Below are 57,671 nucleotides of genomic sequence, written 5' to 3' on the forward strand. Positions count from 1 at the left end.
TTTTGCATTGGTTCCGCTGTTTTTAATGTCGCCACCTACGCTACCGCCATTGATGAAGATGCCATTTGTGATGGTGCCAGAGTTAGTGATATTGCCTGTTAATTTACTATTGGCACTAACTTCTACTTTACCACCTATTGTTCCTTGATTAAGTATGGCATCTTGCCCTGAAGCATTAGTTGCATTAATGCTTCCACCATTGCTAATAGTAATATCACCTTGAATATTACCATTCCCATTGTTGGTTACTCTACCTGTAATAGCTCCTTGAATATCAACTTTTCCTGAAATTGTCGCACCATTATTATTATGGATTTCACCTGTTACAGAACCACCATTTTCAATTTTAAGATTACCCATTGTGTCATCATTTTGGATGCCACCACTCACGGAGCCAGTGTCAGTGATTAAAATCTGTTGCATTGTGCCAGATTGATTTTGAATGCCACCTTTAACTTGTCCTTTTATCTCAATGTCGTTAATCGTGCTCTTACCAGAAGCTACGCCTTGACCATTAAACCAAGAATTTACAATTGCACCCTCAATAACTCCTGTTTCTCCTACTTCGATTTTTTCAATCTTTGATTGTCTAAAAGTGATGATACTACTACCATTACCATTACCCTGAGTGCCAATGCTTCCATCAACTTTTATGCTATCAATTGTTGCTCCGTAACTACTAAAAATTCTACCATTTAATCTGCCACCTTCTTCTATAATAATACTATTGTTCTTAGTATAATTGCCCACTACAATAGAAGAATTACTAGAAACAGTGTTGCCAATTTGTGCCCTCCCCACATTCACAACCGCTCCTTTTTTTATCGTAACAGTTTCACTATTAATAGCAAAGGCATTATGATTACCAGTTATATCCCTTGCGACACTAGCACTTGTCAGTAGGGTTGTGAGAATTAGAGGACTACAGGAGAATGCGGTGAAGCGTTTTAAATTTGAGGTTTTACCCCCCCCCCCGCAGGGTTAATTGAACATTATTTTGCATTTATTTCTTCCTTGTTTGTAAAAATAAAAATGATTAATTATATTCTTTTAAATAATACAATTCAATAAAACATTTTTAATTTATTTTTTATTGCTTTTTCTGCCACTTTTTATATCCAAGCCTTTATTTATGCTTAAAAAAGAAATGCCTAAGGGAGTTCCTTAAGCGGTAGTTTGGCGTATATTATCTTCTTTTTTATCTGTATTATGCGTAATATACAAGCAATCAATCGCCCCTAAAAGCTTTGTTGCAATGGAGCGCACAAAGGATAAATCATTTATTAAAGAAGTGGATTGTGCTAAGGTGATTTTCTGATTATACACAAGCAATTCTGTTTTATTTACAATATACAAATCATCATAAGAAAACTCATTTTTACACGCTTTAATTTTCTTAAGCACTTGCGCGTTGTCATCTTCTGGCGTAATCTTTAGCTCTTCAACACTTCGTAAAAGCCTAGCTAGCGACTTTCTAATCGCGTCATACTCATCACTTAACGCCTTGTTTTCGCTCAAAGAATAGCGTTGAATGTTTTTTTGTAACAAAAGCATATATTTCACTGCTTCTACGATATTTTGTGTAGCAAGCTGTAAATTATAATACGAGTGGTTTTGCGCATCGCTTTCAATGTGTGCCTTAGCCTTGATACTAAACTCCATAATAGCATTATCAAGGGGCTTAATCGTGTTTTCATACAACTCATTAATATCAATATCTTTTTTAAGCATTGCTTTGTTTTTCGCAAGCGTTTCAAGGGCTTCAAAAGACTTAATATCACGGCGATTAAAGCCAATGCTATGCGCAATAATCCCAAAGGCATTGTTATATAGGTGCTTAATCTCTTTGCGCAAAACTTCTAAGGAAGTATCTGCATAATCTAGCGCAGAGTTTTCTAAATACAACGGCGCGCCAGAATCGCTATCTTTTTTGTTGCGCACCATTAAATAAAGCAAGTGAATAAGCTTTGGAATAAAAGGGAGCATTAAAAGGATTCCAATTAAATTAAACAATGTATGGAAAACTGCAAGCCTTAGCATATCATCTTGAATGTCTAAAAAGTCGCTAATTGCAGTTACTAAAAATAACATTTGATTAATAAAGACAATCGCCACAATGGCTGTGATTCCATTAAATACAATATGCGCTAGGGCTAATCGCTTACCATTAAGGTTTGAATTTATCGCTCCAAGTGCTGTTGTAACGCTTGAACCAATGTTTGCGCCAATCGCCATTGCAAGCGCGTTTTCATAGGTTACTTGCCCAACAGAAAGCGCGGAGATAACAATTACAAGAGTTGCGTGGCTACTTTGGGCAACGATAGTAAAAAGGATTCCAATAAAAGTAAAGACAAGCACACCTTTAAAGCCACTTACTGCATATTGTGTCAAATCTATCATTTCTTTATATACATCAAAGCCCTCTTTAATGTAATAAATTCCAAGAAAGATAAATCCGATTCCAACTAGCACATATCCGATTCCGCGCGTAATTCTATCTTTCACAAAAAGGCAAATCACACCAATGGCAATTAGTGGCAAGGCATATTCTGCGATATTAACCTTAATCCCAATTCCAGCGATAATCCAAGCCCCTGTCGTTGTTCCAAGGTTTGCTCCAAAAATCACACCTACGCCTTGTGCTAGAGTAATGATTCCAGCAGATACAAAGGAAATTGCAAAAAGTGAAATTAGTGTGCTAGATTGCATAAGTGCTGTTGAGATTGTCCCAAAGATTATGCTCTTTAGCGTATTAGAAGTTGCTTTTTTCATAATCTTTTCTAGCACACCGCCACTTAGAAGTTTAAATCCGTCTTCAAGCGTTAGCATTCCAAACAAGAAAATCCCAACGCCTGCGATAATCTCAACACTATCTTTGTGCATATAAAAAATATAGCACAATACAAAAATTGCTAAAGGTAACCCGATTCTTTGCAAAAACACTCCTTTTAATAAAATAAGCAAAAATTTATTTCAACAATAATAACCCCATCAATCCAACAATACACACCAAAAGACAAATTTCAATAATTTGAAGTCTCTTTGAAAGGCGAAGGCGATTTATAATATTCCAACAATAATCACCGCCAATATCAAAAGCGACTCTTTCCAGACTTGCACTATTTTTAGCTAAAATTTGTCTTTCATTTACAGATTCTAACGGAACAAATAAATGTGTAGGCGCACCATTTCTTGATCCAAAAGCATCCCAATACACATATTCCATTTTTTCTAAAATCCGTTCCACTCTTGAAAAATCCAATAAATATCTATTTTCCACATAAATTAAAGGACGATTTTTAGCAATCAGCTTATTTGCTCCTTCTAGCACCTTATGCTCCATTCCTTCCACATCAATTTTCATTGCAGCAATATCACCTTTTAAATTTAGGGCATCTAAGGGCTTGCAAATAATCCCCCCCCCCCCTCACCTACAGACTCTCTCTGTATTAGGGTCATTCCTCCAAAATTACTTGGAATCTCTTTTTCAAAATACAGCATTTCTTCACAATTTGACACACCCATCTCATACACTTTAATAGCTTCTTCAAAAGCATTAAGCTTAATGCTTTCTTTTGCAATTGCACTCATTTTTTTGTTTGCTTCAAAAGCATAGACTTTATATCCATTTGCCGCAAAAAACAATGCATGATTGCCAATATTCATTCCTACATCAAGCACTAAAGAGCCTCTTTTAATCCTTTTTAGCATTGTCTGAAGCATTTCATACTCATAGGGCTGCTTTGTTGTGTTGATAATTTTTTGAATATAATCTGTTTTTTTAAAGGGCAAATACATTTGATATTTAACACCTTCTTTCTTTAAATCTAAAACAACCACATCTTTTTGATAATTTTTCATTTTTATTCCTTATTTTTTAAGCGTTTTAAAAACACAAATCCAAGCCACATTGCAGAAACAACCACCACAATGCTCACCCAAGTTTCATCAAGCCCAACAGGCTGTGTTAAATCAAAAAACCCTTGATTCATCTTAATCTAAATCCCCAAAACTTCTGCACAACGCGCACAAGGTTGCTCGTTAGCTTCACTTATAAACTGCCAACAACGCGGACATTTATGCCCACTTGCTTTATAAATTGCATAATTTTCGCCATTAAATGTGAAAGTTGCAAGCGCATTTTCTGCATTATTTTTCTTAATAGCACTCACCATTAACCAAAGATTTAATTCCTTAAAACCTTCCATAGAAGTTGGAATTCCCAAATCCACTTCAAGCGTGGATTTAATTTTGGATTCCTTTTTTAAAGCATCAATTTGCTCTAAAAAACTTGAACGCAATTCTAAAAGCATTTCAAAATCCACACTTGGAGTTTCAAAGCCAGGTAAAGGCTGATAGAATAAATCTAGCACATCATAACTTGCAACATTTGCAATTCCACAAGATTCTAATAACGCCTTACTTTGCGTGTGACTTAAAGCCTCATTAATAGTATAAGTTAAAATTGGGGCAAGCACTCCAAAAAGCCTACCACAAATTAAAGCCATTACACTTTGTGCAGCTTTACGCTCTTTCGAATTTAGCGCATTGCAATACAAATTATCCTTGCATAAATCCAAATAGATTCCACTTAACTCTACATTTAAGAAGTAATTTAACTCTTGCAATCCCTTTGAAAATTCGTAATTTAAAAAGAGTTGATTGACGCTTTCAAAGCATTTTTTAGCACATTTTAAAATCCACAAATCAATCTGTGAAAAATGCTCAACTTCTAAGAACTCTAAAGATTCCACATTGGCAAGTAAAAAGCGGATTGTATTGCGGATTTTACGATAATTATCGCCCACTTGTTTTAAAATATTTTCTGAAATCCTTTGATCATTTTGATAATCACTTTGTGCCACCCAAAGGCGCAAAATCTCACTTCCAAAGTCTTTTAACACTTTCTCTGGTGGAATCACATTGCCTTTAGATTTGCTCATTTTCTCACCATTTTCGTCCATTGTAAAGCCGTGCGTTAAAATGCTTTGATAAGGCGCACATTCATTAATCGCACAGCTTACAAGCAAGGAACTATGAAACCACCCTCTATGCTGGTCGCTCCCCTCTAAATACATTTGCGCTGGATAACCGCCACTTGTGTATTTTGCATTACTTAATACAGCTTTCCAAGTGCTTCCACTATCAAACCATACATCTAAAATATGGTGGATTTTTTCTAAATGCTCACTTTGCGCTTTAAAGCTTGGAGGTAACAGCTCTTCTACACTTTTGCTCCACCACGCATCACAGCCCTCTTTACTAAAAATATCTGCTACAAAATCTAAAATTTCAGCATTTAATAACACTTCACCACTGCGCTTATCCCTAAAAAACGCAATAGGCACCCCCCAATCCCTTTGTCTTGAAATGCACCAATCAGGGCGTTCTTCAATCATAGAACGGATTCTACGACGTCCGTGTTCTGGGTAAAAACGCGTTGTGTCAATTTGTTCTAATGCCACTTCTCGTAATGTTTTTCCCTTGCTACTAAAGGGTGTATCCATCATCACAAACCATTGTGCCGTTGCCCTGAAAATAATCGGTTGGTGCGAACGCCAACAATGCGGATAAGAATGCTTGATCTTAGTATGTTTTAAAAGATTTTCTCCTAAAAGTTCAAAAATCCTTACATGCGTGTCAAAAACAAATTTTCCTACAAATTCATCAGGATTAAACAATAATTGCTCTCTAATTAAAGTCTCATCAAAGCAGCCTTTATCATCAACTGGCATATACACAGGTAAATGGTATTTTAATCCCACAAAATAATCATCTTCTCCGTGTCCTGGAGCTGTATGCACACAACCGCTTCCCTCACCCACTGCAACATGTTCTCCTAGAATAATCTTAGAATCTTTACCATTTAACGGATTAATTGCGTGTTTGTTTTCTAAAATTTTTGCACTAAAGGTTTTTAGGATTCCATTCTTTACAATGCCACTTTGGGTAAGTTTTTCCACTTGTGAAGCTAGCACAATTTTACCATCGCTTGTTAATGCGTAAGTTTCATTAGGATTTAACGCAATTCCACTATTTGCAGGCAAAGTCCAAGGTGTTGTTGTCCAAATCACACATTGTGCATTTTGGATTCCACATTCCTTTACTCCAATAGCATTTAAAGCATCATCTTGCAAATTAAACGCTACAAAGATAGAATCACTTTCTTTTTCGGCATACTCCACTTCTGCTTCAGCAAGTGCAGTCTGACAAGCCCAGCTCCAATACACGGGCTTACTGCGCTCTTTTAATAACCCTTTTTTTGCTATTTCACAAAGCGCTTTATAAATTTCTGCTTCAAAAGCAAAATCCATTGTTTGATAAGGATTATCAAAATCCCCCCAAACACCAAGCCTTAAAAATTCATCTTTTTGGATTTCTACAAACTCTTGTGCGTGCTTACGACAAAGCTCTCTAATTTTAGTTTTTGGCAAATTATCCTTTTTTTCTTTTCCAATTTTTTTTTCAACTTGTTGTTCAATAGGCAATCCGTGGCAATCCCAACCGGGCGTGTAAAACACTTTTTTACCTTGAAAATAATGATACTTCACAATAATATCTTTTAAAATCTTATTGAGTGCGTGTCCAATGTGAATATGCCCATTTGCATAAGGAGGACCATCGTGGAGATTAAAGCTTACATTAGCGTTTTGGCGATTTTTTAACATTTTTGCATAAATGCCATTTTCTTTCCATTTTACATAAGTTTTAGGCTCATTTTGTGGTAAATTACCGCGCATAGGGAAGCTTGTTAGAGGCAGCACAAGAGTATCTTTATAATCCATAAAATTCCTTCATTTTTAGCAATAAAGTTTAAATTTTACCTTCATTTGATTTAAAGCTGTATTATTTTAAGTTATTTTGAACTCTTTTTTTAATAAACTTCAGTTTATGAAAAAATTATTATTTTTAATTAGTCTTATTTTTGTTGTTGGATTTTTAGGTGCTTGCAGTGGGGATAACAATTCTTTCTTATACAAAAGCTCAAATTGTAATGATGCAAAACGCGATTGTTTAATTAAATGTCGCAAAGATGGCAAAGGACAGACAAAATGCCTTGAAGAGTGCGAAAAAGTGCGCGGAATGTGTGAGGCTGTTAAAACAAAGGGTTGCTTACAAGACTGCAACGCACGCCACGGAAAAAACTCTCCAAATGCCGAGCAGTGTAAAAAACGCTGTCAAGGTCTATAGCCCAAAACACACACAATGAAAGATCTTTTAAAATCCAAAATTTCGCTTTGTGTGCTTGGATTTTTACTAGCCTTTGGAGGAATCTTTGCGTTGCTATTTTCTCCTGTTGGAAATTATTTTGTTGCAAATTTAATCCTTCAACATTTAGAATCCAAATCAGGTTTTGCTTGGGAAGCGCGTAGCTTTAAACTATCTTTTGGCTCTTTTAGTTTGGATTTTAGCGCGCAAAACCAAAATTTAGAACTATTTGCCAAGGGTGATTACTCGCTTTTAACCCAAAGTCTTCAAGGTGATTTTTTGTTAAATTCTAATGGCTTTTTGCTACCACTTAAAACACATCAAAAATCTCTCAATATCCCTAAAGATGTTTGGGTTGAAGGAAAATTTTCTGGAGAGATTTCAAACTTTTTTATACAAGCAAACAGCAACATTCTACAAGCACGCAGTGATGTAAGCGCAGCCTTTTCTTATCTAACCCCACAAAGCATTAGTCTTACAACAAAAGATGCAAGCCTTGCAAAAGTCTTTGAAATGCTAAATATTATCCCATATAGTGATGGAATCTTAAGCTTTGATTTGCAACTAAACCGCCATTTAATGCAAAACACTTTTGATGGCAATATTGCATTAAATATTGATGGTGGAGATTTAGACACACAGGCGTTTTTAGAGACTTTTCATTTAAACATTTCCCCAACGCATTTCATCACGCAATTTCAAGGCACAATCACACAAAATACGCTTGAATACTCTTTTAATCTCTATTCTAGCGTTGGAGATATGCTCCTAAAAGGCACCACAAATATCCACTCTCTTGCTACAAACACAGATTTTAACATCAAGCTTCAAAGCTTATCGCCTTTTTCTCCTTTTTTTAAGATCCCACTTGGTGGAAGTTTTCTAGCAAAAGGAACTGCATTAGGCGATGTGAATAATATGCTAATTCAAGGCGGAATCACTCTTGAAAATTCACCTATTAATTTTCGTTTAAGCTTACAGGATTTGAAACCTCACACTTTTGAGCTAAATAGTCAAAATCTCCAAGCAACGGCTCTTTTAAAACTCTTTAATCAACCAGCTTATCTTAATGGAGACTTAACACTAAAAGTGCTTTTACGCGACTTTGCGCACGGAATTTCAGGAATTGCAAAAATCCAAGGCAATAATCTTTTTATCAATAGTCCGCTATTTGAAACCCACACAAAGATCGGCTTTCCATCTACTGCATTTATCTTAGATTCCAAAGTTGAACTTGCACAAGGCAAAGGTGTAGTGGATTACCTTTTAGATTCCAATATCATACGCTTACAAAGTCAAGGCGGAAGCATTAACTTGGCACCTTTTAGATTAAATCTCCCCCAAAATATTAATGCTAGCAAACTCCAAAATCTCTCTTATAATAACAAAAGCCTACTAAATGGCACACTAAACCTTAATGGCATTGCAACACAAGATTCCATAACACTAAATGGTGCGATTACACAAAACAAGTCAGAATCCAAAATGCGTCTTGCTTTAAATAAAAAACGCATTAATTTTCATTTGGACAATTTAAACCCTAAGCAAATCTACACAATTTTTCCCAAGATCCCACCTTTTTTAAAGACACTACAAGGTCGTGCTAACCTACATTTTCAACACGATTTTTTAGAACGCGCAAAACATATAAATTTTGATCTTTTAACCTTAAAATTTCAAAAAGGAGCACTTTTAAATAATCTTAATAAAATCAGCTGCCAAAACTTAAACAACATTTCATTTAGTGGTCATTTTTACAATCAACTTCAAACAGACAAGCTCCTAAGCACTTTTAAAATAGACGCCAAAACAGATTCCAATTTCCCGCGTATTCACGCCTCTAAAATCCTAACTCATTCTAACACTCTTAGTGGAAATCTCACAATTCAATGTAATAAAAATCAAAAAGAAATCAATATAAATGGAACTTTACAAAATCCAAAATTTAAAAAAGCGATATAAAAATATAAATTTATTACAATTTAAACTTAAATTCATTTTTTCTTTATATTAATTTTGTTTAAATGCGTGCAAAATTTTTACTCTTTATAAGGCTCCATAATGGAAGATTTAAAACAAACTTATCCAGATTCCCTACCCTATCACCAAGGTGGTAAAATTGAGGTGATTGCGCGCACCAAACTTGATAATGAACACGACTTGTCTCTTGCATATTCTCCTGGTGTTGCCGTCCCTTGTAAAGAGATCCAACGCGATCCAAACTCCGCTTATGAATACACAGCAAAAAGCAATCTTGTTGCCGTAATTTCTAATGGAACAGCAGTTTTAGGATTGGGAGACATCGGTGCGCTTGCAGGCAAACCTGTAATGGAAGGAAAGGCAGTGCTTTTTAAAAAATTTGCCGACATTAATGCTTTTGATATTGAAGTTGATGAAACTAACCCGGATAAATTTATTGATATTGTGCGCGCCATCGCTCCAACCTTTGGTGGAATCAATTTAGAAGATATTAAAGCACCAGAATGCTTTTATATAGAATCACGCTTAAAAGAGATATTAAATATACCCATTATGCACGATGATCAACACGGAACAGCTATTATCTCTGCATCTGGAATCATTAATGGTGCAAAAGTTGCAAATAAAAATATTACGGATTTAAAAGTTGTGGTTTTAGGCGCAGGAGGTGCTGCTATTGCTTGCGCAAAAATCGCTCAAAGATTAGGAGTTAAAGACCTTGTAATGTTTGATAGCAAAGGAGCAATCACCACACATCGCAAAGATAATCTTAATGGTTTTAAAAAAGATTTTATTGTAGATAGAGAAATCAACTCTTATAAAGATGCACTAGATGGTGCAGATGTGATTTTAGGACTATCAAGAGCCGATATTTTAGAGGCAAAAGATATTGAAGGAATGAATTCTAATCCAATGATTTTTGTAATGAGCAATCCTGTGCCAGAAATTAGTCCAGAAATCGTGCGCAAGGTGCGACCAGATGCGATTATTGCCACAGGAAGAAGTGATTATCCTAATCAAATCAATAATGTTTTAGGATTTCCTTATATTTTTAAGGGCGCATTAAAAGCGCGTGCAAGATGCATTAACGAAAAGATGAAGCTTGCAGCAGCAAGGGCATTAGCAGACTTAGCAAGAGCAGAGATCCCAAATGCGCTAAAAGAAGAATTAGAGAGAATCCACGGCAGAACCTTTGAATTTGGCAAAGAATACATTATCCCAAGCCCTTTTGATTCTCGCTTAAAAGAATTTATTTCAAATGCAGTTGCGCAAGCTGCTATTGATAGCGGTGTAGCACGCATTAAAAGCTTATAATTTATGGAAGATTTTACTTATAAACTTGTAATGTTTGGCTTTAGTGCGTTATGTGAAGATTTAGAAGAAGTCAAACGCCGCCTAAGCATTTATCCCACAGAGCGTTACACACTTGAAAATGGCGATGAGTGCTTTTTGCTTGATCGCGATACGCACGAAATTTATCCCATTATCCTAAAAGACAATCGCTTTGTTATTGATGGACTCTAGTTATAGGGCTAGAATCTAAATTTAAAAAATACCTGATAGAAGCAAAGTTGTGAATTTTTGTTTGTTCTAGTGCATTAAGTTCAGTTTTTGTAATAATCCCACCTAGTGCGAAAATCTCCGCCCTATAATTTTTTGGCTCAATCTGCTTTAAAAATTCAACACCTAGTGGAATCCCTTTATTTGGAGTTTTAAAAATCGGACTGATTGTAATCCCATTAGCCCCTATTTTATCAGCATTTTCTAAGCTTTTTAAATCATGTGCGCTATAAAAAACATAACGGAAGATTTTTTTATAATTTTGAATTGCATTGCTTTGTTTTTCATTACAATGCACACCATCAAAGCCCAGCTCTAAAGCTAATTTAGCATTAGAATTTAGCAAGCTCACCACATTAAATTTGGCATTCAATTCTAAAAAAATCTTCATTAATTTTAATTCAAACTGCATTGTTTTATCGCGATAAGCAGCAAATTGTGGGCGATGTTCTTCTAAGATTCTTTGATAAAATTCATAAAAATCTAAAGGGGATTTTGGATAGAGAAAGGGATCAGTTATAAGGTAAGCCTTAATGGGCTTCCTCACTTTCTAAAACTGCACCTGCTAAGAATACATAAGTTAGAATCATAAAAATAAATGCTTGTAAAAATGCCATAAATGTTAAAAGCAAAAATGCTGGAAGTGGAGCCACCCAAGGAGCAAGCATTAACATTACAAGCAAGAACATATCATCTCCCTTAATATTTCCAAAAAGACGGAAAGATAAAGAAACAAGCCTTGAACAATGTGAAATAATTTCAATAGGGAACATTAAAGGAGCTAACGGTTTAATTGGTCCTGCAAAATGTGCAAAATATTTTACAACTCCAAAAGTGCGAATTCCTTCAAAATTATAAAATACAAACACCACCAATGCAAGTGTCAATGTAAAATTTAAGCTTGAAGAAGGGGCTTCAAATCCCGGAATAATCCCAATTAAATTTGCCAAACATACAAAAAGTGCAAGTGTTGCAGTTAAAGGCAAATATTTGCGCGCCTTTTCTTCTCCAATCACATCTTTTGCCATAAAAATCACACCACCTAAAAAGGCTTCAAAAACATTTTGTATCGTTCCGGGAACAATTTGAAGCTTAGAAGTTGCAAGTTTTGCCAAAATAACGGCAATGACTGCAACTAATACTGTGTGAATTGCAATAATAAAGTCGTGATCGTGGCTAATCATTCCAAAAAAGGTAAATAATCGTCCGTCCATTTAAGACTCCCTTTAGTAATTTAAAAGTTGATAATTATGCCAAAAATAAATTTAATTAATAATTAACCTTTTCTTAGCACAAGAGTTTGCAATAAAATATCGTGCAATGCTTTTTTGTCTTTGCGCCATAATGGCAACAAGATTCCAATGATTGTCGTTCCAGAGAGTAAAAAACCAAAAAAGCGCAAAAGCGCGAAAGTAAATGTTACTTTTTTTCCATTCTCGCGCACAATCCACAAATCATAAGCCTTTTTCCCGGGCGTTTGTCCTTTAATTGCTAAAAGCAATGCCACAATCCCTGCATAAATCAAAACTCCAGCAGCAGGAGCCCAACTAGACTCACGAAATCCTTGCGCACTCCCAACAACAACATAGGTTAAAACATATAACAAAGGCATATAAATCATAAAAGTATCAATCACTTGCGCCTTCCCGCGCTCCAAAAACCCCGCATAAAAAAGAGCTTTAGAATCGCTATTTTCCAAATCTTCACGCAACTTTGATGGGAGATTTTCAAAGGTCTTGGAATCTAAAATATTGGAATCTTTTTTGGTTTGATTTTGCTTAAGGCTTAATCTCTTGCCTTGTTTAATTTCTCTCCAGCGCACTACCTTTCCTGATTTCCACGACTTCCAGGCTTAATAATCTCTAAGCCTTTTTTACACAATGGACAATCTTTTTCATCATAAGTATCAAATACAAAATCTTCTAATGCAAATAAAGGCAGATTTTCATCTAACTTGCACTCTGGAGTTTCTGAATTTCTTAACACATTGTAACGATTACAAATTCCACGATTTGCCAATGCTGCAAATCCTACAATTTCAGCCCCTAAAGCCTTGATAACACTTGCAGATTCCATTGCAGAACCACCAGTGGTAATAATATCTTCACAAATTAAAACTTTTTCTTTAGGCTTAATTTCAAAGCCTCTTCTTAGCGTCATTATCCCACCTACACGCTCTGTGAAAATAAAACGCACTCCAAGAGCGCGTGCTAACTCATAACCTGCTAAAATCCCGCCCAAAGCAGGAGAGCAGATACAATCTACTTTAATCCCAGATTTATGGACTAATAATGCCAACTCATAGGCTAAACGTTCTGCTACTTTTGGATTTTCTAGCACTTTTGCAGATTGTAAATAAAATGGCGAATGTTTTCCACTACTTAATAAAAAATGTCCTTCTAAAAGTGCGTTTGCATCTTTATAAATTTGTGCAATATCCATGATAATTCCTTAAATTTTAGATTCCAACTAGATTTTCAATAAATCTTCTTCTTTATGTTTTACTAATTCATCAATTTTTTTTGTAGCATTATCAGTGAATTTTTGAATCTCATCTTGCCCTTTTTTAGATTCATCTTCACTAATTTCTTTATCTTTTTCTAATTTTTTAATCTTATCATTAGAATCTTTTCTAATATTGCGAATTGCCACTTTTGCTTTTTCGCCGATATTCTTTGCTTCTTTTGCAATCTCCTTTCTTTGCTCACTTGTCATTGGAGGAAAAAAGAGTTTAATTGTTTCACCATCATTATTTGGATTTACCCCTATATTTGCTTCTTGAATTGCTCTTTCAATGTCTTTTAGTAAATTTTTCTCCCAAGGAGTAATCACAATCGTGCTTGCATCTTGAGCAATAACAGAACCAACTTGATTAAGCGGAGTTGGTGTATCATAATAATCAATACGAATGGAATCAAGAATAGACACGGAGACTTTTCCGCTACGCAAAGTTCCAAACTCTTTTTTCATCGCTTCAATGCTTTTATCCATCGCTTCTTTTGTGTGTGTGTAAATCGCTTCCATAAGATTCCTTTATTTAGATTCCGTATTTTGCGGATCAGTCGTGGGGGTTTGCGTTGTAGCAGGCACAGCAGGCACAGCAGGAGTTGCTGGAATTTCCACTCCATCGACAATAGAACGCTTTGCATCTTGCATATAAAGATACCCAAGCGCAATAGTATTTAACACAAAAAGCAAGCCAAACCCAAAAGTAAGCTTTGCTAAAAACCCAGCTGGACCCTTTGCCCCAAACAAACTCTCATTACTTCCACTATATGCTCCAAGCCCAATGCTTGAACTTTTTTGCATCATCACAACAATGGTGATTAAAATTGCAAGCACAAATTGCAAAACCAACAAAATTCCACTCATAATCTACCTTTTGATTTTAAAAAAATTCCGCGCATTTTACCTAAACATACTTAAAGAAAAACATAATTTTACACACCAGATCTTGTATAAATCTTTTTAAAGCCATGTGAAAGTTATGTTTGCGATTCCATCTCTTTTATTCTAAAAAGCGACAATAAAGACAACTACTATCTTATCCCAAAAGCAAAGCTAGAAAGCAATGGAATCATTTATAAGATTGATTTACTTTCACTGCACCCAACTTTAGGGATTTATATTATTGAAGTAAAAAATTGGAATTCTTTAGAGTTAATTCGCAAAAAATCTCTCTATCAACAAGATTATATGCTTTGTGATGAAACGCAAGATATACTAGAAGGGTTTATGAGCATTGTCTATAAAGAAATCAAATATTGTGTCTTCTTTATTGATGAAGCACAAAGATTCTATTCTTATCCAATGCAAAACATTGCACAAATTTTTCATCATTTTAAATTTGAAAAATTTTCAATGCAAGAATGCGTTAAAAACTTAAAAATGTATATAGATTCCCATCAAACATCGCAATGTGCACTTTTGAAATTCTAAACAAAAACAAGAGTCTAAATGAATATTATAAAAAATCTTATTATCTTAAAGGTAATTTTACTAATGATATTAATTGTATTTTAAAAGCAGAAGAAATTCATCTACAAAATCTATCTAATGACGATCATCTAAAATCACTACTACAAAACCTGCCCCAAGCAGAAAACAATATTGTTCTAACTTATAGTAATCAACATTAATCACATCAATGCGCTCTTAAAATCTATCCAAAGAACAGATATAAAAGCAATGGCAATTCAAGGCATTAAAGGACTTGAAGCACAAAATATTATTATTCACGGATTTGTAAATTTCTTAAACATTACACAAAACAACGAAAAGGACTTGCTTTATCGCAAAGCTTATGTTCTCCTAACACGCACAAGAGAGAATCTCTATTTAGATTTTAGTGCAAAGGCAAAGGCTTATTCTAAGAAGGAAGTCCAAGAAATTTTAGATATTATTGAAGGATTTACCGAAAAAATCAAAACACAAAAAACAACAACAAAATTAGAATCTAAAAACACTTCTAACAATCTCTCTCTTGCTAAAATCCGCCCAATTCTATCTGATACAAAAATAGTGCGGAACTCGTTGTTGCTGCTAGTGAAATCTTTGCTATTGTTGCAGAGTTATTCAACTTCTAAACTCTTTACAAATCCTTCAATGCACCTTTAGCTCTCCATAGCTTGAAGGCTAAGGCACATAAGGCAATTGCGAACAAAGCATAATACAAAGAGCTTAAAACTTTTTGCAACATCACAATATGCAAAACCCCAAAAAACACAGCCAAATACACAAGAAAACTGACTCTAAAGCGTCTAAAAATCTGCAATAAAGACGCCAAAAAGGCGAACAGCATCGCCAAAAAACCAATCCCTCCAACAATTAAATGCTTTTCAGAAAAAATCTTTTGCACCATTGGTGCAATTTCTCCTCCAAAATCTAAATGCACAAAAATCAAAAAATGCCAAAGCGCCGCTACAAAAGCTAAGACTCCAAAAACTTTTCCATAAGGACTTGGTAACCAAAGTCCAAAAAAGAGCAAGCCAAAAGAAAACCAACCCGTGTAATCATAAAGCATTTCAAAAGAAAAATAAATTCCATATAGCACTTGATTTTCTACATTTAAGATTCCATAATAACCAAATATAATAGTAGCTAAAACAATACAGAACCCTAAAAGACTGCGCATTAATAAAGCTTTGTGCGATCTAAGCCTACATAAAAATGCTCCACTTCTTTAGCATAGCCATTAAGATATAGAGTTGGAATCTGTCCGCGCTTCCCAATTATACGCTCACTTTTTTGTGACCATCTAGGATGTGAAACTTCAGGATCTACATTACCATAAAATCCGTATTCTTTAGGATTTTCATCTTCCCAAGTAGAAATAGGCTTCTCTTTTAAAAACTCAATCTTATCAATGCTTTTGATAGACTTATATCCATATTTCCAAGGCACAACTAAGCGCAAAGGTGCGCCATTTTGTGGCGGAAGTGGCTTTTTATACATTCCAACTGCCATAAGTGTCAAAGGGTGCATTGCTTCATCAAAACGCAACACTTCTTTATAGGGAAAGTCAAGCAATTGCATAGGACCCTGCATAGGAAACTGCTTAGGATCATATAAAGTTGTAAAACGTAGATATTTTGCATTACTATTTGGTTTTGCGAGTTCTATTAATTCCCTAAGCTCAAAGCCAACCCAAGGGATTACCATACTCCAAGCCTCAACGCAACGAAATCTATACACTCTTTCTACCAAATGCACCTGTTTTAATAAATCTTCATAAGAGATCTTAAAGGGTTTTTGCACTTCTCCTTCAATGCGAATCTCCCAAGGCGAAGTCTTTAATATGTGTGCTTTGTTTTTAGGATCTGTTTTAGAAAAACCAAATTCATAAAAATTATTATAACTTGTAGCAATTTCTTCTCTTGTAAGATCCAAATATTCCCCATTTAAAACAAACGCATCTTGCGCACTCATTGCTTTAAATTTTAGCTCTTGTTCTTTTAATACAGCCGCTAAAAGATTATCTGTTGCCAAAGCACTCACTAAAGTCCCAGCACCCAATTTTAAAAAACGCCTTCTTTCATAAAACAACGCTTCTGGTGTGATTTCTAAGTTTTGTTTCAAGGTTTCTCCATTATTTAGCCACTAAAGAAGACATTGATAAATAACTATTTAATGCGCCAATATAAGCTTTAGCAGTTGCTTGTAAAGTATCCAAATGCAATCCGTGTCCAATAAATGCGGGCTGACTTGCTTCAAATTCCACTTTAACGACAACTTTTGCAAGCGCATCTTTGCCCTCACTTACCGCTTCCACTTTGTAATCTTTTAAGATTCCATTATAGCCGCTAATTCTATCAATTGTTTTTAAAATTGCATCTACACTTCCATTACCAATAGCTGCATCAATGCGGCTATTGCCATCTTTTTGGATAGAAATTGCAGCATAAGGCACCCCATTAGAATCACTACTAATCTGCACAGAAAGTAGCTCAAAGATTTGTGGGATCTTTGTTGCTTCTTCGGTTAAAAGTGCGCGAATATCTTCATCATACACTTCCTTTTTCTTATCACACAACACTTTAAATTTCTCAAATGCACTATTAAGCACATCTTTATCTAAATCATCAAATCCCAAACTTATTAATTTATCTTTAAACGCCGCTCTACCACTATGCTTTCCAAGCACTAAACCATTATCCTGTGGAATCCCAATATCACTTGCGGACATAATTTCATAAGTTTCTCTATGTTTTAGCATTCCATCTTGATGGATTCCACTCTCGTGTGCAAAAGCATTTTTTCCAACAATGGCTTTATTAGGCTGCGGACAAATCCCAGTAATATCCGCAACTAACTTACTTGTAGCATAGATTTCTCTTGTATTAATGCGTGTATCTAAATCTCCAAAAATATCCTTGCGCGTTTTTAAAATCATCACAATTTCTTCTAATGCAGTATTCCCTGCACGCTCTCCTAGCCCATTAATTGTACATTCTAATTGCCTTGCTCCATTTTGGATTCCAACAAGTGAGTTTGCAACCGCTAATCCTAAATCATTATGACAATGCACAGATAAGATTGCTAATTCCCCCACACAAGATTTAAGCTCTTTTATAATATATCCCAATTCTTCAGGTAAGCGGTATCCAACTGTATCTGGTAGATTTAAAGTTCCAGCCCCTGCTTCAATCACAGCAAGAGCTACTTCCTTTAAAAATCCTATATCACTTCTGCACGCATCTTCACAGCTAAACTCCACATCTTCACATAAACTTTTTGCAAGTTTAACCGATTCTACTGCACGTTTAAGCACTTCATTAGGCTGCATTTTCAACTTAAATTCCATATGGATAGGACTTGTAGCAATAAAAGTATGAATACGCTTTTGTTTTGCCGTCTCTAATGCCTTTGCTGCGTGTTCAATATCCTTTGGGATTGCACGCGCTAGAGAGCAAATTGCACTATTTTGCACCACTTCTGAAATTCTACTAATTGCTTCAAAATCTCCCGGACTTGCAGCGGCAAATCCTGCTTCTATCACATCAACACCAAGGCGTTCTAATTGTAAAGCAAGCTTAATCTTTTCTTCCGTATTCATTGAAGCACCAGGGCTTTGCTCACCATCTCTTAAAGTTGTATCAAAAATCTTAATCATTTCCATTAAAAATCCTTAAAAAGTATATAATCAATAAATTTTACAATCACAGAGGAAAACATAAAAAAAGCGTTAAAAGATTTTTAAAACAATAAAAGACAAATTTTGTTCGCATTCTAATCCCTATTAAAGCGTTTTACAAATAGATAATATGTCGCGCGTATCGGACCAAAACACACATAAAGCGAGATAAATATTACAATCGTAAAAATAGGATAAATAAACAAAATTGCTAAAAATAACATCAAAACTACAATAATTTTTCCAAAACTAAATTTCTTTAAATTTATTTTTTTAAAGCTAGGATAACGAATATTACTCACCATCAAAAGAGAAACAGCAAGACTTGCAATCATTAAAAATAGCAAAATATCATTAGAATAGTCTAAATGCATATGACTTAAATGAATCTCAAAAAGCAACCAACTAACAACAAACACCGCAGCAGCAGGGATTGGAAGCCCAATAAAAACATTAGGTTCATTATTGTTTGTAGTAACATTAAAGCGCGCTAAACGGATTGCTCCAAAAACCACATACAATCCAGCCACAACAACTCCAAATTTTCCATAATGAAACCCTGTATAAATAAACAAAATCATTGCTGGTGCCACACCAAAAGCCACAACATCTGCTAGCGAGTCAAACTCCACTCCAAACTTGCTTGTCGTCCCTGTTAGTCTTGCAACACGCCCATCTAAACCATCAAAGATTAAACACAAAATTACAAGCCAGCACGCAAGAGAAAAACGCCCCATAAACGCATAAGAAATTGCTAAAATTGCAAGATAAATGCTAGCACCTGTAAAAAGATTTGGCAGAATATAAAGCGGATCAATGCGCATTGCTATTCCTTAAAACTTGCAAGCAGCGTTTGCCCTGCATAAATCTTATCGCCAATATTTACCTTTAACTCCGAGTTCAATGGCATTACAAGCTCTGCATTCCCACTTAAAAAAAAGCCCAAACGCTCACCTAACTTAAAATCCAAATCCCAAAAATACAAAACAAGTTGCGAAAAATTCTTCGGATATAAAGTTAAATACAACCTCTTCTTGCTCTCATTATCACGCTTAAAGGCAATCTTCACGCGCTCTCCAATAATCTCATCTCCATTTTTGATTCCAATAACACGCTCTAATTCCACAGCCTCCCCAGCTCTACCAAGCCTAGCCAATGGCATTCTAAGCATTCCACAAAAGCAAATGGGCTTTTTAATACTTAAATGGATTCCATCTTCTTTATTTTGGATATTTTTAATCACACCATCTAAAGGTGCTAACACACAATCATCAGCAATATCTTCTGCAATGCGTTCTAAATTCCGATAAAAATATGCTATGCTTAAAACAACAATCAAAAAAACAAAAGCTAAAAAATCCCAATTCAACAACCAAGCAAACAAAAATGCAAGTAATGCAACCCCTAGAGGCTTCCAACCTTCTTTTGCGATGAGTTCTGTGGTTGTTTTCATATTGCCCCTTATGCTTCTTCTTTTTCTTCTACAACAAGGCGTGATTCCATATTATTTGCCACTTCATATTCCCTAATAATTTCACGCACTTTTTCACCATCAATATTTTCTTTTTCAAATAATTCTTTAACAATATTCTCAATGGCTTCCCTATAAGTTTCTAATGAAGATTTAACTGCTTCAAAGCGTTCATTTAAAACCGCTTTGATATGTGTATCCATTTTTTGCGCCATTTCTTCGCTATATTCTCTAGTGCTACTTAAGCCACCATTTAAAAACACATTGCGCTGCTTTTCAAGCACCATTAATCCCGCAACTTCAGTCATTCCATAATAACTTACCATTGCTTTAATAATATCTGTCGCACGCTCTAAATCGTTGCTAGCTCCTGTTGAAATTTCTCCTAAAAACACTGCTTCAGCAGCTCTTCCACCAAGCAAAACATCAACTTCTGCTAAGAGTTCGTGTTTCTGCATTAGATATTTATTTTCTTCTGGAGCATTAAGCGTATAACCAAGTGCTGCAAGTCCGCGTGGGATAATAGAAACTTTAGTAACTTTCTTTGCTCCCTTTGTAATTTCTGCAATCAATGCGTGTCCGCTCTCGTGGTAAGCAACGATTTTCTTCTCTTTTGGAGAGATTCTACGCGATTTTTTTTCCAATCCTGCAATCCCTCTCTCAACTGCTTCTAAAAAGTCGCTTTGCTCCACTTCTTTTTTATTATTACGCCCAGCAAGCAATGCCGCTTCATTAACAATATTTGCCAAATCTGCACCTGCAAGTCCCGCCGTTAGTTTTGCTACCTCAAACAAATCTACATTGCGTGCTAATTTAATCTTTTTAATATGCACTTTTAAAATCTCAACACGCCCTTCAAAATCTGGCTTATCCACTAGCACTTGTCTATCAAATCTTCCCGGTCTTAAAAGGGCTGGATCAAGAACTTCAGGACGATTTGTCGCTGCAAGAACGATGACAGGAGAGGCATCAGAGCTAAATCCATCCATTTCTGCCAAAAGCTGATTAAGCGTTTGTTCTCTTTCGTCATTTCCGCTTATCATTCCTCCTGCTGCACGGCTTTTTCCAATAGCGTCAATCTCATCAATAAAAATAATGCTTGGAGCTTCTTTTTTTGCATTTTCAAACAAATCTCGCACACGACTAGCACCAACCCCAACAAACATCTCAATAAAGCTACTTCCACTTACAGAAAAAAACGGCACATTTGCTTCTCCTGCAACTGCTTTTGCTAAAAGTGTTTTTCCAGTTCCCGGAGGTCCTACTAAAAGCACACCTTTTGGAATTTTAGCTCCTAAAGTTGCATAACGATCAGGATTTTTTAAGAAATCCACCACTTCTACAACCTCATCTTTTGCTTCTGCATTTCCTGCCATATCTTCAAATTTCACATTTGGCTTTTCTGCATTTACAAGTTTTTTAGAGCTGCCAATCCCTAGGATTCCACTCCCCATATTTTTTTGCATACGATTTGCTAAAAACATCCAAATTGCAAAGAAAATGAACACTGGCAACACCCAACCAAAAAGCATATCACTTAGCCAATTATTCTCACTATAACCTGTGTATTCTACACCTTTTTCATCAAGCAAAGGGATTAATGTATTATCAGGATTGACGCGCTGGGCATTGTAGATAATCTTGCTCCCACCATTTTCAGAGGTTGCTTTGATATTTGTTTGTCCAATTGCAACAAAATCCACTTGTTTATTCTCAATGAGCTTTTTAAGCTCATAATAATTAATCGTTCTTGTTGTGCTTGCTCCACTTAGTTTGCTAACTTCTCCACTAGGAGACATCATCTTAAATGCCACAATTGCAATAATTGCAAAAATCACAAAAACCATTAATGGATTTTGATTAAAAAATCCATTTGGTTTTTGATCTTTGGGATTTTGATTATTATTGTTCGGGTTTTGCATTTATATCCTTTTATTTTTGTAACACTAAAGTTGCCCACTCTGCATTAACTTCTTGTGAGATAATTTTAAAATCTTTGAATTTAGCAAGAACTTTTGGAAGATATTTCTCTAAAATTCCTGATAAAATCAAATAACCTTTTATTTTTACAAAATCCTGCAAAGGAAGTGCCACGATAATATCAGCTAAAAGATTTGCCACAACAATATCAAAGGATTCTCTGTTTTGTGTAATCATATCTAAAGAACCTAAAAAAACTTGATCTAATACAATAGCATTGTTTTGCATATTTTCTTTTGTAGAATCCACTGCTATTTCATCAGTATCACACGCCCATACAATCGCACCACTTTTTTTTGCACAAATGCCTAAAATGCCACTTCCACAACCAACATCTAAAACCTTTTTGTGATGAAGATCTAATGCGTCTAGTGCTTTTAAACAGCCAAAAGTGCTTGCGTGATGCCCACTTCCAAAGGCAAGTGCTGGATCTATCACAACATTAATCTTATCAGCCTTTTTTGCATACCAAGAAGGATAAATATAGTATTTTCCGCACTCAATAGGAGTGATGGAAGCGCGATATTTAGCAATCCAATCCTCATTTGCGCAAACACTCATATCTATTTCTAGCCTAACTGCTTCTCCAAAGATTTTTTCTATCTTTTTAGCATAGGCATTTAACTGCGCTTTTAAAGATTCTACCTCTTCCTTAGATTTTTCAGTGCGAATAAGGAATCCATTTTCAATCTCTTCAATTGCCTCTTTGGTAATCTCTAGTGCTTTATCTTGTAGTAACCACAAATAATTATTAGCCTTAATGCTTAGGCAATGATAATAAGATTCCATCTTTTAGTCATTTACACCTAGAACGACTTCTAATTTTTCTTTTAAAACTTGTGGCGTGAAAGGCTTTACAATATAGTTATTTACACCAGCCTTTAATGCAGTGATTACTTCTGCTTTTCCACCTTCTGTTGTAACCATAATAATGGGAATATCTTTAAAGCGTTCATCTGCACGCACTTTTTTAACCAAATCTAAACCATTCATTTCAGGCATATTCCAATCCGTAATGAGAACTTTAACATCAGGATTAGAGTTCATTTTCTCCCAGCCCTCAACACCATTTTCGCCTTCTAAAATATCATTATAACCAAGTCTTGCTAAGGTATTTTTGATAATTCTACGCATTGTAGAACTATCATCAACAACAACCATTTTCAAAGCTAACTCCTTTAAAAATTAAAATTTCTAATTAGAAAAATTAACGGAGCATATTAACATAATTTCTTATAAGAAAAAATAAAATTCTAAAGTTTTATGCGATTTACGCTTATGTATCTCCAAATTTTTCAAAAACTTCTCTTAAATCAATTTTTCCCTCATAAAACGCTTTTCCTACAATCACACCATCAATTTTAGCATTTTTTAACTCCCTAAAATCCTCTAAGCTTGATAACCCCCCGCTAGCAATTGTAAAAAGATTGCTTTTTTGCTGAATTGTTTTTGTAAAATCTATATTCACACCATTTAGCATTCCATCACGCGCAATATCTGTGCAGATAATTGCCTTGATTTTACTACCTTTAAAAATCTCTGCAAACTCCCAAGCTAGTGTGCTTCCGCTTTTAGCCCAACCTTCTGTTGCAACCTTGCCATCTTTTGCATCAATCCCAACTACCACTGCATATTTTTCTGCCATTTTAAGAACAAACTCTGGATTTTTAAGCGCAATAGAACCCAAAATCACGCGCTCTACACCTATATCGCAATAACTTTTAATAATCTCTTCATTGCGGATTCCACCGCCAACTTCAATTTTAAGCTTGGATTCTTTGCAAATTCTTTCAATAATCTTACGATTTTTAGGCTCTCCTGCAAAAGCACCATCTAAATCCACAATATGCAAATATTTAGCACCTAAATCTTCAAAATGTCTTGCAAAATCTAAAGGATTATTTGCGTAAATTTTTGCGCTTTCCATCTCCCCTTGACTAAGACGCACAGCACAACCTTCTTTTAAATCAATTGCTGGAATAATCTGCACAATCTCCCCCTTATAAGTTTATAAAATTTTTCAAAATCAAAAGCCCAATATTATGTGATTTTTCTGGGTGTGGCTGGATTCCAAAAATATTCTCTTTTTGAACAATAGAAGCAAAATCCACTCCATAATTGCTAACACCAACTGCATTTTCTAAATTTTTAACATAAAAACTATGCACAAAATACAAATAAAAGTTGGAATCCAAATGTTTTAACAAATCCGATTCTAACCTTTTACACACAAGATTCCACCCAATATGTGGAATCTTTTTTTCACCAGAATCAAACTTCACTACTTCACCTTTTAATAATCCAAGCCCAAAGTGTTCGCCAAACTCATAACTCTTTTCAAAAAGCAGTTGCATTCCAAGACAAATTCCAAGTAATGGTTTGCCACTCTTTGCAAATTCTATCAAGGCTTCTTGCATACCAGAAGTGCGCAAATGCTCCATTGCATCACCAAATGCACCAACTCCGGGTAAAATCAAACGATCATAATTTTTAAGATTTTGCGGATCTTCTTCAATTTGTACTTTTTCTCCAAGCTTCACAATCGCATTTTGCACACTTGCAAGATTACCCACTTGATAATTTACAATCCCTAGCATTTAATCTCTTTTAAACTTTGCTGTAAAACGCATATAAACCGCAAGTCCAATAAGCAAGCAAGTTACAGCACCAATTAAATACACCGCATAAATCAATTTTTCAGGTTCAATAATAGTAAATTTAAACACAAGCATTAACGCTTCAATAGCAAGTGCTATTACAATAGAGCCCAAAAAGCGTGTCATTGTCTTATGCACCATTTTAGAATCCTGTGATTTTTGTCGCCCCAATACCTCTTCTTCAAAAATCGCGCGCACCAAGTCAAAAATCGCCAATGAGAGCGTGATTAAAATTGTCGCCTCAAACACATCTTTAATATCTAAACGATTGAAGCGCAATAAGCCTTCCCACATACTAATTCCACCCTTTACTAAAAGCAAGGCACTCACTAAAAACAAGGCTGAAGACATCACAAAATACACACTCTTTCCAAAACCAGAAAAGAATCCAAAAAGCGGTGCTGGACGCACAAGGAGAGAAGTTTGCTCTAAGGGGATATCCATACACACAACATACACTAGCTTGCCCTTATCATTATAAAGTGGATAAGACACGGTTACAACAAGATTCCCACTAGCAAGAGAGGGATAAGGATCTGTTAAAATACATTTTTTTTCTTTCACAGCGCGATAAAAATAAGCGCGCTCATTGTGATTTTCTCCCTTTTTACACTCTAAAGTAGAATCCCTTGTAATCCCATCTAACACTAAAGTTCCACTTGCATCAAGGACATATAAAAGTTCAAAAATCCCAACTTCGTGTTCAATCTTATGCAATCCATCAATAATTTTATTTAATTCAATATGTGGAAGATTGTTTTTGATATTCCGTTGCAGTAAAAAACACAAATACGCTCTAATCTCATAGCGCATTTCGCTAAATTGCAAAATCTCTTTTGAAAGCATTGTTCTCCTTATTTTAATTGTGCGCTAATTGTATCAAAAAATATAGGACAATAATCTTTGTCTTTTGTGTTTGGATCTTTTGTAAGCTTATCACCCCATTCCTTTAAAATCGTCAGATATTCTTCATTGCTCAAATTTCCCTTTAAAAGCTCATAATTTAAATACAGCCCATAAGTATTTAGCACATCACTTTGGCAGTAGGTGTCAATTTTATCTAATTCTCCTGCATAATACATCTCAAGCACCATATCACCACTTGTATCGTATTTTCCCGGAAAGCCCACTAAATTTGCCAACACATCTAATTTTAGATTCCGCACTGCACCATAATTCCCTAGTGCTTCTAGTAAATCTAAATGGAATCTTTCACAATATCTTTGGCGATAATTTTCCCATTTGCTTTTATTAAATTCCGAATTATTTTCTTCAAAATACGCATTAGCACTTAAGCGATATTTCATCGCACGCAACAGTAACATTGGCATATCAAAACCGCGTCCATTATAGCTTACAAGCTTTGGCTGTTTGTTATTAAGATAGTCTAAAAAAGCTTGAATTAAACTTTTTTCTCGCTCTTCTTTAGAGTTGCCAACTGGCTTAAAATTTCCAACTTTAATAAACTTACCATACTCATCACAAAACACTGCTGCAATGCTTACAACTTGATGATAACACACAGGCAAAAACTCGCTCCCACTCTGCTCTTTTTGAATCTCCATTGCCATCTTACTAAGCTCTAAATCACTACATTGTTCAATTGAAACTTCACGCTCAATAAATGCCTGATTAAAGCCTTTTTTAAGCAGCTCTACATCTAAAATTGTTTCACAATCAAACACCATCACCAAAGTGCACTCCTTAAAATTTTTCGTATTTTAAAGTAATTTTAGTTAGAATCCAAGAAGTTTTACAAAATAAAGGGTAGCTATGTTACTTGGAGTAAATATTGATCATATTGCAACTTTACGCGAAGCAAGAAAAATCAACGACCCCGACCCACTTGAAGCAGTATTTATAGCAAAAAGAGCGGGTGCTGATCAAATTACTTTACATTTGCGTGAAGATCGCCGCCATATCCACGATGATGATGTGCTAAAAATCCGCAACTCTTCTGCTCTTCCTTTAAATATTGAATGCTCCATTAATCCAGATATTCTTGATTATCTTTTAAAAATCTCTCCCCATCGTATTACACTTGTGCCAGAGAATCGCCAAGAAGTAACAACAGAAGGCGGACTTGATGTTGTGGCAAATTTTGAAAGAATTTCTGAAATTACACGCACTTTTAAAAAGCATTGCATAGAAGTTTCTTTATTTATTGATACACAAATTGATCAAATTTGCGCCGCAAAAGAAGTTGGCGCGCAAATGATAGAGCTTCACACAGGCACTTATGCAAATTTACATTTGATGTTAAATTCTAATCTTCCTCACACACATCACACCATAGAATCACTAAGAATTCCAAGATCTGAACTTAAAACGCTCTTTTTAGATTCCATCTCTAGCTTATGTGATGGCGCAAAAGAAGCGAAATGGCTAGGACTTGAAGTTGCAGCAGGACACGGATTAAACTATCATAATCTCACACCGATTTTACAAATCCCAGAAATCATTGAATTAAACATTGGACAAAGTATTATTGCTCGCTCCATATTCACAGGCTTAGAATCCGCCATTAAAGAAATGGCACGATTGATAAAAGACTAAGATTTACCAATAATAATGTTTCAATTCATAATAAAAGGAAAACTTTGAAGCCTAAATATAATTTTTTCAAAAATACATCTTATGCATTAGTTGGGATCAGATTCTTATTTAGAGAAACTGCTTTTAAAATAGAAATTTGTATCATTTTTCCCTGTTTAATTCTTAGTTTTTTTCTTCCTATTACTTTTGTAGAACACTTATTGCTTGTTAGTGCTTTGTTTTTAATTCTCATTATAGAAGCCATTAATACAAGTATTGAAGCTTGCATTGATTTAGTCACAACAAAATGGCAAGAACAAGCTAAAATCGCTAAAGACTGCGCTTCTAGTGCCGCATTTTAGTATATTTTTAGCAACAACCATTTGGCTAACTATCCTTATTGGAATCTTTAGAATTTTTTAATACACAAAATCACAGATTTTTCTAACACTTCCTTTTAAAAAGATTCTATTATCTTGCTCTCTTAAGAATAGCTCTTCGTTGCTTGCAGGCTTAAAACAGCAGGGGTTGGAAACTTTTTGTATTGCCTTAAGATAATAAAACATTGCCGCCATTCCGGTCCCACACGCTAATGTTTCATCCTCTACACCTCTCTCAAAAGTCCTAGCCCTAACGCAATCTTTTTCTAATGTTGCAACATTTACATTTGCATCATATTTATGGCGCAAAGCACGCAATTCTTCTTTGTTTAAACGCGCATTTTCACACACTAAATGTGGCACTCCCGTATCAATAAGCCACCAATTTATGCCATATTCTTGGATATTTTTTTGTAAAACCTTCGCTTGTGTTAATGCACTCTCTACTAAAATTTTGGATTCCAAGTCTATAAAAATTTCCGCATTAATTACCCCAGCACCTGTTAAAAATCTCTGCGTATTTGAAGCAAGTCTAAAATCCCTTGCATACAAAGCAGCTGCTCTACTTCCATTGCCGCACATTTTTGCAACACTTCCATCAGCATTATAAAACTCCCATTCAAAATCATAAGTTGTATGTGGCTTTAAGATAATCAGCCCATCTGCACCAACCCCCTCTTGTCTATGGCAAATTTTTTTTGCAAATTCCCTCCAAGCATTTTCTTGGAATTTAAAGGTATGCGTTAAAATAAAATCATTTCCACTTGCAGAATATTTACTAAAAAACATTGGAATCCTTTTTGTTTTTCAAAAAGTCTTTATTGCCCCCAAAGGGGAAAGAGAAATTAAGAGAGTTTAGCCAAGAAGTGCGTCTAGGCGATTTTGGAGATATTTTGTATTGAAAGAATTTGCATAAAGTGTTGCGTTTTCTTTGAGTTTGGCACTATTTAATTGATTGTAATTTTCCGCAACATCATCTTTCATCAAACCACCTTCGGCAGCTTTTAAATTCACAATAGTATTCATACTTGCATTAACCCCAGATTGGATTCCATTCATTGCAGAACCGATATTTGCACGCTCCATATTCACACGCTCAATAAAGCTTAAAATACTTTGCTGATTATTCACGCTTAAGCCTGCAACATTTGGTGCTTGCATATTAATGCTCTCTGTTCCATTTCCTGTTACAAAGCTCATTTGTCCGCCAAAAACATTTTTTCCATTAAAAACTGCTTGACTTGTCGCATCTTGCATAGATTGCGTTAGAGCACTTGCTTCACTCTCAATCATTGCTCTTTGATCGCTATTTAATGCAGGATTTCCAAGAGCCACAGAGAGCTCATTCATACGAATTGCGGAATCTGTAATATTTGAAAGTGTCGCATCAGCAATTTGCATTACACCTAGAGCATCATTTGCATTCCTTACGCCTTGGCTCATTGAGTTTGCTTGTGCTAAAAGCGCATTAGCAATAGCCAAGCTTGCACCATCTGTAGCTTCAAGAGGGCGTGGAGAAGCAATTTTCTTTAATGCGTCTTTTTCTTCTTCTTTTGCTTTCTTTAGATTGATTAAACTTTCATTTGTGCTTTGTGAATTGCCAATTTTCATTTTATCTCCTTAATTTTGATTAAATTTGCATCCTTGCGCTTTCAAAAATACAAGCACTTTGCGTTCCACTTTATTCCTTTTTTGCAGAATCATTAGCCATTTTTTGTTCCAAATATTTGGTATGGATAACTCCTCTTTTAAAATCGTCATTTTTCATCATTTCTTTATGAAATGCTATGGTTGTTTTAATGCCCTCTACACAAAACTCATCTAATGCCCTAGACATCCTAGCAATCGCCTCATCACGATTGCGCCCCCACACAATGAGTTTTCCAATCATAGAATCATAAAACATTGGCACAACATAACCTGCATACGCGTGACTATCAATACGCACATTATTACCACCAGGTACGATCCATTTTGTGATTTTCCCTGCAGAAGGATAGAATTTCACAGGATCTTCAGCAGTAATTCTACATTCAATCGCACAGCCGCTAAAACTTATGGAATCCTGTTTTGGAAGCTCCTTGCCCTCAGCGACATTAACCATTAATTCAATAATATCCAAGCCACTTACTAATTCACTAACTGGGTGTTCCACTTGCAATCTTGTATTCATTTCCATAAAGTAGAAATTTTGATCAGAATCCAATAAAAATTCATAAGTTCCAGCACCTACATATTTAATCGCCTTTGTAGCAGTAATTGCGGTTTGCAACAATCTTTCACGCGTTCTTGGCTCAAGTGTAGGAGCAGGAGATTCTTCAATCAACTTTTGATGGCGTCTTTGCAAAGAACAATCTCTCTCTCCAATATGCAAAACATTTCCGTGTTTATCTGCAAGAATTTGCACTTCAATATGCTTTGGTTTATCAATAAACTTCTCCATATAAATTGTGCCATCACCAAATGCACTAATTGCTTCAGATTCTGCAGCCAGATAGGCATTAAACATATTTTCTTCATTTTCTACAATACGCATTCCGCGCCCACCACCACCTGCCGCTGCTTTTAAAATCACAGGATAGCCAATCTCTTTTGCAAGTTTAATAGCTTGCTCTTTGGATTCCACTGCTCCATCACTTCCAGGGACTACTGGAACACCTGCATTTTTCATTACCTCTTTTGCCTTACTTTTATCACTCATTAGCACCATAACATCAGGTGTTGGACCAATAAACTCAATGCCGTGATGGTTACAAATCTCCACAAAATTTTGATTCTCACTTAAAAATCCATATCCGGGAAAAATCGCATCTGCCTTAAAGAGTTCTGCAGCAGAGATGATTGCTGGGATATTTAAATAACTCTCACTAGACTTATCCCCGCCAATACAAACTTTAGCATCTGCTAAATCCAAATAATGTGCATCTTTATCTGCTGTGGAATAAACAGCAATTGCTTTCTTGCCCATTTCCTTAATTGTGCGGATTGCCCTTAGAGCAATTTCTCCACGATTTGCAATTAAAATAGTGTGAATCTCTTTTTGCAAAGACATTAGAGTTTCTCCACAACAAATAAAGGAGAATTATACTCCACAGGTTGCGCATCATTTGGGATAATCTCTACAATCTTACAATCAAATTCTGCTTCAATTTCATTCATAATTTTCATTGCTTCAATAATCCCTAGCGTTTGCCCTTTTTTCACCTTATCGCCTACATTTACATAAGCAGGAGCATTTGGAGATGGGCAACGATAGAATGTCCCAACCATTGGAGAATTGATTGTATCACCACTTGGTGTTGCTGCAGCTGGGGCAGAAGCCACAGGAGCAGTTTGCGGAAGGCTTTGTGTTGTTGGAGCCGGAGTAGCTTGCACAACAGGTGCGCTAACACTCACACCACTCATCCCTTTTTCAAGTTTAATTTGCATTGTATCTTGTGCGATACTCAAACGATTTAGAGTGCTTGCATCAAAGATTTTGATTAGCTCTTTAATATCTTTAAAATCCATTTAAAAGCCTTTAACTTTGTTTTGAGTTTGTTATAATATCATATTTACATAAAATAATCACTTAGCTAAGGAATAAAATGGGTTTAAAAGAAGATACTTGGATTAGAAAAATGGCAATTGAACACACAATGATTGATCCCTTTTGTGAAAATCAAGTAGGTAAGGGTGTTGTAAGCTATGGATTATCAAGCTATGGTTATGATATTCGTGTGAGCAATGAGTTTAAAATCTTTACAAATATTAATGCAATGGTTGTTGATCCAAAAAATTTTGATGCGGCAAATGTTGTGGATTTTATCGGAGATGTCTGCATTGTACCGCCAAACTCCTTTGCGCTTGCAAGAACAATAGAATATTTTAAGATTCCACGCAATATTTTAGCAATCTGTCTTGGAAAAAGCACCTATGCAAGATGTGGGATTATCGTTAATGTTACACCTTTTGAGCCAGAATTTGAAGGACATATTACTATTGAAATTTCAAACACGACGCCTTTACCTGCAAAAATCTATGCCAACGAAGGAATAGCGCAAGTGTTATTTTTAGAAGGAGATAGAGATTGTGAAGTTAGCTACAAAGACAAAAAGGGTAAATATCAAGAACAAAAAGGTATTACGCTACCTAGAATCCTAAAATAAACTAAAGTTGGAATCTAAAATTTTGGATTCCAACTTTACTCTGCGCTAATCCACTTAAACACAATCTTTCTAGCAATACTCTCTAAGACTTTACGCAATGCACTCCAATGCATAAGAGCCCCTCCAAGCAATCCAATTATGCTACCAATTACAATATCCAAAATCCTAGCTTGAATAATCACATTTGGATTATATTGCATAAAATTACTCACTTCTGCCAAATAAGTAGAATAAGGCGTTAAAAATACCATTGATAATGCGTAATTACGCACCACCGTATATTCCGCAAAAAACATTAAAACCATCATCAAAAGTGCAAACTCAATCGCACCAAAGGTAAAGTGCAATAAAAAATATGCCAAGCTAACCCCAGCAATCGTGCCTAAAATTCTTTGAAGTTGTTTAATCCAAATTTGCTTAAAAGTAACAGCTGTCATCACTGCTGCACAACTAATCCCCACCCAATATCCACGATCAAGCTCCAAATAACTCTGCAAAAACATCGCAAAACCCACAAAAAAAGCAATGATTATAGGATCGATCACAATCACTCCAAACCCAAACTCTCCAATTTTTGGAATTGGTTTAATTGCACGCTTAAACACATAAATCACACTTAGTGCATACAAAAGCACCATCACATTAGCAACCATCGTTCCAAGTGCTACAAGTCCGATAGCCATAGGATAATCTCGCACTTCAAAAGGGATGTAAGTCCCAAGAATCGTAGCAAAAGTAAAGAAAAAAAATCCCGGTGCTCCAATGCTAAAATACCGCACTACTTGCGCACTTACAAGCGTTACTCCAAAGACAATCAATGGAATAAACTGCGGAAAAATCTGTCCTACAAGCCCTAAAGTAAAAGACACTATAATCCCAAACGCACAAGACATACTTAAAATCATTTTATGATAAATAGGGGTATCTGGAACATAAAGAAAAATCATTGCTCCAATCACAGCAACAAGTCCAAAATCCGGACGCCCAATAAATGTTGCAATGAACAAAATTATCGCCACGCCAAGTCCAGCAAAAAATGGCATCTGCCAAGATCTATCACTTTGATTCCAAGTAAAAATTAATCCCAAGTCTTTTTTAATTTTTTCAAGCATCATAAATGCCTTACGCTAAAGTTTTTCACATTATAGCCAACTTTTAGGATTCTCCTGTGAGTTTTGTTATAATACTTCTTAAAGTTTAAGGAATTTTTTTATGAAAATCATCGCAAGTAATTTTAAAACAAATCACACAAGAAAAAGCACTCAAGAGTTTTGTGCTGCATTGGAATCTTTTTTATCCGCACATAAAAATCCTAATAAAGTCGCTCTTTTTCCTTCTGCTACGGCACTTTTAAATAATGCTTTTAAGCATTTTTCAATCGGGGCGCAAAATGCGTATTTTGCAAAATCTGGATCTTTTACAGGTGAAATAGGTTTAGAACAATTAGAAGAATTTCACATTAAATCTTTACTTATAGGGCATAGTGAAAGGCGTGATTTAGGAGAAAATCAAGCATTTTGCGCACAAAAATTTGCATATTTTTCTAAACAAAATTTTGAGATTTTTTACTGCATAGGAGAGAGTTTAGAGACTAAGAATAAGGGTTTAGATTCCACATTAGCCTTTTTAGAATCACAATTTGCAGGGATTGATTTAAATTATCCTAAACTCATCATTGCTTATGAGCCAATTTGGGCTATTGGAAGTGGAGTTAGTGCAACCTTAGAAGAAATCACACAAATCCACACGCACTTAAAGCAAAAATTAGGTAGAATTCCGCTTCTTTATGGCGGAAGTGTGAAGCCTGAAAATGCACGCAAAATCTTAAGTTTAGACGGCGTAGATGGCGTGCTTATAGGCAGTGCAAGCTGGGAACTAGAAAGCTTTTGTCAGATTTTAGAAAATTCATTTTAAAGGTCAAATTATGATTATGAAAGGCAAGAAAGGGCTAATTGTTGGTGTTGCAAATAACAAATCTATCGCTTATGGGATCACAAAGGCGTGCAAAGAACAAGGTGCAACCCTTGCTTTAACCTATATGAACGAACAAATACAAAAACGCGTGCTTCCTATTGCTGAAGAAATTGGCTGTGGGGCGTATGTATATGAACTTGATGTTAGTAAAAAAGAGCATTTTGCCACTTTAAGAGAGCAGATCAAAAAAGACTTTGGCAAGCTTGATTTTTTAGTGCATAGTGTTGCATTTGCCCCCAAAGAAGCTTTAGATGGTAGTTTTTTAGAAACTTCTAAAGAAGCATTTAATCTTGCTATGGAAGTTTCTGTGTATTCTCTTATTGAATTATGCCGTGAATTAGAGCCTGTTTTAAACACAAATGCTTCGATTCTTACACTTAGCTATTTAGGGGCAGTAAAACATGTAGCACATTACAATGTAATGGGGGTAGCAAAAGCCGCATTAGAGTCTAGCGTGCGTTACTTAGCGCACGATTTAGGGCATAAAGGAATCCGTGTTAATGCAATTTCAGCTGGACCAATTAGAACGCTTGCTGCAAGTGGAATTGGAGATTTTAGATTTATCTTAAAATGGAATGAAGCAAATGCGCCATTACGCAAAAATGTTGGAATTGAAGAAGTTGGAAATTCAGCAATGTATCTTCTCTCTCCACTTGCAAGTGCTGTTACAGGAGAAATTCATTATGTAGATTGCGGTTATAATATTATGGGAATGGCCGCTATTACAGAAAAAGATGGCAAAGCTAGTATGGTTTGGGATTCTATTAAATAAGGGCAAATCTTATGGAAGCGCAACTAATGAATCTTGCTATTGAAACTTATAAAATCACATTGATTTTATCGCTTCCAATGCTCCTTGTTGGACTTGTTGTTGGACTTATGATTAGTATTTTTCAAGCCACAACACAGATTAATGAAATGACGCTTACCTTTGTGCCAAAAATTTTAGCCGTTATTGTTGTGATTATTTTTACAATGCCTTGGATGTTAAATATGCTAATGGATTTTACTGCACGCATTTTTAAAATGATGCCCACTTTTTTGTTTTAATGCTACAAAAAATCATTGATTTTTCGCAATACACAAGCGTTAAAATCGGCTCAATCCAACCCCTAAACTATATAGAATTACCTGAAGATTATGATAATCTTTTACAGGCTAATCTACCTATCCATATCATCGGCAAAGCAAATAATCTCCTAATTTCTCCAAATGCAAGCAACTTAGTAGCACTTAGTAAAAACTTTGATTACATTAAGGATTTAGGAGATTGTTTAGAAGTGGGTGCGGCAACACCTAGTGGCAAGCTATTTTCTTATGCAAAACGCCATAATTTAAGTGGTTTTGAAATCTTATCTAAGCTACCTGGAAGTATAGGTGGAATCATTAAAATGAACGCCGGGTTAAAAACTTATGAAATTAAAGATGTTTTAGATGGAATCTTAATTTTAGATTCCAATGTCAAACTAAAGTTTAAAGGCGTGAAATCTCTTGGGTTAAAGTATCGTAAAAGCGAAATTTCAGAACTTGTTTTTGCAGGTATTTTTAAAAAACAAATTGGCTTTAATTCAGATCTTGTAGAAGTTTTTACTAAAATGCGTGCAAATCAACCAAAAGAACCTAGTTTTGGGAGTTGCTTTAAGAATCCTAAGGGCAATTTTGCTGGTGCATTAATTGAACAAGCAGGATTAAAGGGCATAAAATTTGGCAAAAATAAAAGCTTAATGTTTAGCCAAATTCACGCAAATTTTCTAGTTAATCTTGGCAATTCTTGCTTTGAAGAAACCCTAGATTTAATCCATTTAGCAAAAGAAAAAGTCTATATGGAATCCAAAATCACCTTAGAAGAGGAAGTGCAAATTATTCAATAAATTTTATTTTTCAACAAAATAAAATTCTCTAAACTCTTCAACGATAATTTCCTAATTTTTTAGATAAAGCAATCTCCAACCATTCCCTATTCTTCAAATACCATTTTGCGGTCTTTTTTATACCTTCTTCAAGCCCGACTAATGGCTTCCATCCAAGATCTTTTTGGATTTTGCTAGCGTCAATTGCATAACGCAAATCATGTCCTGCGCGATCCTCCACAAATGCAATCAATCTCTCCGATGTTCCAATGGGATTTCCTAAAAGTTCATCAATGATTTTAGAAATCAAAAAAACCAAATCAATATTTTTTCTCTCATTATTACCGCCTATATTGTAAGTTTCCCCAATCTTACCACGATGAAAAACAAGATCAATTGCACGCACATGATCTCCCACATAAAGCCAATCACGAACATTTTCCCCTCTTCCATAAATTGGAATAGATTCTCCATTTAAAATATTGCTAATCACCTTTGGAATGAGTTTTTCTGGGAACTGAAATGGTCCATAATTATTTGAACAATTTGTAATAAGTATTGGCAAATCATAAGTGTCATAAAATGCACGAACAAAATGATCACTACTTGCCTTGCTTGCGGAATATGGAGAATGTGGATCGTATTTTGTATTTTCTGTAAAAAGCGCATGATCAAATTTTAAAGTTCCATAAACTTCATCTGTTGAAATATGGTAAAAAATCCCCCCCCCCCGCTGCAAAATATTTAATTTTTTCCAAAATTCACAAGACGCCTGAAGAAGAGAAAGTGTGCCAAGAATATTTGTTTTTGCAAACGCAAAAGGCTCATCTATAGAACGATCCACATGTGATTCTGCCGCAAGATGAATTACACTATCAATCTTATATTTTTCAAAAATACTACGCACAAATTTAATATCACAAATATCTGCATATTCAAAGACATAATTTTCTTTTCTCTTAACCTCAAGAAGATTTGTAAGATTACCTGCATAAGTTAGTTTATCTAAATTAACTATACGATATTTTGGATATTTTTTACAAAAAAAACGCACTAAATGAGAGCCAATAAATCCCGCTCCACCTGTAATTAAAATATTTCTTTGAAAATTCACATTTGACCTTTATACAATAATCAGGCGTTAGTGTAACATTTTATCGTCGTCATTTATCTTTTTCTGTAAATTTTTAAAACAAAAAATGCATCAAATCTTGCACTATTTCATTACAATGCGTTACAATTCCACAAAAAAGGCAAAAAATGTCTAAGATTTCTTATGATTTCACGCACAAAAACACGACTTTAGTGCATATTTGTTGCAGTGTAGATAGCCACCATTTTTTAACACAACTCAAAGAAAAATATCCACACAAGAACTTTTGTGGTTTTTTTTACAATCCAAATATTCACCCTATTGAAGAATACCAACTACGCTTACTTGATGTAAAACGCAGTTGTGCACAGCTTGGGATTCCATTAATTGAAGGAGAATATCATCTAAAAGAGTGGCTAGAAGGCAGTAAAGGCTTAGAAGATGCTCCAGAAAAAGGCGAACGATGCAGTTATTGCTTTGATTTTAGATTAGAAAAAAGCGCGCAAATTGCATTGGATACACATTGCGTAGAATTTACAAGCACTTTGCTTGCAAGCCCTATGAAGTTACAGAATGAACTTTTCAAGCAAGGTGAAGCAATCGCTATTAAACACAACTTAGCCTTTTTGCCTATTGATGTGCGAAGCAATGGAGGCACACAAATCCAAAATCAACTTGCAAAAGAAGCAAATCTCTATCGCCAAAACTATTGTGGCTGTCTTTATGCGCTAAAAGCCCAGCGTGAGAAGTCCAACAAAACTTCATTAGAGCTTTTCTCTACTCTTAATCTCCCAAAACAATCGCGCAATCTCCCTTCCTTGCGTCTTCAAAACTTCCAAGCACGCACACAACTAGAACAAACTCAAAAACCCTATCAAATCATTAAACGCAAGATTCTGCAATATCGTCTACTAAAAGGTTCTCTTAGTATAAAGGATTCTATAATCCCTAGCTTTATTTGCAATTACTCAATGTTAAACAAACCCACAAAAGCAAAGATAGAATTTTGGCAAGATGGGATCGGATATGCAAGCAAAGATGGAATTGTATTTTTAGAATTTAACACATTTAAGAAGTTTCTAGGGATAACGAATTTTAATACTCTTTTACAAGAAGGTTTAAGCGAAGAGATTCAGCTTGCCTTACGCTATAAACTCTATCCTAACGGATTTTTTGTCTCTCCTATTGTGATTATAGAAAAAGCCTTTAATGAGGATTTTACACTAGAGATTACACAAATTATGCAAGAAGAGATTTTAGAAGATTTTATCCCCATACAAACACAATCTACATCCAATCAATAATCTTTGTAACCTCTTGCACTTCATAGCACTTTATAGCTAGGTTTTGCTTGAGTTTTTTTGGCAAAATTGCGTGTGTAATTCCAAGAGAAATTGCTTCTTTTAAGCGTTGTTCTGTGCTTGGAACATCGCGAATATCACCCACAAGACTTACTTCTCCAATAAACACACTTGTATTTGCAAGTGCGCGATTTCTAAAGCTTGATAAAATTGCCGCAACAACGGCTAAATCCGCTGCAGTTTCAACAATTTTAATCCCACCTGTAATATTAATAAACACATCATAGCGGTTTAATGGGATCTCTAATTTACGCTCTAAAAGGGCTAAAATCATATTTAAACGACTTTGATCAAACCCTGTGCAAGCACGCTTTGGCGCACCATAGGCACAATCACTTACTAAAGCTTGCACTTCAAGCACAAGTGCGCGCGACCCTTCCATTACCACGCTTAATGCACTTCCGGGACTTGAAGTTTTATGAGAGAAAAAAATCTTTGAAGCTTCTTTTGCTCCAACTAAACCGCCACTTTGCATTTCAAAGATTCCAATCTCACTTGTGTTTCCAAAGCGATTCTTAAATCCACGTAAAAAGCGCAATTCCCTACTTGAATCTCCTTCAAAATACAGCACACAATCCACCATATGCTCCAAAATTCTAGGTCCAGCAATTGCTCCATCTTTAGTAATATGCCCAATAATAAATACACAAATCCCATATTCTTTTGCAAGGCGCATTAACTCAAAAGTTACTTCACGCACCTGCGAAACACTCCCGGGGCTTGAAGAAATTGTTTGACTATAAAGCGTTTGAATACTATCAATCACAACTAAGCTATAATGACGCTCCTTGTCTTTAATTACAGCTAAAATTTCTTCTAACTCAATTGCATTTAGTAAATACAAATTCGCATCTAAGGCATTTAATCGCTCCGCCCTTAGCTTAATTTGTGAAGCACTCTCTTCTCCGCTAACATATAAAACCTCTTTACCACCTTTTGCCAAATGGCTTGCAATCTTTAAAAGTAGTGTAGATTTTCCAACACCCGGACTCCCTCCCACAAGATACATTCCCCCAAGAACAATCCCCCCACCTAGCACAATATCAAGCTCACTCTCACCAGAGCTAAAGCGGACAAACTCTTCTTTTTCTACTTCTGTAATACGCCTAACTTTTAAACTTTGAGTGTTTAATCCTTTAAATGCTTCAATTTGCTCTTCTTTTAACTCTAAAAAACTCTCCCAAGCCCCACAATTAGAACACTTCCCAAGCCATTTAGAACTTTGGAATCCACAATGCTGACATTCAAAAATTTGTGCTTTTTTCTTTGCCAAAACCTGCCTTTAAAATACTTAATACGCCACTTTTAAGCGTTTTAGATTCCAGCTTTACTCACTAAAGATGGAATCTAAAAGTGTTTGAATATAGTGATTTTCATCAAAGACAATCAAATCCTTAGCACTTTCACCCACGCCAATATATAAAATCGGCACGCGCAATGCGTAAATCACACTAAAAATCGCCCCACCTTTGCTTGTGCCATCAAGTTTTGTAATGATTACGCCATCAACACCGCCAAGCGTTTGACTAAAGATTCTGGCTTGATCTAGACTAGAACTCCCCTGCGTGCCATCTAAAATCAAAATTTTGCGATGGGGAGCACCTTCTTTTGCTTTGTTGCAAATCCGCACAATTTTCTCTAGCTCCTGCTGTAAATTGCTTTGATTATGCAAACGCCCAGCCGTATCAATAATTGCTACATCTAAATTCTTTGCCACAGCAGAAGTGATCGTATCAAACGCCACAGCAGAAGGATCATGTCCAATTTGTGAAGCAATCACCGGCACTCCAAGACGCTCTCCCCATAACTTTAACTGTTCAATTGCTGCTGCCCTAAAAGTATCACCAGCACCTAAAATAACGCTTTTGCCTTGTGATTTATAGAGATTTGCAAGCTTTGCAATCGTTGTTGTCTTACCCGCACCATTAACACCTACAATTAAATCTACGCAGGGCTTTGCACTAACTTCTTTAGCTTGCACCTTATCATAATAACTCTCTCCACGAAACAAGCGAAGTAAAGCAACTTCTAGTTCATTTTTGCTAATTTCATTGCTTAGTGGCGATAAAATCATTTCCACTAAGTCATAATCCATATCTGTGGCAATTAAAATCTCTTCTAATGCTTCTTTTGATAATTTTTTTTGTGTTTTTGGGAGCAAATCGCGAATATTTTGCGTGGTTTTCTCTAATGTTTTTTTAAAAATTTTAAACATCATTGCTCCTTTTGTGTTAAATGTTGCGTTAAGTCAAACTCAATCATTTCTTCAGGGATTGCCCCTAAATAATGGATAAGATATTCTCCATTTTCTCCATATAAAGCAATAAGTGGCACACCTTCAATCCCGCCAAGTATCCTAAAAAGTTCTTTACGATTCTCATCTAAAATTAAAGGCATATTTAGCGCATTTTCTTCATTAAAAACTTGCACTGCACCTTTAAAATTCTCCACTTCACCAACTAAATCATCAATAGGGATTCCAAAAAAAGCAATTTTATCTCCAAATTGATTTTTAAGATTTTCCAAATGTGGCAAAATCCCTTTGCAAGGCTCACACCAAGTTGTAAAAAACACAAGGATTTTGATGTTTCCATCCACGCCTGTAACGTTTAAATCTCTTAAAACATTTAATCTCCCATCCAATGAAGCAAAATCATTTTTATCTTCCCTTGTTTTTTGATTAACTATTAAAATCTCTCCATTATTTGTTGATAATGACAAATTTTCTAAGATTTTTTTCTCTTGTATGATTGCATTCTCTTTTGGACTATCTTCACAACCTAAAAAAAATAATAAAAACGCGCTAAATATGATTCTAAACCAAGCAAATTGCATAGGATTCCTTAAATAATTATAAAGCTGGAATTATACCAAATCTTACCGCAAAAGCTTATTTTGTATTTCATATTTTTAAACTTTCAACCCATTATTTTTAAAATCACTTGATTTTTTATCCAAGCAACGCTATAATTTCACTCTTACTTTTATGCGGGAGTAGCTCAGTGGTAGAGCATAACCTTGCCAAGGTTGGGGCCGCGGGTTCGATCCCCGTCTCCCGCTCCATTTTAAAAATCATAAAAGTTTTTAATCACAAGCCCGGGTGGTGAAATGGTAGACACAAGGGACTTAAAATCCCTCGGACATTGCGTCCGTGCCGGTTCAAGTCCGGCCCCGGGCACCATAGGTGGCGACATAGCCAAGTGGTAAGGCAGGAGCCTGCAAAGCTCTCATTCCCCAGTTCAAATCTGGGTGTCGCCTCCAATTCTTTACTTTAAATAAAATGGCTTGAGCAATCAAGGTTAATCTTAACGACAAACTTCCAAACTTTTCTTAGCTTATCGGGAGATGGCTGAGTGGTCGAAAGCGGCGGTCTTGAAAACCGTTGAGGGTCACACCTCCGGGGGTTCGAATCCCTCTCTCCCGGCCACTAATTTTTAATATTTTTGTTAAATATGCTACTTATTCCAAAATGGATTTTGCAATTCTAAATTTTTATAACTTATAGAAATACTTGGAGAGTCTTAACGAATGAATTTATAAAATAAAAGCTAGAAAATAAATTTACAAAAGAGAAATCTTTTTAACTTGGAAAAAATTAATACAAAAATCACTTAAAAATTTCAACTTTACATTGCCAATCCTCATAAGGCTTATGTGCCCTAAGAGAATTTCCTATTAAAACAAACCAGCAATTTGTGAAGCAATTTTATCTTCTAAAATAGGTGTTGCCTCTGGCAACTTTAATCCAAGCTTTACAGCTTCAGCAAAAATAATTGTAGATTTTTCAATATAATCACTACTATAAGATTGTGCGCTACTATTAATTTGATTGGATTGTAAATGCCCTGATTGCGAACTTCTTACATTTCCACCAAAACTATTTAAGAATCCTGCTCTTCTTTGGTCATTAACTTGTGCTTGCCCACTAACATTACCCGATGTTGTTAAAACTCCACCTTTTGCTCTTTGTTTGATATTAATATCAACTTGCATTTGCCAAATCGTATCCTCTGTTAATTTACCTGCCAAAGCACCGATTCCTGCTCCTATAAGACCGCCTACTGCACCACCTGTTACTGAAGAATGATTATAAACTCCTACACCTGTACCTACTGCCGCTCCAACTCCTGCTGCTGCAGCTGCATTATTTTCTTTTTTTTCATCACAATATAAAATATTAGTGCTTAAAATATATGTTGCTTTTGCAGGATCATCTACAATCTTATATCCTTTTTGTGTTAGTAATTGCACTAACTTGCTTTCCAAATTAACATCGTGGCCACTCGTATTTCTTACGCTTAAGAAAATAATTCTTTGACTCTTTGCCACAGGGTCTAAAAAAATGCTTTGTGTCATTTTTGCATTTGTTTGCAAAGTTGTTGTAACACAACCGCTCAAAATACCTCCAGCAAATACCGCACCAAATACCATTTTCAACAATGAAGTTTTACAATCCATAAACATCTCCTAGTAATAATTTAAGCCCAAATCATAACATAATATATATATATTAAAATCTTCAAAATATTGCCAATATTTTTCTATTTTTAACATTTTTCATTTATAACCAAAAAATCTTCTTCATTTAAAGTACAATTCTTGTTTTAGAATACTTAAAATGTAATAGATTAATTACAAGTGTAAGAGTATAAGGGATTTTTACTATATTCTCAAACTGGAAAAAATGTTTAATTTTATAAAACGATTTTTCAAATTAAAGCTTCATTTTTAAATAAAAAGTTTTCTTTTAGTAGAATCTCAAATTGATCAAAAGTGAATTTTTATCCTATTTTTGATTTTTATTTATTTTAAAAATTTGAACCTTATTTTCATAAAAATATAAATTATCAAAAATAAAAAAAGAGAATCCCCTTTTGAAGGGGATTGAAGTTTTATGAGTTAGCCGTTGCGTTTTTCCATAATTTCTTTAGAGATATTACTTGGAACTTCTCCATAGTGGTCAAATTCCATTGTATATGTTCCACGCCCTTGTGTTGCTGAACGTAAATCCGTAGAGTAACCAAACATTTCTGCTAATGGGACAAATGCATTAACAATCTTTAATCCCATTCTATCGTCCATTGAGTTAATTTGTCCGCGTCTTCTGTTTAAATCTCCAATCACATCTCCCATATACTCTTCTGGAACTTCAACTTCAACTTTCATCATAGGCTCTAATAAAACCGCTCCTGCCTTTCTACATGCATCTTTAAACGCCATAGAACCAGCAATTTTAAATGCCATTTCTGAAGAATCCACATCGTGATAACTTCCATCAAACAGCGTAACTTTAAAATCCACAACAGGATAACCCGCTAGCACACCATTTTGCATCGCCTCTTGGATTCCTTTATCTACTGCTGGGATATATTCTTTTGGAATCACACCACCACTAATATTATTAACAAACTCATAACCCTTACCTGGCTCTTGTGGATCAAGCTTAATAAAAACATGCCCATATTGTCCGCGCCCACCAGATTGTTTTGCATATTTACATTCTTGCTCAACGCTTTGACGGATTGTTTCACGGAATGCAACTTGAGGTTGCCCAACTTCTGCTTCCACTTTAAATTCTCGTTTCAATCTATCCACAATAATTTCTAAGTGTAACTCACCCATTCCAGAAATAATTGTTTGTCCCGATTCTTCATCTGTATGCACTCTAAAGCTTGGATCTTCTTCTGCAAGCTTAGCTAAAGCTAATGCCATTTTTTCTTGATCGGCTTTTGTTTTTGGTTCAACAGCAATAGAAATAACAGGCTCTGGAAATTCCATTCTTTCTAAAATCACCGGATCTTTTTCAGAGCAAAGTGTATCTCCTGTTAATGTTTCTTTTAACCCTACAAATGCACAAATTTCTCCCGCATAAACTTCTTTAATATCTTCTCTTTTGTTAGAGTGCATTTTAAGAAGTCTTCCAACACGCTCTTTTTTACCTTTTGTAGAGTTAAGCACATAACTTCCAGATTCCAAACTTCCACGATACACACGCACAAATGTTAACTGTCCTACAAATGGATCTGTCATAATTTTAAACGCAAGTCCTGCAAACTCACCATTATCCGTAGATTTTACGCTCACTTCTGTTTCTTCATCTTTTGGATCTACACCACGAATATCCGCAACTTCTGTCGGTGCTGGCAAATACTCAACAACAGCGTCAAGCAGTGTTTGCACACCTTTATTTTTAAAACTTGAACCACATAGCATTGGAATCATTTCCATTGCTAAACAAGCTTTTTTGATTCCAGCTTTAATCTCTGCAACACTAAGTTCTTCGCCGCTCAAATATTTCTCCATCATTGCTTCATCTTGTTCCGCAACAGCTTCAAGCAACTTTTCTCTATATTCTTGTGCTTTATCCATTAAATCCGCTGGAATCTCTTCAATATCATACATTGCGCCCATAGACTCATCATTCCATACGCAAGCTTTCATATTAACAAGATCCACAACACCTTTAAAATTATCTTCTGCACCAATTGGAATCACAAGTGGTACAGGTTTAGCTTTAAGTCTTGTTGCAATTTGAGATTCTACATTATAGAAATTCGCACCGATTCTGTCCATTTTATTTACGAAAACGATTCTAGGAACACCATATTTATTAGCCTGTCTCCAAACCGTTTCACTTTGAGGTTGCACACCACCAACAGAACAAAACACTGCAACAGCACCATCTAAAACACGCATTGAACGCTCAACTTCAATTGTAAAATCTACGTGTCCAGGAGTGTCAATTAGGTTGATTTGATAATCTTTCCAAAAACAAGTTGTCGCCGCTGAAGTAATTGTAATTCCGCGTTCTTTTTCTTGTTCCATCCAATCCATTGTTGCAGCACCGTCATGAACTTCCCCGATTTTGTGACTCACACCTGTGTAAAACAAAATACGCTCAGAAGTTGTTGTTTTTCCTGCATCAATATGCGCTGCAATTCCAATATTTCTAATTTTATTTAATGGGGTTTTTCTTGCCATATTTGAATCCTTTAGGATAAGTAATTTGAGATTTTGTGAGTAGAGAGCTTTTTGGGAAATCTATTAAGAAATCCCCCCTAAAAGCATAATTTACCAACGATAGTGCGCAAATGCTTTGTTGGCCTCTGCCATTTTGTGCACATCTTCTTTTTTCTTAAATGCCGCTCCACGCTCATTTGCAGCATCAATTAATTCATTTGCCAATCTTTCAATCATTGTGCGTTCGTTTCTTTTTCTAGCAGAATCCAACAACCAACGGATAGATAAAGATTGTTGTCTTGCTGGACGAACTTCGACAGGAACTTGATAAGTTGCACCACCTACTCTTCTACTTCTTACTTCTACAAGTGGCTTAACTTTTTCTAAAGCTTTTTCAAAGGTTTCAATACCTTTTTCTTTTGTTTTTTCTTCAATTTTGTCAAATGTTGCATAAATAATCTTTTCTGCAACACTCTTTTTTCCATCATACATCATTTTGTTGATGAATTTTGTTACAACAATATTGTTATAAATTGGATCACCTAATACTTCTCTTTGTGGGGCTTTTCTTCTTCTCATTATTTTTTACCTCCTGCATCACCCTTTGCTTTTTTTGCTCCATATTTACTGCGTGAAACTGTTCGCTTTGCAACACCTGCTGTATCTAATGCACCACGAATAATATGATATTTAACACCCGGTAAATCCTTAACCCTTCCACCACGGATTAATACAATAGAGTGTTCTTGTAAATTATGTCCTTCGCCAGGGATATAGCTAATTACTTCAAATCCGCTTGTTAGTCTAACTTTTGCTACTTTTCTTAACGCTGAGTTGGGCTTTCTAGGTGTCGTAGTATAAACACGCGTGCAAACCCCTCTTCTTTGGGGGCAAACTACCAAAGCCGGTGACTTTGACTTCTTAATAACTTTTTTTCGCTCTTTTCTAATCAACTGATTAATCGTTGGCACTTTTATTCCTTCCTAAAAAATTTTATAAAGAAAATGAAGCGGATTATATATAAATCACGCTTTATTCTTACTTAAATTAAGGTCTAAATAACCTTAATAACCTCTTTATCCATTAAATATTGGTAAGGCTAATTTTCTTTAATCTTAACCTTTTTCCCTTTGTATATTCCCGTTCCAACTGGAATCATACGCCCTAAAACAATATTCTCTTTTAAGTCCTCTAAGTGATCTATTTTAGCTGCAATACTTGCCTCTGTTAGGACTTTTGTCGTTTCTTGGAACGAAGCCGCTGAAATCACAGAATCACTTCCAATAGCAGCACGTGTAATACCAAGAAGCATAGGCTCTGCAATCGCTGGGATTCCACCCATTTTGATAATGCGCGCATTCTCTTCTCTAAAATGACGCTTACTTACAAGATCACCTTCAATAAACTTTGTGTTACCGCTATCATAGATTCTAACTTGGCGCAACATTTGAGAAACAATAATCTCAATATGCTTATCTGCGATACTTACCCCTTGACGGCGATAAACTTGTTGCACTTCACTAACAATGTATTTATAAAGCTCTTTTTCGCCACCAATGCGTAAAATATCTTGACTAGCAACTACACCATCAGTAATTGCTTCTCCTGCATGAACAAACTCCCCATCATGCACCAAAATTTGCTTAGATTTATCAATTAAATACTCTGCAACTCTACCATCATTTGCTGTAACAATAATTTTTTCTTTGCCACGCACCTGTTTTCCAAAACTTACGATTCCATCAATACCTGCAAGAACTGCTGGATCTTTTGGCTTTCTTGCTTCAAAGAGTTCAGAAACTCTTGGAAGACCTCCTGTAATATCCTTAGATTTTACAAGTGCTTTAGGCGTTTTTGCTAGAATATCTGCCATTTCAACTTTTGCACCATCGGCAACAAAAATTGCCGTTTTAGGATCTAAGATATAGCGGATTAATCCACCTTTTGGTGTAGATAAAACAAGTGTTGGTTTAAATGCACTAGCAATGTATTCATTAACAACCAACCTTGTCTGCCCTGTTAGTTCATCAGTTTGTTCAGAAACCGTAACGCCCGGAACAATATCTTCAAATTTAATTGTTCCTGCCTCTTCTGAGATAATAGGATTAGAGTAAGGATCCCAATCTGCAATGACAATATGTTCATCACTTTGTGGCTTAGCAATTAAAGTATTTTTACTTACAGGCTGATTGTCTTCTGATTCAATAATAGAATCTCTTGCAATATAGTGGCGTGCTGCCTCTTGATCATATTCATCAGCAATCACAGCAAACAAGCCTTTTTCAGTAACTTTATCGCCTTTTTTGATTCCGTGATAACGCTCTAAATGATCTCCTTGCAAATAATAATATTTAACAATTCCTTCGCCTTTTGCAAAGATTTTTTGCGTGATTGGCGCATTATCCTCTACTTTTAGCTCACTTGCATAAGCAATACGATTAGGGATGTTCCAACTATCTTTAATAATATCTACAATACTTCCTTCATCGCGCACATAATGCCCACTAGGATATGGGATATAGAATTTCCCTTCTATCTTTCCTGTTATTCCTGCAAGCTCATTTGGTTTTGCAACATCAGATTTTCTAAGCGTGAATTTCGCTGTTTCTTTTTTTCCAATCACAGAGATTATCACTTCATCATGCACAATATCTACTTTTAACTCACCTTCAAATGGTGCTTTAATTTTTGGCTCTACAAGTAAAATTGCCGCATTTCTTCGGTTAGAAACAATCCTTTTGCCATCACGATTTTTATAAGTTTTTACATTGTAATAACGAATAAAACCTTCTTTATCTGCTACAACCTGTCTTTCTTCTTGACTTCTGCTTGCTGTTCCTCCAATATGGAATGTTCTAAGTGTAAGCTGTGTTCCGGGTTCTCCAATGGATTGTGCCGCTACAACGCCAACTGCTTCTCCAATTTTAGAGATTTTTGACTCACCTAGATTTAAGCCATAACATTTTGCACACACACCTTTTTCTGCCTTACAAGTTACAGGAGTGCGAATAATTACAGACTTCACGCCAGCCTCTTTAACCTTGCGCGCTTTTTCTTCATCAATTAATGTGCCATCACTAATTAAAATCTCATTTGTAATTGGATCAATAATATTTTCAGCAATTACACGCCCAAAAATTCTTTCTTCTAGTGGCTCAATAAGCTCACTACCCACTGTAATATCTGCAATTTCAACACCTTCATTTGTGCCACAATCATCCATTACAACCTTGACATTTTGACTCACATCGATAAGCTTTCTTGTCAAATATCCTGCATTTGCAGTTTTAAGAGCAGTATCTGCTAAACCTTTTCTTGCACCGTGTGTAGAAATAAAGTATTCCAAAACATTCAAACCTTCTTTAAAGTTTGAAGTGATTGGCGTTTCAATAATTGTCCCATCTGGCTTTGCCATCAAACCACGCATTGCAGAAAGCTGTCTAATTTGTCCAGCACTACCTCTAGCTCCAGAATCTGCCATCATATAAATTGAGTTGAAACCATTTTTATCACTCTCAATTAACTTCATCATTGTATTACCTAAGGCATTATTTGTATCCGTCCAAACATCAATGATTTTATTGTAGCGTTCTTGCTCTGTCAATAAACCTGCGCCAAACTGCGCTTGAATATCTTTAACCTTTTTCTTAGCACCTTCTACAACTTTATTTTTGCTATCTGGCACAATAATATCATCAGCTGAAATTGAGATTCCAGCTTTTGTTGCATATTTAAAGCCTAGGTTTTTAAGATTATCCAAGAAACTTGCTGTGATCCCAACGCCACCTTCTTTATAAACATAATCAATTAAAGCTGCAATATCTTTTTTCTTTAACACTTTATTCCATAAATGCATTGGAACAAAATCTGGCAAAATAGATTTTAAAATCATTCTACCAATCGTCGTATTTACAATTCTATCTTCCACATATGCACGCACCTTAGAACTAACTTCAACCACATCTGCTTCAAGTGCAATATGGATTTGATCTATATTTGAAAAGAGTTTATGTTCTCCTTTGGAGCCATCTCTTTCTAACGATAAATAATATAATCCTAAGACCATATCTTGGCTTGGGACGGTTACTGCCTTACCGCTTGCTGGCAAAAGAATATTCATAGAACTCAACATTAAAAGTTTGCACTCTGTAATTGCTTCTTGTGAGAGTGGCACATGCACCGCCATTTGATCACCATCAAAGTCCGCATTAAACGCAGCACAAACAAGTGGATGCAATTGGATCGCCTTTCCATCAATAAGTTTTGGATGGAACGCTTGGATGGATTGTTTGTGCAATGTTGGCGCACGATTTAACATCACAGGATAATCCTCGACAATTTCTTGCAGACACTCCCATACTTCATTACTTTTGCGCTCAATCATCTTTTTAGCCTGCTTTAGTGTTGTTGCATAGCCTTTCTCTTCTAATTTTGACAAAATGTGTGGTTTAAACAACTCTAAAGCCATATTTTTTGGCAATCCGCATTGATCCATTCTTAAATTTGGTCCTACAACAATAACAGAACGTCCGGAGAAATCCACACGCTTTCCAAGCAAGTTTTGACGGAATCTTCCCTGTTTTCCTTTAATAATTTCAGAAAGTGATTTTAACGGACGCTTATTTGCGCCTTTTACAGCATTTGCATTTCTTCCATTATCAAAGAGTGCATCCACAGATTCTTGAAGCATTCTTTTTTCATTACGCACGATAATTTCAGGCGCATCAAGTTCAATTAAACGCTTTAATCTTTGGTTGCGATTAATCACACGACGATATAAATCATTAACATCACTTACAGCAAACTTTCCACCATCTAATGCAACAAGTGGTCTTAAATCCGGTGGAAGAACAGGCAACACTGTTAGCATCATCCACTCTGGGCGATTTTGTCCGCCAGAAACCACAAAACTTTCTACAACTTTTAAGCGTTTAATAATTGTTTTTTTCTTTGCTTCAGAATTTGTTGCTTTGATTGCTTCTTTTAATTCTGCGATTAAATCTACCAAATCCAAGCCCTCAAGCAATTCTTTTATTGCTTCACCACCCATTTGCGCAACAAATCCTGTGTGATCAAATCTTTGCGCTAAACTTTGATATTGTTCTTCATTTAAAACATCATATTTTGCAACAGGCTTTGTGCCTTCATTATCATAAAATGCTTCACCTGCTTGCTTTACAATATAAGCTTCATAATAAAGCACACGCTCTAAATCTTTCATCTTCACACCCAAAAGCGTTCCGATTCTACTTGGTAGAGAATTCACATACCAAATATGTGCCACAGGCGTTACAAGTTCAATATGCCCCATTCTTGAGCGACGCACCTTAGAACTTGTTACTTCAACTCCACATTTCTCACATACAACACCCTTATAACGCATTTTTTTGTATTTTCCACAAAGACATTCATAATCCCTAACAGGACCAAAGATTTTTGCGCAGAATAATCCATCTCTTTCTGGCTTTAATGTGCGATAATTAATTGTTTCAGGCTTTTTAACTTCTCCATGACTCCAACTTCTAATTTTTTCTGGACTTGCAAGAAGTAATTGAAAAGCATTAAAGTCGCTTGGACGATTTTCTTCTTTAATTGTTACTGCTTCATCTATGCCTTCTTTATTTTTTGCAAAAACATTCACATCAAGCGCTAAACTCTGCAATTCTTTTGTTAAAACATAAAAAGTTTCTGGTATCTCTGACTCCTTAACTGCTTCTCCTCTTGTGATTGCCTTATAAGCTTTTACCCTACCCTCTACATCATCAGATTTAATTGTTAACATTTCTTTAAGCGTATGTGCCGCCCCATAAGCTTCTAACGCCCAAACTTCCATCTCTCCAAATCTTTGCCCACCAAAGAGTGCCTTACCACCCACTGGCTGTTGTGTAACAAGCGAGTAAGGACCTGTGCTTCTTGCATGGACTTTTTCATCTACTAAATGGTGGAGCTTTAACATATACATATAGCCCACATTAACACGCTCCATCATTTTTTCGCCCGTGCGCCCATCATAAAGCTCTGTTTTGCCATCAGTATCAATCTTTGCTAATGTAAAAAGCTTCTCAAACTCTTCTGCATTAACTCCTTCAAATACAGGTGTTGCAAATTTAACACCATTACTCCAATCTCTAGCAAAACTCAACAAAGCCTTATCATCAAGATTTTCTAAAAATTCTTTTGCCGATTTCATATTAGAATTTTCAGCAATTTCTAACATTTTAGAACGCAATGCCAAAACCCACTTTTCTTTCTCTTGCTCAAAAATGCTCGCAATTTGCTCACCTAAATTCTTGCCAACAAGCCCTAAATGCACTTCTAAAATCTGTCCAATATTCATACGACTTGGAACACCTAAAGGATTTAAAACAATCTCAACTGGACGCCCATCTTTTGTATAAGGCATATCCACTTCTGGGACGATATTAGAGACAATACCTTTGTTTCCGTGTCGTCCTGCCATTTTATCTCCAACTTTTAGCTTGCGTTTAGTTGCAACATAAATCTTCACAAGTTTTACCACGCCACTTGGAAGAATATCGTCTTTTTCAATAATAGATAGCTTTTCTTCGTGTTCTTGACTTAAATTTTTCTTTTGCTCTAAAAAATTTGCTTTTAAGGTGTCATAAGCGCTTTGAATTTCTTTTGGATAATTTTTAATGAGCGTCCCCATTGCAAAGCGATTAACATTTTCTAAATCCGCTTTTGGAATCACACTCCCTTTTTTATACTCTTTATCACCAATTTTTGCAGCACTTATTAATTTTTCTTTAGAGAGAATAGAACCAATACGCAAAGACTCTTCTCTATCCAGCATCAAAAGCTTATCGTGATGTTCTAAATCAAGACGACTTTTTTCTTCTTCATAAGCAGCAATTGCTCTTCTATCTTTATCATAACCCTTTTTTGTAAAAATTTTTACATCAACAACAGTTCCTTCTAAACTTGGAGGACAATAAAGCGATTTATTTACAACATGTCCAGCTTTTTCCCCAAAGATTGCACGCAATAATCTCTCTTCTGGAGTTGGCTTAACTTCTCCTTTTGGAGATGCTTTTCCAACAAGAATCATCCCGCCTGTTACATAAGTTCCAATTTTTACGATTCCGCTCTCATCAAGATGGGATAATTCTTCTTCTCTAATATTTGGAATATCACGCGTGATTTCTTCAACTCCGTGTTTTAATTCTCTAGCTTCAATTTCTTTTTCATAGATATGAATAGAAGTAAAGGCATCATTACGAATAAGTTTTTCACTCACAACAATCGCATCTTCAAAATTATATCCATTCCAAGGCATAAAGGCTACACGAATATTTTTTCCAAGTGCCAATTCTCCTTGATCCATATTTGGACCATCAGCAATCACCTGTCCAGCTTCTACTTGCTCTCCTGCTTTGACAATAGGACGTTGCGAGAAAGAAGTGTTTTGATTTGTTCTTAAGTTTTTTTGCAAAGAATAATGATCAATAAAAGCTCCATTTTCATCTTCGCCTAAAATATAAATATTTTTCGCATCTACTTTTTCTACAATTCCACTACGCAAAGCTTTTGCTGCTTCCCAAGAATCACGCGAAACAATTTTCTCAATTCCTGTTCCAACCACTGGCGCATCTGGCTTTAATAGCGGCACTGCTTGGCGTTGCATATTTGAACCCATAAGCGCACGGTTAGCATCATCGTGCTCTAAAAACGGGATTAAACTTGCTGCAACTCCAACAATCATTCTAGGGCTAAGATCAATTAAATCCACCTTTTTGGATTCCATTAAAATAATCTCACCATCTTTTCTTACTTCAATCATTTCTTCTTTGATAGTTTGATTATTTGTTAAGACCGTGCTTGCAGGAGCAATAACCGCACCTTCTTCTTGTGTTGCAGTTAAATACACAATCTCATCAGTTACTTTTCCTTCAACAACTTTGCGATAAGGTGCTTCAATGAAACCTAGCTCATTGACTTTTGCATAAGTAGAAAGCGTGTTAATCAAACCGATATTCTGCCCTTCTGGTGTTTCAATTGGACAAATTCTCCCATAATGCGTAGGATGCACATCGCGCACTTCAAATCCCGCACGCTCTTTGACTAATCCACCCTCACCAAGAGCAGATAATCTTCTTTTATGTGTTACTTCTGAAAGTGGGTTTGTTTGATCCATAAATTGTGAAAGCTGCCCACCTGTGAAAAATTCTAAAATCGTTCCTGTAATCATTTTAGAATTAACTAAATCGTGCGGCATTAGCTCTTCTAAACCTGTGCTAATGGTTGTAAGTTTATCACGAATTGCTTTTTGCATTTTTACAAGCCCCGTATGAAGCTCATTTGCTAACAGCTCTCCAATGGCACGGATTCTACGATTCCCTAAATGATCTCTATCATCAATTCTACCTTGCCCATTTTTCACACGCATTAGATAACGCACAGTTTTAATAATATCTTCGTGCGTTAGCACAGTAACATAATCTGGCACGCCAATATCTAACTTATGATTCATTTTCATACGCCCAACGCGTGTTAAATCATAACGCTCTGGGTCAAAGAAAAGCTGTTGCACAAATTGCTTTGCCGCCTCTTTCGTAACAGGCTCACCCGGACGCATTACCTTATAGATACGAATCATTGCTAAATCGTTTTCATTATCAATCTTTTCTGTTTGCTTTAACAGCTTTAAAGATTCTGCATCGGCAACAAAAGCATTAATAATAGAAGCATCCACGCCTAAGGCTAAATCATTTGCAATAACAAAATCATTCACTCCAAGTTCAGCGAGTTTTTTCAGCTTGCTCTCATCCATTAATGTTAGCGCATCAAAAAGCACTTCACCACTTGCTTTATCTACAATCGGTTCTGCTAAATAACGATTAATTAAAATATCAGAGGGATACTCAATCATATTTAATTTTTCTTCTTTTAGAGTCTTTGCTTTTTTGGCTGTCAGGCGTTTTCCTGCTGCAATAATCAAATTTCCCTTAGGATCTTTAATATCAAATTCCACACGTCCAACAAACTCTTCTGGATCAAATGGAATCAAATATTTTCCACTTTTAAATTTAATATTCAATAACGGGTAGAACATTTTTAAAATATCTTGCCTTGAATAACCAAGAGCTCTAAAGAGAATTGTAACAGGCACTTTTCTACGCTTATTCACACGAACAAAAAGCGTATCTTTCGCATCATATTCAAAATATAACCAAGAACCACGATCTGGAATGATTTGTCCTGTATAAACAAGCTTATTAGAAGCACTAGAAGATTCTTCTTCTTTAAAGATAACACCCGGACTTCTATGAAGCTGATTAACCACAACTCTCTCAACACCATTAATAATAAAACTTGTGCGATCCGTCATCAAAGGAATCTCACGCACAAAAATACTTTGCTCTTTGATATCCTTAACGCCTAACTTTTCTCCTGTTTTCTCATCTCTCTCCCAAAGCACTAAACGGATTTTAATTTTTAATGGAATCGAATAAGTTAAGCCTCTCTCCATTGCTTCTCTAACCGTATAACGCGGCTTTCCAAACTCACTACCTGCATATTCTAGGCTAATTCTATTCTGTGCATCGTGGATAGGAAAAATGGATTTAAAAACTTTTTCAAGTCCTGATTCATTTGTATCACTTGTCATCAAAAAATTATCATAACTATTTCTTTGTAACTGAAGCAGATTAGGAACTGCAATGTTTTGAGGAATCTTTGTAAAATCGACTCTCAATCTATTTCCGGATTTTAAACTCACTGGCATATTTTACCTCTATAATAAATGTAGAATTTTGGAAGAAAAATGAAAATGGAGGCACAAGCCCCCAAAAAATTATTTAATATCGACTTTTGCACCAGCTTCTTCAAATTTTGCTTTGATTGCATCAGCGTCTTCTTTCTTAACGCCTTCTTTAACAGTAAATGGAGTTTTCTCAACTGCATCTTTTGCTTCTTTTAATCCAAGTCCTGTTACTTCTCTTACAACTTTAATAACATTGATTTTCTTATCGCCACTATCTGTAAGAATAATATCAAACTCTGTTTTTTCTTCAGCAGCAGCTGCACCACCGCCAGCAACAGCACCTGCAACAACTGTTGGAGCAGCAGATACACCAAATTTTTCTTCAAAAGCTTTTACAAGCTCTGAAAGTTCCATAACTGAAAGATTGCCGATATACTCTAATACATCTTCTTTTGAAATTGCCATAATTTTCTCCTATTTTATTGTGCTTCTTTTTCTTTGCGTAAATTATCCAGCCCTGTAACAAAATAACGAGCAGGAGCAGTCCAAACGGACAACAACATACCAATAAGCTCTTCTTTGGATGGAAGTTTTGAAACAGCTTCAATATGTTTTGCATCCACAACTTCACCTTCAAGGCAACCTGTTTTGATTACCAATTTGCCACCCACAGAACTTGAAAACTTGCTAATTACTTTTGCTAGAGAAATTTGATCTTCACTCCAAACAAAAATATTATTCTCTTTTAGCTCCAATCCTTCAATGCTAGAATTTTTTAATGCGATAGATGCAAGCGTATTTTTAATCACTTGAACTTTTGCGTTTTGTTCTCTCGCGTTTGCTCTTAAGGATTCCAACTCTTTAACAGTTAAACCCTTATAATCACAAACAATAATCGCATTTGATGCTTTAAATTCAGCAGTTAAATTTTCAATCAGAGCAGTTTTTTCTGCTTTTGTCATCATTAACCTCCTTTCAGACGAAAGACTTAGATAGGGTAAATTTTTAAGCTAAAGCCCCTATGGTCATTAGTCTAAGATAAAAACAAGAATAAATTATTTCATATCAATGAGTTCTTGTGCATCTAGTGTTAAAGATGGACTCATTGTTAATGCTAGCGTCGCATTTTTAATATATTTTCCCTTTGCGCTTGCTGGCTTTTGTTTGTTAATATTTTTTACAAGAGCAATGATATTTTCTTCAAGTTTTTTTGCATCAAAACTTGCTTTACCAACAGGAGCGTGGATAATCCCTTTTTTATCAACGCGATAATTCACCTGCCCGCTTTTTGCATTACTTACAGCCTTTGAAATTTCCATTGTAACTGTGCCTGTTTTTGGGTTTGGCATTAAACCTTTTGGTCCAAGGATTCTACCAACTTTACCCACTAATGCCATCATATCAGGTGTTGCAATAACCATATCAAAATTTAAATCTCCGTTTTTGATTTGATCTGCTAAATCATCATCACCGACAACATCAGCTCCTGCTGCTTTTGCTTCATCTGCTTTTGCTCCCTTTGCAAACACAGCCACACGCACACTCTTTCCAGTTCCATTTGGTAAAACAACTGCTCCACGGATCATTTGATCTGCGTGTCTTGGATCTACACCTAAACTCAACGCAACTTCAACTGTTTCATCAAACTTAGCAGATGCTAAAGACTTAACTGTTGCAGAAGCGGTTGTAATATCGTATATTTTTGTGCAATCTACCTTGTTAAGAAGATTTTGCATTCTTTTTGTTAATTTTTTTGCCATTATTTATACTCCAACGCGTCTTTTTAATCTACAACTTCAATGCCCATACTGCGAGCACTTCCCTCAACAATCTTAATCGCTGCTTCTTCTGTATTAGCGTTCAAATCATCCATTTTAGTTTTTACAATATCTAAAACTTGAGCTTTTGTTAATTTTCCTACTTTGTTTTTTAAAGGATTATCTGAACCTTTTTGAATTCCAGCAGCTTTTTTAATCAAATCCGTTACAGGTGGTTTTTTTGTAATAAATGTAAAACTTTTATCTTGATAAACAGTGATAATAACAGGAATATTAAAATTTCCCATATCTTTTGTTTTTTCATTAAACGCTTTACAAAATTCCATAATATTCACACCACGCTGACCTAAAGCTGGACCTACGGGAGGAGATGGATTTGCTTTTCCTGCTGGAATTTGAAGCTTAAGTTCGCCAATAATTTTCTTTGCCATAACTTATCCTTGTTTTTAGTTATTAAACTATTTTTTCCACTTGTGAATAGAGTATCTCAATAGGTGTGCTACGACCAAAAATTGAAACATTAAGTTTTAACTTGCGATGTTCCATATCATATTCTTCAACAATTCCTGTGAAGTTAGCAAAAGGACCTTCAATAATTCTTACAACTTCTCCTGTTTCAAAAATAATTTTTGGTTTTGGAGCTGCACGATTTTGAACCTTTTCAATAATATGATTAATGTCTGCTTCGCTTAATGGTGTTGGTTTTTTAGATTCCCCAATAAAACGACTCACTTTAGGTAAAGATTGAATAGTATGCCATAAGGCTGTATCTAAATCAACTTTTACAAAAACATATCCAGGATAAAGACTGCGCTCACTGATTTTTTTCTTGTTGTTTTTCACTTCAATAATATCTTCTGTGGGAACAACAATATCTGTAATTCTCTCTTCTAAATGATGCTCTCTTACAAGATTTTCAATTCCACGCTTTACAGCTTGTTCGCTACCAAAATATGTTTGAATCGCATACCAATACAACGCCATAAACAAATCCTAACTTATAAAATACTAGAAACAAAACTTCCAAGAATGAAATCTACCAACGCCAAAAATAGAGCAATAACCGTTACAACAAGAATCACAGAGATAAAAGCATTTCTAACCTGTTCTTTTGTAGGAAAAATAACCTTGGATAATTCTTCTTTGGATAGTCTATAATAGGTAATTAGTCTTTTCATTTCTAAATTTGTCTCTCTTTATTCCAAAATGGCAGGCCAGGAGGGACTCGAACCCCCATCACTCGGTTTTGGAGACCGACGCTCTACCATTGGAGCTACTGACCTATGATGTAAGCTAAAGGGAAAAATCCCTTAGCTTTTTAATTTTACTTCTTTATGAATTGTATGTTTATTTAGTCTTGGGCAGAACTTTTTAAGCT

Annotated in this window: 59 protein-coding genes, 5 tRNA genes and 2 pseudogenes (1 of these 66 running past the window's edge); 20 read left to right on the forward strand and 46 right to left on the reverse strand. The window is 35.5% G+C overall.

Annotated features, from left to right (window positions below; all coding sequences use genetic code 11):
* The 6 genes from Q0358_RS06865 to ileS all read right to left on the reverse strand — a co-directional run.
* Positions 1–807, reverse strand: an 807-nt coding sequence (locus Q0358_RS06865; RefSeq protein WP_299549289.1) for a hypothetical protein, incomplete at its 3' end; no start/stop codon positions are given.
* 357 nt (positions 808–1,164) lie between these two features.
* The gene (locus Q0358_RS06870) at positions 1,165–2,937 is read right to left on the reverse strand and encodes a Na/Pi symporter (RefSeq protein ID WP_299549292.1); all 1,773 of its coding nucleotides are present in this window, start codon (positions 2,935–2,937) and stop codon (positions 1,165–1,167) included.
* 31 nt (positions 2,938–2,968) lie between these two features.
* Positions 2,969–3,364, reverse strand: a complete 396-nt coding sequence (locus Q0358_RS06875) for an FkbM family methyltransferase (protein ID WP_317381164.1) — start codon at positions 3,362–3,364, stop codon at positions 2,969–2,971.
* A gap of 32 nt (positions 3,365–3,396) precedes the next feature.
* The gene (locus tag Q0358_RS06880; protein ID WP_299549295.1) at positions 3,397–3,861 is read right to left on the reverse strand and encodes an FkbM family methyltransferase; all 465 of its coding nucleotides are present in this window, start codon (positions 3,859–3,861) and stop codon (positions 3,397–3,399) included.
* 2 nt (positions 3,862–3,863) lie between these two features.
* Positions 3,864–3,992, reverse strand: coding sequence for a hypothetical protein (locus tag Q0358_RS06885; RefSeq protein ID WP_299549298.1), 129 nt, complete (start codon positions 3,990–3,992; stop codon positions 3,864–3,866).
* Positions 3,993–3,998: 6 nt separating this feature from the next.
* A complete protein-coding gene (gene ileS / locus Q0358_RS06890) occupies positions 3,999–6,785 on the reverse strand; it encodes an isoleucine--tRNA ligase (RefSeq protein ID WP_299549301.1) in 2,787 nt (928 codons plus the stop codon).
* Positions 6,786–6,891: 106 nt separating this feature from the next.
* Between ileS and Q0358_RS06895 the strand changes: the two genes are divergently transcribed.
* The 4 genes from Q0358_RS06895 to Q0358_RS06910 all read left to right on the forward strand — a co-directional run bounded on the left by Q0358_RS06895 (position 6,892) and on the right by Q0358_RS06910 (position 10,713).
* Positions 6,892–7,191 (forward strand): hypothetical protein, encoded by a 300-nt coding sequence (locus tag Q0358_RS06895; protein ID WP_299549304.1) that lies wholly within the window; start codon positions 6,892–6,894, stop codon positions 7,189–7,191.
* Positions 7,192–7,206: 15 nt separating this feature from the next.
* On the forward strand, positions 7,207–9,171 hold the full coding sequence (locus Q0358_RS06900) for a hypothetical protein (protein WP_299549307.1): 1,965 nt from the start codon (positions 7,207–7,209) through the stop codon (positions 9,169–9,171).
* A 99-nt stretch (positions 9,172–9,270) separates the two neighbouring features.
* The gene (locus Q0358_RS06905) at positions 9,271–10,503 is read left to right on the forward strand and encodes a malic enzyme-like NAD(P)-binding protein (protein WP_299549310.1); all 1,233 of its coding nucleotides are present in this window, start codon (positions 9,271–9,273) and stop codon (positions 10,501–10,503) included.
* Between the two features lie 3 nt (positions 10,504–10,506).
* A complete protein-coding gene (locus tag Q0358_RS06910; protein WP_299549313.1) occupies positions 10,507–10,713 on the forward strand; it encodes a hypothetical protein in 207 nt (68 codons plus the stop codon).
* Here Q0358_RS06910 and Q0358_RS06915 read toward each other — a convergent pair.
* From Q0358_RS06915 to secG, 6 genes are all read right to left on the reverse strand, one after another.
* A complete protein-coding gene (locus Q0358_RS06915) occupies positions 10,697–11,296 on the reverse strand; it encodes a thiamine phosphate synthase (protein WP_299549316.1) in 600 nt (199 codons plus the stop codon). The genes Q0358_RS06910 and Q0358_RS06915 overlap by 17 nt on opposite strands.
* Positions 11,280–11,963 carry a F0F1 ATP synthase subunit A gene (locus Q0358_RS06920; protein ID WP_299549319.1) on the reverse strand — a complete coding sequence of 228 codons (684 nt, stop codon included), beginning with the start codon at positions 11,961–11,963 and terminating at the stop codon, positions 11,280–11,282. Before Q0358_RS06920 ends, Q0358_RS06915 begins: the two co-directional genes overlap by 17 nt.
* Positions 11,964–12,025: 62 nt before the next feature.
* On the reverse strand, positions 12,026–12,571 hold the full coding sequence (locus tag Q0358_RS06925; RefSeq protein ID WP_299549322.1) for an RDD family protein: 546 nt from the start codon (positions 12,569–12,571) through the stop codon (positions 12,026–12,028).
* Entirely contained in the window at positions 12,571–13,191 is a 621-nt protein-coding gene (gene pyrE / locus Q0358_RS06930; RefSeq protein ID WP_299549325.1) for an orotate phosphoribosyltransferase, read from the reverse strand. The genes Q0358_RS06925 and pyrE overlap by 1 nt, the downstream gene beginning before the upstream one ends.
* A 27-nt stretch (positions 13,192–13,218) precedes the next feature.
* Positions 13,219–13,773 carry a ribosome recycling factor gene (frr, locus tag Q0358_RS06935; protein WP_299549328.1) on the reverse strand — a complete coding sequence of 185 codons (555 nt, stop codon included), beginning with the start codon at positions 13,771–13,773 and terminating at the stop codon, positions 13,219–13,221.
* Positions 13,774–13,782: 9 nt separating this feature from the next.
* Entirely contained in the window at positions 13,783–14,121 is a 339-nt protein-coding gene (secG, locus tag Q0358_RS06940; protein WP_299549332.1) for a preprotein translocase subunit SecG, read from the reverse strand.
* Positions 14,122–14,259: 138 nt separating this feature from the next.
* Here secG and Q0358_RS08440 point away from each other — a divergent pair.
* The 4 genes and pseudogenes from Q0358_RS08440 to Q0358_RS06955 all read left to right on the forward strand — a co-directional run.
* Positions 14,260–14,424, forward strand: a pseudogene (locus Q0358_RS08440) (NERD domain-containing protein); the annotation flags it as partial.
* A gap of 60 nt (positions 14,425–14,484) precedes the next feature.
* A complete protein-coding gene (locus Q0358_RS06945; RefSeq protein ID WP_299549335.1) occupies positions 14,485–14,688 on the forward strand; it encodes a hypothetical protein in 204 nt (67 codons plus the stop codon).
* Positions 14,667–14,888, forward strand: a complete 222-nt coding sequence (locus tag Q0358_RS06950; RefSeq protein ID WP_299549338.1) for a hypothetical protein — start codon at positions 14,667–14,669, stop codon at positions 14,886–14,888. Before Q0358_RS06945 ends, Q0358_RS06950 begins: the two co-directional genes overlap by 22 nt.
* A gap of 49 nt (positions 14,889–14,937) precedes the next feature.
* Positions 14,938–15,366, forward strand: coding sequence for a hypothetical protein (locus Q0358_RS06955; protein WP_299549341.1), 429 nt, complete (start codon positions 14,938–14,940; stop codon positions 15,364–15,366).
* Here the strand turns inward: Q0358_RS06955 and Q0358_RS06960 are convergent.
* From Q0358_RS06960 to Q0358_RS07015, 12 genes are all read right to left on the reverse strand, one after another.
* Positions 15,341–15,883 (reverse strand): hypothetical protein, encoded by a 543-nt coding sequence (locus Q0358_RS06960; RefSeq protein ID WP_299549344.1) that lies wholly within the window; start codon positions 15,881–15,883, stop codon positions 15,341–15,343. The two genes, Q0358_RS06955 and Q0358_RS06960, sit on opposite strands and share 26 nt — an antisense overlap.
* The gene (msrP, locus tag Q0358_RS06965) at positions 15,883–16,827 is read right to left on the reverse strand and encodes a protein-methionine-sulfoxide reductase catalytic subunit MsrP (RefSeq protein WP_299549347.1); all 945 of its coding nucleotides are present in this window, start codon (positions 16,825–16,827) and stop codon (positions 15,883–15,885) included. The genes Q0358_RS06960 and msrP overlap by 1 nt, the downstream gene beginning before the upstream one ends.
* A 10-nt stretch (positions 16,828–16,837) precedes the next feature.
* The gene (locus tag Q0358_RS06970) at positions 16,838–18,367 is read right to left on the reverse strand and encodes a 2-isopropylmalate synthase (protein WP_299549350.1); all 1,530 of its coding nucleotides are present in this window, start codon (positions 18,365–18,367) and stop codon (positions 16,838–16,840) included.
* Between the two features lie 110 nt (positions 18,368–18,477).
* Positions 18,478–19,206, reverse strand: a complete 729-nt coding sequence (gene pssA, locus Q0358_RS06975) for a CDP-diacylglycerol--serine O-phosphatidyltransferase (RefSeq protein ID WP_299549353.1) — start codon at positions 19,204–19,206, stop codon at positions 18,478–18,480.
* Between the two features lie 2 nt (positions 19,207–19,208).
* Positions 19,209–19,835 carry a hypothetical protein gene (locus Q0358_RS06980; protein WP_299549356.1) on the reverse strand — a complete coding sequence of 209 codons (627 nt, stop codon included), beginning with the start codon at positions 19,833–19,835 and terminating at the stop codon, positions 19,209–19,211.
* A gap of 8 nt (positions 19,836–19,843) precedes the next feature.
* Positions 19,844–21,775 carry an ATP-dependent zinc metalloprotease FtsH gene (gene ftsH, locus Q0358_RS06985; RefSeq protein WP_299549359.1) on the reverse strand — a complete coding sequence of 644 codons (1,932 nt, stop codon included), beginning with the start codon at positions 21,773–21,775 and terminating at the stop codon, positions 19,844–19,846.
* 10 nt (positions 21,776–21,785) lie between these two features.
* A complete protein-coding gene (locus tag Q0358_RS06990; RefSeq protein WP_299549362.1) occupies positions 21,786–22,622 on the reverse strand; it encodes a 50S ribosomal protein L11 methyltransferase in 837 nt (278 codons plus the stop codon).
* A gap of 3 nt (positions 22,623–22,625) precedes the next feature.
* Positions 22,626–23,000 (reverse strand): chemotaxis response regulator CheY, encoded by a 375-nt coding sequence (locus Q0358_RS06995; RefSeq protein ID WP_291030379.1) that lies wholly within the window; start codon positions 22,998–23,000, stop codon positions 22,626–22,628.
* A gap of 109 nt (positions 23,001–23,109) precedes the next feature.
* A complete protein-coding gene (hisA, locus tag Q0358_RS07000; RefSeq protein ID WP_299549366.1) occupies positions 23,110–23,823 on the reverse strand; it encodes a 1-(5-phosphoribosyl)-5-[(5-phosphoribosylamino)methylideneamino]imidazole-4-carboxamide isomerase in 714 nt (237 codons plus the stop codon).
* Between the two features lie 10 nt (positions 23,824–23,833).
* Complete coding sequence (gene hisH, locus Q0358_RS07005; protein WP_299549369.1) at positions 23,834–24,430, reverse strand: imidazole glycerol phosphate synthase subunit HisH; 597 nt, start codon at positions 24,428–24,430, stop codon at positions 23,834–23,836.
* Positions 24,431–25,336, reverse strand: coding sequence for a PDC sensor domain-containing protein (locus Q0358_RS07010; protein ID WP_299549372.1), 906 nt, complete (start codon positions 25,334–25,336; stop codon positions 24,431–24,433).
* Positions 25,337–25,344: 8 nt separating this feature from the next.
* Positions 25,345–26,178: a 3'-5' exonuclease gene (locus tag Q0358_RS07015; protein WP_299549653.1), complete on the reverse strand. Its 834-nt coding sequence runs from the start codon at positions 26,176–26,178 to the stop codon at positions 25,345–25,347.
* A gap of 85 nt (positions 26,179–26,263) precedes the next feature.
* Here Q0358_RS07015 and Q0358_RS07020 point away from each other — a divergent pair, with 85 nt between their 5' ends.
* Entirely contained in the window at positions 26,264–27,046 is a 783-nt protein-coding gene (locus Q0358_RS07020; RefSeq protein ID WP_299549375.1) for a pyridoxine 5'-phosphate synthase, read from the forward strand.
* Between the two features lie 44 nt (positions 27,047–27,090).
* Positions 27,091–27,448: pseudogene (locus Q0358_RS07025) on the forward strand (diacylglycerol kinase).
* Here the strand turns inward: Q0358_RS07025 and dapF are convergent.
* The 4 genes from dapF to accB form a co-directional block, all read right to left on the reverse strand.
* The gene (dapF, locus tag Q0358_RS07030) at positions 27,445–28,194 is read right to left on the reverse strand and encodes a diaminopimelate epimerase (RefSeq protein WP_299549378.1); all 750 of its coding nucleotides are present in this window, start codon (positions 28,192–28,194) and stop codon (positions 27,445–27,447) included. The pseudogene Q0358_RS07025 and the gene dapF sit on opposite strands and share 4 nt — an antisense overlap.
* 66 nt (positions 28,195–28,260) lie before the next feature.
* Positions 28,261–29,016 (reverse strand): flagellin, encoded by a 756-nt coding sequence (locus Q0358_RS07035; RefSeq protein WP_299549381.1) that lies wholly within the window; start codon positions 29,014–29,016, stop codon positions 28,261–28,263.
* Positions 29,017–29,086: 70 nt separating this feature from the next.
* On the reverse strand, positions 29,087–30,457 hold the full coding sequence (locus Q0358_RS07040; protein WP_299549384.1) for an acetyl-CoA carboxylase biotin carboxylase subunit: 1,371 nt from the start codon (positions 30,455–30,457) through the stop codon (positions 29,087–29,089).
* Complete coding sequence (accB, locus tag Q0358_RS07045) at positions 30,457–30,915, reverse strand: acetyl-CoA carboxylase biotin carboxyl carrier protein (RefSeq protein WP_299549387.1); 459 nt, start codon at positions 30,913–30,915, stop codon at positions 30,457–30,459. Before accB ends, Q0358_RS07040 begins: the two co-directional genes overlap by 1 nt.
* A gap of 77 nt (positions 30,916–30,992) precedes the next feature.
* Between accB and dcd the strand changes: the two genes are divergently transcribed.
* Positions 30,993–31,553 carry a dCTP deaminase gene (gene dcd / locus Q0358_RS07050; protein ID WP_299549390.1) on the forward strand — a complete coding sequence of 187 codons (561 nt, stop codon included), beginning with the start codon at positions 30,993–30,995 and terminating at the stop codon, positions 31,551–31,553.
* A gap of 35 nt (positions 31,554–31,588) precedes the next feature.
* On the opposite strand, the gene Q0358_RS07055 is transcribed toward dcd, so the two are convergent.
* Entirely contained in the window at positions 31,589–32,665 is a 1,077-nt protein-coding gene (locus Q0358_RS07055; protein ID WP_299549393.1) for an FUSC family protein, read from the reverse strand.
* Positions 32,666–32,765: 100 nt separating this feature from the next.
* Here Q0358_RS07055 and Q0358_RS07060 point away from each other — a divergent pair, with 100 nt between their 5' ends.
* Genes Q0358_RS07060 through Q0358_RS07075 form a run of 4 tightly spaced genes read left to right on the forward strand, consistent with a single transcriptional unit; the run spans position 32,766 to position 35,398 of the window.
* Complete coding sequence (locus Q0358_RS07060) at positions 32,766–33,467, forward strand: triose-phosphate isomerase (protein WP_299549396.1); 702 nt, start codon at positions 32,766–32,768, stop codon at positions 33,465–33,467.
* Positions 33,468–33,474: 7 nt separating this feature from the next.
* Positions 33,475–34,299, forward strand: coding sequence for an enoyl-ACP reductase FabI (gene fabI, locus Q0358_RS07065; RefSeq protein ID WP_299549656.1), 825 nt, complete (start codon positions 33,475–33,477; stop codon positions 34,297–34,299).
* 11 nt (positions 34,300–34,310) lie between these two features.
* Positions 34,311–34,577 carry a flagellar biosynthesis protein FliQ gene (gene fliQ / locus Q0358_RS07070; RefSeq protein WP_299549399.1) on the forward strand — a complete coding sequence of 89 codons (267 nt, stop codon included), beginning with the start codon at positions 34,311–34,313 and terminating at the stop codon, positions 34,575–34,577.
* Positions 34,577–35,398 carry a UDP-N-acetylmuramate dehydrogenase gene (locus Q0358_RS07075; RefSeq protein ID WP_299549402.1) on the forward strand — a complete coding sequence of 274 codons (822 nt, stop codon included), beginning with the start codon at positions 34,577–34,579 and terminating at the stop codon, positions 35,396–35,398. The genes fliQ and Q0358_RS07075 overlap by 1 nt, the downstream gene beginning before the upstream one ends.
* 37 nt (positions 35,399–35,435) lie before the next feature.
* On the opposite strand, the gene rfbB is transcribed toward Q0358_RS07075, so the two are convergent.
* Complete coding sequence (rfbB, locus tag Q0358_RS07080) at positions 35,436–36,491, reverse strand: dTDP-glucose 4,6-dehydratase (RefSeq protein WP_299549404.1); 1,056 nt, start codon at positions 36,489–36,491, stop codon at positions 35,436–35,438.
* Positions 36,492–36,637: 146 nt separating this feature from the next.
* Here rfbB and Q0358_RS07085 point away from each other — a divergent pair, with 146 nt between their 5' ends.
* Positions 36,638–37,774, forward strand: coding sequence for an epoxyqueuosine reductase QueH (locus Q0358_RS07085; protein WP_299549407.1), 1,137 nt, complete (start codon positions 36,638–36,640; stop codon positions 37,772–37,774).
* Here the strand turns inward: Q0358_RS07085 and radA are convergent.
* The 3 genes from radA to Q0358_RS07100 are packed head-to-tail and all read right to left on the reverse strand — an operon-like array spanning position 37,758 to position 40,666.
* Positions 37,758–39,104 (reverse strand): DNA repair protein RadA, encoded by a 1,347-nt coding sequence (gene radA, locus Q0358_RS07090; RefSeq protein ID WP_299549410.1) that lies wholly within the window; start codon positions 39,102–39,104, stop codon positions 37,758–37,760. The genes Q0358_RS07085 and radA overlap by 17 nt on opposite strands.
* A 54-nt stretch (positions 39,105–39,158) precedes the next feature.
* On the reverse strand, positions 39,159–40,046 hold the full coding sequence (gene ftsY, locus Q0358_RS07095; protein ID WP_299549413.1) for a signal recognition particle-docking protein FtsY: 888 nt from the start codon (positions 40,044–40,046) through the stop codon (positions 39,159–39,161).
* On the reverse strand, positions 40,046–40,666 hold the full coding sequence (locus Q0358_RS07100) for a TlpA disulfide reductase family protein (protein WP_299549417.1): 621 nt from the start codon (positions 40,664–40,666) through the stop codon (positions 40,046–40,048). Before Q0358_RS07100 ends, ftsY begins: the two co-directional genes overlap by 1 nt.
* 153 nt (positions 40,667–40,819) lie before the next feature.
* Between Q0358_RS07100 and Q0358_RS07105 the strand changes: the two genes are divergently transcribed.
* From Q0358_RS07105 to Q0358_RS07120, 4 genes are all read left to right on the forward strand, one after another.
* Positions 40,820–40,894 (forward strand) — tRNA-Gly (locus Q0358_RS07105).
* 31 nt (positions 40,895–40,925) lie between these two features.
* A tRNA-Leu gene (locus Q0358_RS07110) sits at positions 40,926–41,012 on the forward strand.
* 5 nt (positions 41,013–41,017) lie between these two features.
* A tRNA-Cys gene (locus Q0358_RS07115) sits at positions 41,018–41,092 on the forward strand.
* Between the two features lie 78 nt (positions 41,093–41,170).
* A tRNA-Ser gene (locus Q0358_RS07120) sits at positions 41,171–41,258 on the forward strand.
* A gap of 248 nt (positions 41,259–41,506) precedes the next feature.
* Here Q0358_RS07120 and Q0358_RS07125 read toward each other — a convergent pair.
* The 13 genes from Q0358_RS07125 to rpmG form a co-directional block, all read right to left on the reverse strand.
* Entirely contained in the window at positions 41,507–42,289 is a 783-nt protein-coding gene (locus Q0358_RS07125; protein WP_299549420.1) for a complement resistance protein TraT, read from the reverse strand.
* Positions 42,290–42,730: 441 nt separating this feature from the next.
* The gene (gene fusA / locus Q0358_RS07130) at positions 42,731–44,812 is read right to left on the reverse strand and encodes an elongation factor G (RefSeq protein ID WP_299549423.1); all 2,082 of its coding nucleotides are present in this window, start codon (positions 44,810–44,812) and stop codon (positions 42,731–42,733) included.
* A gap of 90 nt (positions 44,813–44,902) precedes the next feature.
* Entirely contained in the window at positions 44,903–45,370 is a 468-nt protein-coding gene (rpsG, locus tag Q0358_RS07135) for a 30S ribosomal protein S7 (RefSeq protein WP_006655945.1), read from the reverse strand.
* Entirely contained in the window at positions 45,370–45,762 is a 393-nt protein-coding gene (rpsL, locus tag Q0358_RS07140) for a 30S ribosomal protein S12 (protein ID WP_101313187.1), read from the reverse strand. Before rpsL ends, rpsG begins: the two co-directional genes overlap by 1 nt.
* A 128-nt stretch (positions 45,763–45,890) precedes the next feature.
* Positions 45,891–54,536, reverse strand: a complete 8,646-nt coding sequence (locus Q0358_RS07145; RefSeq protein WP_299549437.1) for a DNA-directed RNA polymerase subunit beta/beta' — start codon at positions 54,534–54,536, stop codon at positions 45,891–45,893.
* A 69-nt stretch (positions 54,537–54,605) separates the two neighbouring features.
* On the reverse strand, positions 54,606–54,980 hold the full coding sequence (gene rplL, locus Q0358_RS07150) for a 50S ribosomal protein L7/L12 (protein ID WP_299549440.1): 375 nt from the start codon (positions 54,978–54,980) through the stop codon (positions 54,606–54,608).
* 14 nt (positions 54,981–54,994) lie between these two features.
* Positions 54,995–55,477: a 50S ribosomal protein L10 gene (gene rplJ / locus Q0358_RS07155; RefSeq protein ID WP_006802140.1), complete on the reverse strand. Its 483-nt coding sequence runs from the start codon at positions 55,475–55,477 to the stop codon at positions 54,995–54,997.
* A gap of 93 nt (positions 55,478–55,570) precedes the next feature.
* Positions 55,571–56,275 (reverse strand): 50S ribosomal protein L1, encoded by a 705-nt coding sequence (gene rplA / locus Q0358_RS07160; protein WP_299549443.1) that lies wholly within the window; start codon positions 56,273–56,275, stop codon positions 55,571–55,573.
* 23 nt (positions 56,276–56,298) lie between these two features.
* The gene (rplK, locus tag Q0358_RS07165) at positions 56,299–56,724 is read right to left on the reverse strand and encodes a 50S ribosomal protein L11 (RefSeq protein ID WP_006802142.1); all 426 of its coding nucleotides are present in this window, start codon (positions 56,722–56,724) and stop codon (positions 56,299–56,301) included.
* 22 nt (positions 56,725–56,746) lie between these two features.
* Complete coding sequence (nusG, locus tag Q0358_RS07170; protein WP_299549660.1) at positions 56,747–57,271, reverse strand: transcription termination/antitermination protein NusG; 525 nt, start codon at positions 57,269–57,271, stop codon at positions 56,747–56,749.
* Between the two features lie 20 nt (positions 57,272–57,291).
* The gene (secE, locus tag Q0358_RS07175) at positions 57,292–57,471 is read right to left on the reverse strand and encodes a preprotein translocase subunit SecE (protein ID WP_006802144.1); all 180 of its coding nucleotides are present in this window, start codon (positions 57,469–57,471) and stop codon (positions 57,292–57,294) included.
* 29 nt (positions 57,472–57,500) lie between these two features.
* Positions 57,501–57,576 (reverse strand) — tRNA-Trp (locus Q0358_RS07180).
* A gap of 27 nt (positions 57,577–57,603) precedes the next feature.
* Positions 57,604–57,671, reverse strand: the final stretch of a protein-coding gene (rpmG, locus tag Q0358_RS07185) for a 50S ribosomal protein L33 (RefSeq protein WP_006802145.1). 103 nt of this gene lie beyond the right edge of the window; 68 of the gene's 171 nt are visible here — the last part of the coding sequence; the start codon falls outside the window, past its right edge; it ends in the stop codon at positions 57,604–57,606.

Source organism: uncultured Helicobacter sp. (assembly GCF_937893305.1).
In the GTDB taxonomy this organism is placed as follows: Bacteria; Campylobacterota; Campylobacteria; order Campylobacterales; family Helicobacteraceae; genus Helicobacter_D.

What these genes read in the sequence shown, in the direction of transcription:
- Q0358_RS06875 (WP_317381164.1), bottom strand. Translation starts at nt 3,364, where the DNA reads ATGAAAATTGATGTGGAAGGAATGGAGCATAAGGTGCTAGAAGGAGCA.
- Q0358_RS06880 (WP_299549295.1), bottom strand. Translation starts at nt 3,861, where the DNA reads ATGAAAAATTATCAAAAAGATGTGGTTGTTTTAGATTTAAAGAAAGAA.
- Q0358_RS06885 (WP_299549298.1), bottom strand. Translation starts at nt 3,992, where the DNA reads ATGAATCAAGGGTTTTTTGATTTAACACAGCCTGTTGGGCTTGATGAA.
- ileS (WP_299549301.1), bottom strand. Translation starts at nt 6,785, where the DNA reads ATGGATTATAAAGATACTCTTGTGCTGCCTCTAACAAGCTTCCCTATG.
- Q0358_RS06895 (WP_299549304.1), top strand. Translation starts at nt 6,892, where the DNA reads ATGAAAAAATTATTATTTTTAATTAGTCTTATTTTTGTTGTTGGATTT.
- Q0358_RS06900 (WP_299549307.1), top strand. Translation starts at nt 7,207, where the DNA reads ATGAAAGATCTTTTAAAATCCAAAATTTCGCTTTGTGTGCTTGGATTT.
- Q0358_RS06905 (WP_299549310.1), top strand. Translation starts at nt 9,271, where the DNA reads ATGGAAGATTTAAAACAAACTTATCCAGATTCCCTACCCTATCACCAA.
- Q0358_RS06910 (WP_299549313.1), top strand. Translation starts at nt 10,507, where the DNA reads ATGGAAGATTTTACTTATAAACTTGTAATGTTTGGCTTTAGTGCGTTA.
- Q0358_RS06920 (WP_299549319.1), bottom strand. Translation starts at nt 11,963, where the DNA reads ATGGACGGACGATTATTTACCTTTTTTGGAATGATTAGCCACGATCAC.
- pyrE (WP_299549325.1), bottom strand. Translation starts at nt 13,191, where the DNA reads ATGGATATTGCACAAATTTATAAAGATGCAAACGCACTTTTAGAAGGA.
- frr (WP_299549328.1), bottom strand. Translation starts at nt 13,773, where the DNA reads ATGGAAGCGATTTACACACACACAAAAGAAGCGATGGATAAAAGCATT.
- secG (WP_299549332.1), bottom strand. Translation starts at nt 14,121, where the DNA reads ATGAGTGGAATTTTGTTGGTTTTGCAATTTGTGCTTGCAATTTTAATC.
- Q0358_RS06945 (WP_299549335.1), top strand. Translation starts at nt 14,485, where the DNA reads ATGAGCATTGTCTATAAAGAAATCAAATATTGTGTCTTCTTTATTGAT.
- Q0358_RS06950 (WP_299549338.1), top strand. Translation starts at nt 14,667, where the DNA reads ATGTGCACTTTTGAAATTCTAAACAAAAACAAGAGTCTAAATGAATAT.
- Q0358_RS06955 (WP_299549341.1), top strand. Translation starts at nt 14,938, where the DNA reads ATGGCAATTCAAGGCATTAAAGGACTTGAAGCACAAAATATTATTATT.
- Q0358_RS06960 (WP_299549344.1), bottom strand. Translation starts at nt 15,883, where the DNA reads ATGCGCAGTCTTTTAGGGTTCTGTATTGTTTTAGCTACTATTATATTT.
- Q0358_RS06970 (WP_299549350.1), bottom strand. Translation starts at nt 18,367, where the DNA reads ATGGAAATGATTAAGATTTTTGATACAACTTTAAGAGATGGTGAGCAA.
- pssA (WP_299549353.1), bottom strand. Translation starts at nt 19,206, where the DNA reads ATGCGCATTGATCCGCTTTATATTCTGCCAAATCTTTTTACAGGTGCT.
- Q0358_RS06980 (WP_299549356.1), bottom strand. Translation starts at nt 19,835, where the DNA reads ATGAAAACAACCACAGAACTCATCGCAAAAGAAGGTTGGAAGCCTCTA.
- ftsH (WP_299549359.1), bottom strand. Translation starts at nt 21,775, where the DNA reads ATGCAAAACCCGAACAATAATAATCAAAATCCCAAAGATCAAAAACCA.
- Q0358_RS06990 (WP_299549362.1), bottom strand. Translation starts at nt 22,622, where the DNA reads ATGGAATCTTATTATCATTGCCTAAGCATTAAGGCTAATAATTATTTG.
- hisH (WP_299549369.1), bottom strand. Translation starts at nt 24,430, where the DNA reads ATGCTAGGGATTGTAAATTATCAAGTGGGTAATCTTGCAAGTGTGCAA.
- Q0358_RS07010 (WP_299549372.1), bottom strand. Translation starts at nt 25,336, where the DNA reads ATGCTTTCAAAAGAGATTTTGCAATTTAGCGAAATGCGCTATGAGATT.
- Q0358_RS07015 (WP_299549653.1), bottom strand. Translation starts at nt 26,178, where the DNA reads ATGGTGTTTGATTGTGAAACAATTTTAGATGTAGAGCTGCTTAAAAAA.
- Q0358_RS07020 (WP_299549375.1), top strand. Translation starts at nt 26,264, where the DNA reads ATGTTACTTGGAGTAAATATTGATCATATTGCAACTTTACGCGAAGCA.
- dapF (WP_299549378.1), bottom strand. Translation starts at nt 28,194, where the DNA reads ATGTTTTTTAGTAAATATTCTGCAAGTGGAAATGATTTTATTTTAACG.
- Q0358_RS07035 (WP_299549381.1), bottom strand. Translation starts at nt 29,016, where the DNA reads ATGAAAATTGGCAATTCACAAAGCACAAATGAAAGTTTAATCAATCTA.
- Q0358_RS07040 (WP_299549384.1), bottom strand. Translation starts at nt 30,457, where the DNA reads ATGTCTTTGCAAAAAGAGATTCACACTATTTTAATTGCAAATCGTGGA.
- accB (WP_299549387.1), bottom strand. Translation starts at nt 30,915, where the DNA reads ATGGATTTTAAAGATATTAAAGAGCTAATCAAAATCTTTGATGCAAGC.
- dcd (WP_299549390.1), top strand. Translation starts at nt 30,993, where the DNA reads ATGGGTTTAAAAGAAGATACTTGGATTAGAAAAATGGCAATTGAACAC.
- Q0358_RS07055 (WP_299549393.1), bottom strand. Translation starts at nt 32,665, where the DNA reads ATGCTTGAAAAAATTAAAAAAGACTTGGGATTAATTTTTACTTGGAAT.
- Q0358_RS07060 (WP_299549396.1), top strand. Translation starts at nt 32,766, where the DNA reads ATGAAAATCATCGCAAGTAATTTTAAAACAAATCACACAAGAAAAAGC.
- fliQ (WP_299549399.1), top strand. Translation starts at nt 34,311, where the DNA reads ATGGAAGCGCAACTAATGAATCTTGCTATTGAAACTTATAAAATCACA.
- Q0358_RS07075 (WP_299549402.1), top strand. Translation starts at nt 34,577, where the DNA reads ATGCTACAAAAAATCATTGATTTTTCGCAATACACAAGCGTTAAAATC.
- Q0358_RS07085 (WP_299549407.1), top strand. Translation starts at nt 36,638, where the DNA reads ATGTCTAAGATTTCTTATGATTTCACGCACAAAAACACGACTTTAGTG.
- ftsY (WP_299549413.1), bottom strand. Translation starts at nt 40,046, where the DNA reads ATGTTTAAAATTTTTAAAAAAACATTAGAGAAAACCACGCAAAATATT.
- Q0358_RS07100 (WP_299549417.1), bottom strand. Translation starts at nt 40,666, where the DNA reads ATGCAATTTGCTTGGTTTAGAATCATATTTAGCGCGTTTTTATTATTT.
- Q0358_RS07125 (WP_299549420.1), bottom strand. Translation starts at nt 42,289, where the DNA reads ATGGATTGTAAAACTTCATTGTTGAAAATGGTATTTGGTGCGGTATTT.
- fusA (WP_299549423.1), bottom strand. Translation starts at nt 44,812, where the DNA reads ATGGCAAGAAAAACCCCATTAAATAAAATTAGAAATATTGGAATTGCA.
- rpsG (WP_006655945.1), bottom strand. Translation starts at nt 45,370, where the DNA reads ATGAGAAGAAGAAAAGCCCCACAAAGAGAAGTATTAGGTGATCCAATT.
- Q0358_RS07145 (WP_299549437.1), bottom strand. Translation starts at nt 54,536, where the DNA reads ATGCCAGTGAGTTTAAAATCCGGAAATAGATTGAGAGTCGATTTTACA.
- rplL (WP_299549440.1), bottom strand. Translation starts at nt 54,980, where the DNA reads ATGGCAATTTCAAAAGAAGATGTATTAGAGTATATCGGCAATCTTTCA.
- rplJ (WP_006802140.1), bottom strand. Translation starts at nt 55,477, where the DNA reads ATGACAAAAGCAGAAAAAACTGCTCTGATTGAAAATTTAACTGCTGAA.
- rplA (WP_299549443.1), bottom strand. Translation starts at nt 56,275, where the DNA reads ATGGCAAAAAAATTAACAAAAAGAATGCAAAATCTTCTTAACAAGGTA.
- rplK (WP_006802142.1), bottom strand. Translation starts at nt 56,724, where the DNA reads ATGGCAAAGAAAATTATTGGCGAACTTAAGCTTCAAATTCCAGCAGGA.
- secE (WP_006802144.1), bottom strand. Translation starts at nt 57,471, where the DNA reads ATGAAAAGACTAATTACCTATTATAGACTATCCAAAGAAGAATTATCC.